Annotated in this window: 54 protein-coding genes and 1 other RNA gene (1 of these 55 cut by a window edge); 26 read left to right on the top strand and 29 right to left on the bottom strand. The window is 68.3% G+C overall.

The features are described from left to right. The 3 genes from LRH25_RS23965 to rnpB form a co-directional block, all read right to left on the bottom strand. Positions 1 to 875: the 5' portion of a carbonic anhydrase gene (locus LRH25_RS23965; protein WP_231012552.1), read on the bottom strand. Its footprint begins 343 nt before the window's first position; 875 of the gene's 1,218 nt are visible here — the first part of the coding sequence; the start codon lies at positions 873 to 875; its stop codon lies beyond the left edge, outside the window. A 125-nt stretch (positions 876 to 1,000) separates the two neighbouring features. Further along, positions 1,001 to 2,251, bottom strand: a complete 1,251-nt coding sequence (locus LRH25_RS23960; protein WP_231012550.1) for a multidrug effflux MFS transporter — start codon at positions 2,249 to 2,251, stop codon at positions 1,001 to 1,003. Positions 2,252 to 2,310: 59 nt separating this feature from the next. Then, positions 2,311 to 2,689, bottom strand: an RNA gene (rnpB, locus tag LRH25_RS23955) — RNase P RNA component class A. 146 nt (positions 2,690 to 2,835) lie between these two features. Between rnpB and cysK the strand changes: the two genes are divergently transcribed. Next, complete coding sequence (gene cysK, locus LRH25_RS23950) at positions 2,836 to 3,762, top strand: cysteine synthase A (RefSeq protein ID WP_141289651.1); 927 nt, start codon at positions 2,836 to 2,838, stop codon at positions 3,760 to 3,762. A gap of 24 nt (positions 3,763 to 3,786) precedes the next feature. Here cysK and LRH25_RS23945 read toward each other — a convergent pair whose 3' ends face one another. Both LRH25_RS23945 and LRH25_RS23940 read right to left on the bottom strand, forming a co-directional pair. Beyond that, positions 3,787 to 4,440: a peroxiredoxin gene (locus LRH25_RS23945; protein ID WP_141289650.1), complete on the bottom strand. Its 654-nt coding sequence runs from the start codon at positions 4,438 to 4,440 to the stop codon at positions 3,787 to 3,789. Between the two features lie 121 nt (positions 4,441 to 4,561). Further along, the gene (locus LRH25_RS23940) at positions 4,562 to 4,927 is read right to left on the bottom strand and encodes a cupin domain-containing protein (protein ID WP_141289649.1); all 366 of its coding nucleotides are present in this window, start codon (positions 4,925 to 4,927) and stop codon (positions 4,562 to 4,564) included. Positions 4,928 to 5,059: 132 nt separating this feature from the next. Here LRH25_RS23940 and LRH25_RS23935 point away from each other — a divergent pair, with 132 nt between their 5' ends. Next, the gene (locus tag LRH25_RS23935; protein WP_141289648.1) at positions 5,060 to 6,046 is read left to right on the top strand and encodes a tripartite tricarboxylate transporter substrate-binding protein; all 987 of its coding nucleotides are present in this window, start codon (positions 5,060 to 5,062) and stop codon (positions 6,044 to 6,046) included. 54 nt (positions 6,047 to 6,100) lie between these two features. On the opposite strand, the gene dtd is transcribed toward LRH25_RS23935, so the two are convergent. Beyond that, positions 6,101 to 6,556 (bottom strand): D-aminoacyl-tRNA deacylase, encoded by a 456-nt coding sequence (gene dtd / locus LRH25_RS23930; RefSeq protein ID WP_141289647.1) that lies wholly within the window; start codon positions 6,554 to 6,556, stop codon positions 6,101 to 6,103. A 169-nt stretch (positions 6,557 to 6,725) separates the two neighbouring features. On the opposite strand from dtd, the gene LRH25_RS23925 reads away from it, so the two are divergent. Together LRH25_RS23925 and LRH25_RS23920 are read left to right on the top strand one after the other, a co-directional pair. Further along, complete coding sequence (locus LRH25_RS23925) at positions 6,726 to 7,148, top strand: PA2779 family protein (RefSeq protein WP_141289646.1); 423 nt, start codon at positions 6,726 to 6,728, stop codon at positions 7,146 to 7,148. Between the two features lie 103 nt (positions 7,149 to 7,251). Continuing rightward, positions 7,252 to 8,124 (top strand): PA2778 family cysteine peptidase, encoded by an 873-nt coding sequence (locus LRH25_RS23920; RefSeq protein WP_231012548.1) that lies wholly within the window; start codon positions 7,252 to 7,254, stop codon positions 8,122 to 8,124. A gap of 10 nt (positions 8,125 to 8,134) precedes the next feature. Here LRH25_RS23920 and LRH25_RS23915 read toward each other — a convergent pair whose 3' ends face one another. Both LRH25_RS23915 and tyrS read right to left on the bottom strand, forming a co-directional pair. Further along, entirely contained in the window at positions 8,135 to 8,566 is a 432-nt protein-coding gene (locus LRH25_RS23915; protein ID WP_141290072.1) for an FKBP-type peptidyl-prolyl cis-trans isomerase, read from the bottom strand. A 67-nt stretch (positions 8,567 to 8,633) separates the two neighbouring features. Then, positions 8,634 to 9,893: a tyrosine--tRNA ligase gene (tyrS, locus tag LRH25_RS23910; protein WP_141290073.1), complete on the bottom strand. Its 1,260-nt coding sequence runs from the start codon at positions 9,891 to 9,893 to the stop codon at positions 8,634 to 8,636. Between the two features lie 313 nt (positions 9,894 to 10,206). On the opposite strand from tyrS, the gene LRH25_RS23905 reads away from it, so the two are divergent. The 3 genes from LRH25_RS23905 to LRH25_RS23895 all read left to right on the top strand — a co-directional run bounded on the left by LRH25_RS23905 (position 10,207) and on the right by LRH25_RS23895 (position 13,565). Next, positions 10,207 to 11,598: a M23 family metallopeptidase gene (locus LRH25_RS23905; protein WP_231012546.1), complete on the top strand. Its 1,392-nt coding sequence runs from the start codon at positions 10,207 to 10,209 to the stop codon at positions 11,596 to 11,598. 31 nt (positions 11,599 to 11,629) lie between these two features. After that, positions 11,630 to 12,778 (top strand): anhydro-N-acetylmuramic acid kinase, encoded by a 1,149-nt coding sequence (locus LRH25_RS23900; protein ID WP_231012545.1) that lies wholly within the window; start codon positions 11,630 to 11,632, stop codon positions 12,776 to 12,778. 313 nt (positions 12,779 to 13,091) lie between these two features. Continuing rightward, positions 13,092 to 13,565, top strand: coding sequence for an outer membrane lipoprotein (locus LRH25_RS23895; protein WP_141290969.1), 474 nt, complete (start codon positions 13,092 to 13,094; stop codon positions 13,563 to 13,565). Positions 13,566 to 13,712: 147 nt separating this feature from the next. On the opposite strand, the gene LRH25_RS23890 is transcribed toward LRH25_RS23895, so the two are convergent. Further along, complete coding sequence (locus LRH25_RS23890; RefSeq protein WP_141290967.1) at positions 13,713 to 15,011, bottom strand: esterase-like activity of phytase family protein; 1,299 nt, start codon at positions 15,009 to 15,011, stop codon at positions 13,713 to 13,715. Between the two features lie 182 nt (positions 15,012 to 15,193). Here LRH25_RS23890 and LRH25_RS23885 point away from each other — a divergent pair, with 182 nt between their 5' ends. Genes LRH25_RS23885 through LRH25_RS23870 form a run of 4 tightly spaced genes read left to right on the top strand, consistent with a single transcriptional unit; the run spans position 15,194 to position 17,668 of the window. After that, complete coding sequence (locus LRH25_RS23885) at positions 15,194 to 16,222, top strand: M14 family zinc carboxypeptidase (protein ID WP_231012543.1); 1,029 nt, start codon at positions 15,194 to 15,196, stop codon at positions 16,220 to 16,222. Further along, the gene (locus LRH25_RS23880; protein ID WP_231012541.1) at positions 16,219 to 17,031 is read left to right on the top strand and encodes an alpha/beta fold hydrolase; all 813 of its coding nucleotides are present in this window, start codon (positions 16,219 to 16,221) and stop codon (positions 17,029 to 17,031) included. Before LRH25_RS23885 ends, LRH25_RS23880 begins: the two co-directional genes overlap by 4 nt. A gap of 29 nt (positions 17,032 to 17,060) precedes the next feature. Further along, entirely contained in the window at positions 17,061 to 17,345 is a 285-nt protein-coding gene (locus LRH25_RS23875; protein ID WP_141291844.1) for a ribbon-helix-helix domain-containing protein, read from the top strand. Continuing rightward, positions 17,342 to 17,668, top strand: coding sequence for a hypothetical protein (locus LRH25_RS23870; protein WP_141291845.1), 327 nt, complete (start codon positions 17,342 to 17,344; stop codon positions 17,666 to 17,668). Before LRH25_RS23875 ends, LRH25_RS23870 begins: the two co-directional genes overlap by 4 nt. Positions 17,669 to 17,683: 15 nt before the next feature. On the opposite strand, the gene LRH25_RS23865 is transcribed toward LRH25_RS23870, so the two are convergent. The 3 genes from LRH25_RS23865 to LRH25_RS23855 all read right to left on the bottom strand — a co-directional run bounded on the left by LRH25_RS23865 (position 17,684) and on the right by LRH25_RS23855 (position 22,275). Next, positions 17,684 to 18,565 (bottom strand): M90 family metallopeptidase, encoded by an 882-nt coding sequence (locus tag LRH25_RS23865; RefSeq protein WP_231012530.1) that lies wholly within the window; start codon positions 18,563 to 18,565, stop codon positions 17,684 to 17,686. Between the two features lie 67 nt (positions 18,566 to 18,632). Further along, a complete protein-coding gene (locus tag LRH25_RS23860) occupies positions 18,633 to 20,999 on the bottom strand; it encodes a CotH kinase family protein (protein ID WP_170201007.1) in 2,367 nt (788 codons plus the stop codon). A gap of 136 nt (positions 21,000 to 21,135) precedes the next feature. Continuing rightward, complete coding sequence (locus LRH25_RS23855; protein ID WP_141289803.1) at positions 21,136 to 22,275, bottom strand: ABC transporter substrate-binding protein; 1,140 nt, start codon at positions 22,273 to 22,275, stop codon at positions 21,136 to 21,138. Positions 22,276 to 22,464: 189 nt separating this feature from the next. On the opposite strand from LRH25_RS23855, the gene aroQ reads away from it, so the two are divergent. Next, the gene (gene aroQ / locus LRH25_RS23850; RefSeq protein WP_141289804.1) at positions 22,465 to 22,911 is read left to right on the top strand and encodes a type II 3-dehydroquinate dehydratase; all 447 of its coding nucleotides are present in this window, start codon (positions 22,465 to 22,467) and stop codon (positions 22,909 to 22,911) included. 1 nt (position 22,912) lies between these two features. Here aroQ and LRH25_RS23845 read toward each other — a convergent pair whose 3' ends face one another. From LRH25_RS23845 to LRH25_RS23830, 4 genes are read right to left on the bottom strand one after another with little or no spacing between them, the layout of a single operon-like run. After that, entirely contained in the window at positions 22,913 to 24,184 is a 1,272-nt protein-coding gene (locus tag LRH25_RS23845; protein ID WP_231012528.1) for an ROK family transcriptional regulator, read from the bottom strand. Positions 24,185 to 24,224: 40 nt separating this feature from the next. Continuing rightward, positions 24,225 to 25,058 (bottom strand): ATP-binding cassette domain-containing protein, encoded by an 834-nt coding sequence (locus LRH25_RS23840; RefSeq protein WP_141290256.1) that lies wholly within the window; start codon positions 25,056 to 25,058, stop codon positions 24,225 to 24,227. Next, positions 25,058 to 26,113, bottom strand: a complete 1,056-nt coding sequence (locus LRH25_RS23835; RefSeq protein ID WP_141290255.1) for an ABC transporter permease — start codon at positions 26,111 to 26,113, stop codon at positions 25,058 to 25,060. The genes LRH25_RS23840 and LRH25_RS23835 overlap by 1 nt, the downstream gene beginning before the upstream one ends. A gap of 32 nt (positions 26,114 to 26,145) precedes the next feature. After that, on the bottom strand, positions 26,146 to 27,162 hold the full coding sequence (locus LRH25_RS23830; RefSeq protein ID WP_141290254.1) for a sugar ABC transporter substrate-binding protein: 1,017 nt from the start codon (positions 27,160 to 27,162) through the stop codon (positions 26,146 to 26,148). A gap of 366 nt (positions 27,163 to 27,528) precedes the next feature. Between LRH25_RS23830 and LRH25_RS23825 the strand changes: the two genes are divergently transcribed. Both LRH25_RS23825 and LRH25_RS23820 read left to right on the top strand, forming a co-directional pair. Continuing rightward, complete coding sequence (locus tag LRH25_RS23825; RefSeq protein ID WP_231012527.1) at positions 27,529 to 28,464, top strand: carbohydrate kinase family protein; 936 nt, start codon at positions 27,529 to 27,531, stop codon at positions 28,462 to 28,464. Continuing rightward, positions 28,461 to 29,099, top strand: coding sequence for a nucleoside/nucleotide kinase family protein (locus tag LRH25_RS23820; RefSeq protein ID WP_375142184.1), 639 nt, complete (start codon positions 28,461 to 28,463; stop codon positions 29,097 to 29,099). Before LRH25_RS23825 ends, LRH25_RS23820 begins: the two co-directional genes overlap by 4 nt. 211 nt (positions 29,100 to 29,310) lie before the next feature. On the opposite strand, the gene LRH25_RS23815 is transcribed toward LRH25_RS23820, so the two are convergent. Further along, positions 29,311 to 30,090, bottom strand: coding sequence for a hypothetical protein (locus tag LRH25_RS23815; RefSeq protein WP_141290811.1), 780 nt, complete (start codon positions 30,088 to 30,090; stop codon positions 29,311 to 29,313). Between the two features lie 320 nt (positions 30,091 to 30,410). Here LRH25_RS23815 and LRH25_RS23810 point away from each other — a divergent pair, with 320 nt between their 5' ends. Continuing rightward, complete coding sequence (locus LRH25_RS23810) at positions 30,411 to 30,911, top strand: pyridoxamine 5'-phosphate oxidase family protein (RefSeq protein WP_141290809.1); 501 nt, start codon at positions 30,411 to 30,413, stop codon at positions 30,909 to 30,911. 182 nt (positions 30,912 to 31,093) lie between these two features. On the opposite strand, the gene LRH25_RS23805 is transcribed toward LRH25_RS23810, so the two are convergent. After that, complete coding sequence (locus LRH25_RS23805; RefSeq protein ID WP_231012521.1) at positions 31,094 to 32,098, bottom strand: transporter; 1,005 nt, start codon at positions 32,096 to 32,098, stop codon at positions 31,094 to 31,096. A gap of 181 nt (positions 32,099 to 32,279) precedes the next feature. Here LRH25_RS23805 and ppk2 point away from each other — a divergent pair, with 181 nt between their 5' ends. The 3 genes from ppk2 (at position 32,280) to LRH25_RS23790 (ending at position 35,663) form a co-directional block, all read left to right on the top strand. Beyond that, a complete protein-coding gene (ppk2, locus tag LRH25_RS23800; RefSeq protein ID WP_141291454.1) occupies positions 32,280 to 33,206 on the top strand; it encodes a polyphosphate kinase 2 in 927 nt (308 codons plus the stop codon). Between the two features lie 121 nt (positions 33,207 to 33,327). After that, positions 33,328 to 34,419, top strand: coding sequence for a restriction endonuclease (locus tag LRH25_RS23795; protein WP_231012519.1), 1,092 nt, complete (start codon positions 33,328 to 33,330; stop codon positions 34,417 to 34,419). A 170-nt stretch (positions 34,420 to 34,589) separates the two neighbouring features. Then, a complete protein-coding gene (locus LRH25_RS23790) occupies positions 34,590 to 35,663 on the top strand; it encodes a hypothetical protein (RefSeq protein WP_141291165.1) in 1,074 nt (357 codons plus the stop codon). Here the strand turns inward: LRH25_RS23790 and LRH25_RS23785 are convergent. From LRH25_RS23785 to LRH25_RS23775, 3 genes are all read right to left on the bottom strand, one after another. Further along, complete coding sequence (locus LRH25_RS23785) at positions 35,653 to 36,594, bottom strand: ABC transporter substrate-binding protein (RefSeq protein ID WP_231012507.1); 942 nt, start codon at positions 36,592 to 36,594, stop codon at positions 35,653 to 35,655. The two genes, LRH25_RS23790 and LRH25_RS23785, sit on opposite strands and share 11 nt — an antisense overlap. Next, positions 36,591 to 37,436 carry a class II aldolase/adducin family protein gene (locus LRH25_RS23780; protein ID WP_231012506.1) on the bottom strand — a complete coding sequence of 282 codons (846 nt, stop codon included), beginning with the start codon at positions 37,434 to 37,436 and terminating at the stop codon, positions 36,591 to 36,593. The genes LRH25_RS23785 and LRH25_RS23780 overlap by 4 nt, the downstream gene beginning before the upstream one ends. A 148-nt stretch (positions 37,437 to 37,584) precedes the next feature. After that, entirely contained in the window at positions 37,585 to 38,685 is a 1,101-nt protein-coding gene (locus LRH25_RS23775) for an LLM class flavin-dependent oxidoreductase (protein WP_231012504.1), read from the bottom strand. A 165-nt stretch (positions 38,686 to 38,850) separates the two neighbouring features. Here LRH25_RS23775 and LRH25_RS23770 point away from each other — a divergent pair, with 165 nt between their 5' ends. Further along, positions 38,851 to 40,062: an acyl-CoA dehydrogenase family protein gene (locus LRH25_RS23770; protein ID WP_231012502.1), complete on the top strand. Its 1,212-nt coding sequence runs from the start codon at positions 38,851 to 38,853 to the stop codon at positions 40,060 to 40,062. A gap of 40 nt (positions 40,063 to 40,102) precedes the next feature. On the opposite strand, the gene LRH25_RS23765 is transcribed toward LRH25_RS23770, so the two are convergent. Then, complete coding sequence (locus LRH25_RS23765) at positions 40,103 to 41,026, bottom strand: LysR family transcriptional regulator (protein WP_231012500.1); 924 nt, start codon at positions 41,024 to 41,026, stop codon at positions 40,103 to 40,105. 52 nt (positions 41,027 to 41,078) lie between these two features. Here LRH25_RS23765 and LRH25_RS23760 point away from each other — a divergent pair, with 52 nt between their 5' ends. From LRH25_RS23760 to LRH25_RS23750, 3 genes are all read left to right on the top strand, one after another. Beyond that, positions 41,079 to 41,684, top strand: a complete 606-nt coding sequence (locus LRH25_RS23760; protein ID WP_231012498.1) for a cysteine dioxygenase family protein — start codon at positions 41,079 to 41,081, stop codon at positions 41,682 to 41,684. A 42-nt stretch (positions 41,685 to 41,726) separates the two neighbouring features. Further along, positions 41,727 to 43,343 carry a rhodanese homology domain-containing protein gene (locus LRH25_RS23755; protein ID WP_231012496.1) on the top strand — a complete coding sequence of 539 codons (1,617 nt, stop codon included), beginning with the start codon at positions 41,727 to 41,729 and terminating at the stop codon, positions 43,341 to 43,343. Positions 43,344 to 43,550: 207 nt separating this feature from the next. Continuing rightward, a protein-coding gene (locus tag LRH25_RS23750; protein WP_141290700.1) for an IS5 family transposase occupies positions 43,551 to 44,314 on the top strand; the annotation gives its coding sequence in 2 pieces (ribosomal slippage) (positions 43,551 to 43,869 and positions 43,869 to 44,314; 765 coding nt in all). A gap of 126 nt (positions 44,315 to 44,440) precedes the next feature. Here the strand turns inward: LRH25_RS23750 and LRH25_RS23745 are convergent. From LRH25_RS23745 to LRH25_RS23725, 5 genes are all read right to left on the bottom strand, one after another. Next, positions 44,441 to 45,760, bottom strand: coding sequence for a M12 family metallopeptidase (locus LRH25_RS23745; RefSeq protein WP_141290702.1), 1,320 nt, complete (start codon positions 45,758 to 45,760; stop codon positions 44,441 to 44,443). Between the two features lie 170 nt (positions 45,761 to 45,930). Next, positions 45,931 to 47,091, bottom strand: a complete 1,161-nt coding sequence (locus LRH25_RS23740; protein WP_231012494.1) for a c-type cytochrome — start codon at positions 47,089 to 47,091, stop codon at positions 45,931 to 45,933. A gap of 7 nt (positions 47,092 to 47,098) precedes the next feature. Beyond that, the gene (locus LRH25_RS23735; protein WP_231012492.1) at positions 47,099 to 47,911 is read right to left on the bottom strand and encodes an ABC transporter ATP-binding protein; all 813 of its coding nucleotides are present in this window, start codon (positions 47,909 to 47,911) and stop codon (positions 47,099 to 47,101) included. Beyond that, positions 47,905 to 48,966: an ABC transporter permease gene (locus LRH25_RS23730; RefSeq protein ID WP_231012690.1), complete on the bottom strand. Its 1,062-nt coding sequence runs from the start codon at positions 48,964 to 48,966 to the stop codon at positions 47,905 to 47,907. Before LRH25_RS23730 ends, LRH25_RS23735 begins: the two co-directional genes overlap by 7 nt. Before the next feature lie 20 nt (positions 48,967 to 48,986). Next, entirely contained in the window at positions 48,987 to 49,937 is a 951-nt protein-coding gene (locus LRH25_RS23725; protein WP_211361497.1) for an ABC transporter substrate-binding protein, read from the bottom strand. 312 nt (positions 49,938 to 50,249) lie between these two features. Between LRH25_RS23725 and LRH25_RS23720 the strand changes: the two genes are divergently transcribed. The 4 genes from LRH25_RS23720 (at position 50,250) to LRH25_RS23705 (ending at position 53,310) form a co-directional block, all read left to right on the top strand. Beyond that, positions 50,250 to 51,224, top strand: a complete 975-nt coding sequence (locus tag LRH25_RS23720) for an aliphatic sulfonate ABC transporter substrate-binding protein (RefSeq protein ID WP_141289644.1) — start codon at positions 50,250 to 50,252, stop codon at positions 51,222 to 51,224. Positions 51,225 to 51,300: 76 nt separating this feature from the next. Further along, entirely contained in the window at positions 51,301 to 51,528 is a 228-nt protein-coding gene (locus LRH25_RS23715; protein ID WP_141289643.1) for an AbrB/MazE/SpoVT family DNA-binding domain-containing protein, read from the top strand. 64 nt (positions 51,529 to 51,592) lie between these two features. Further along, entirely contained in the window at positions 51,593 to 51,997 is a 405-nt protein-coding gene (locus tag LRH25_RS23710) for a type II toxin-antitoxin system VapC family toxin (RefSeq protein WP_141289642.1), read from the top strand. Between the two features lie 260 nt (positions 51,998 to 52,257). After that, positions 52,258 to 53,310 carry a serine hydrolase domain-containing protein gene (locus LRH25_RS23705; protein ID WP_141289641.1) on the top strand — a complete coding sequence of 351 codons (1,053 nt, stop codon included), beginning with the start codon at positions 52,258 to 52,260 and terminating at the stop codon, positions 53,308 to 53,310. On the opposite strand, the gene LRH25_RS23700 is transcribed toward LRH25_RS23705, so the two are convergent. Both LRH25_RS23700 and LRH25_RS23695 read right to left on the bottom strand, forming a co-directional pair. Continuing rightward, complete coding sequence (locus tag LRH25_RS23700; RefSeq protein ID WP_231012491.1) at positions 53,288 to 53,920, bottom strand: 2-dehydro-3-deoxy-6-phosphogalactonate aldolase; 633 nt, start codon at positions 53,918 to 53,920, stop codon at positions 53,288 to 53,290. The two genes, LRH25_RS23705 and LRH25_RS23700, sit on opposite strands and share 23 nt — an antisense overlap. A 19-nt stretch (positions 53,921 to 53,939) precedes the next feature. Beyond that, positions 53,940 to 54,872 carry a 2-dehydro-3-deoxygalactonokinase gene (locus tag LRH25_RS23695; protein WP_231012482.1) on the bottom strand — a complete coding sequence of 311 codons (933 nt, stop codon included), beginning with the start codon at positions 54,870 to 54,872 and terminating at the stop codon, positions 53,940 to 53,942. Between the last annotated feature and the right edge of the window lie 143 nt (positions 54,873 to 55,015).

The raw sequence follows: 55,015 nt of genomic DNA, 5'->3' as shown, positions 1-55,015 counted from the left end.
TTGTGCACCAGGTGCACCACCATGTCGAAGGGCTTGCCGTTGATGCGTTCCTCCGACGGCCGGTGGAAGTGGAACTGCAGCAGGTCGTAGCGGCGGTTATTGACGGTGATGCCGCTGCCGGCCGGCAGGTTGACCTGCACCGTGTGGCCGTTGTCGATCACGCTGAAGCCGCTGGGCTTGTAGTCGAACTGGATGGCAGGCATCTGCACCTGGATGCCATCGCGGATGTCGATCGGGCTCTGGCGCTGGCCAGTGCCGCAGGCGGCGAATTCGGGCTTCAGGCTGGCCCAGGTGTCCGGGCCGCCCGCGCCGTTGTAGGCCCAGTGCGCCGGGCCGGCGGGATGCAGCGCCACCGCGTGCGGGTCCAGCGCACCGTCTGCGCCCGCACGGGCCGGCTTGGCCTTGGCGGCCGGCCTGGGCACCTGAGGCGCTTCGGGGTTCTTGCCGGCAACCTGCAGGTCGTTGGGCGACTTGCTGCCCGGCGCACGGACAGCGCCCAGGCGCTGGGCCAGTTTTTCGCGCAGGCGGTCCATGGCTTCGGGGGGTGCGTCTGCTGGCTCGGCCTTCTCGGCCTTCTCGGCCTTCTCACCCTTTTGCGCTGTCGCGGCCGGCCTGGCCTCGGTCCTGGTTTCGGCCTTGGGCTCTGCCTTGGCTTCCTTCGGCGCGGGCGCCGAGGCAGGCTCGTTGGCGCGCGCGTCCGGCGCCACCATGGCCAGTGCAGCCAGCGCACCGATGGCCAGCAGGCTGACCGGGAACAGGCCCGTCACCCCCATGCGCGCGGCCAGCCGCTGCAACGCATGGCGGCAGTTGCCCGCGGTGCGGGAAATGGGACTCAGGAAGGCCAGCGGGTGGCGCGGGAAGATCGGGCGGTACATGCGAAGCTCCAGGCAAGGACCGGGCAGGTCCTTCGCTGGATATCGACTGCCGCCCTCCGCCGCTTGAAGCGGACTTGGGCCGGTTTTCCGGCGCTGATCCGGGCTTCAGCGCGCCGCCAGCAACCTCACTTCAGATCCAGCGCCGCGCGCTTCAGGTCGGCATGCGTGGGCAGCGTGAGCCGCGGCCGGACCCAGATCCAGGCGACCACACCGACTGCCGTCATCAGCGACGAGGCCACCGCCAGCAGCACCGTCGAATGCATCACCAACGGCGCGATGGCACCGGCCACCAGCGCATTGGCCACGCTGCCGATGCAGGCCTGCAGCGACGAGGCCATGCCGCGCCGGGTCGGTGCTTCGTCCAGCACCAGCAGCGTGACCACTGGCACCATCAGCGCCCAGCCCAGCGAGAACAGGCCAATCAATGGCAGGTGCCAGATCGGCGATGGCGGCAGCGTGAGGTTCAGCGCCAGGTTCAGCAGCGAGACGACGATCATCACGATGAAGCCCCAGCGGATCTGGCGCTGCGGCGTGATGCGGCCGGCCAGCCGGCCCGAGAACCAGGCGCCGCCCATGATCCCGCCAATCGTCATTAGGAAGAACCAGAAGAACTGCGTGGGCCCGAGCCTCATGTGCTCGCCCAGGAACACCGGGGCCGACAGCACGTACAGGAACATGCCGTTGAACGGCACGCCGGACGCAAACGCCAGTGCCATGAAGCGCGCGCTGGAGACCATGTCCCAGTAGCCGCGCATCAGGTGGCGGGCATTGAAGGGCTGGCGCTGGCCGGGGTACAGCGTCTCGGGCAGCAAGCGCCACATCACGCCCAGCAGCAGCGTACCGACCAGGACCAAAAACCAGAAGATGGCGTGCCAGCCGATGTGCACGAACAGGAAGCCGCCGAACAGCGGCGCAATGGCCGGCGCCACGCCGAAGTAGATCGTGACCTGCGACATCACGCGCTGGGCCTCGGCCGGCGGGAACATGTCGCGGATGATGGCCCGCGAGACCACCATGCCCGAGCCGGCCGACATGCCCTGCAGCGCGCGGAACAGCACCAGCGCGCCGATGGACTGGCTCATCGCGCAGCCGATCGAAGCCAGCGTGAAGACCATCAGCCCGACCAGCACCACCGGTTTGCGGCCGAAGCTGTCGGCCAGCGCCCCGTGGAACAGGTTCATCAGCGCGAAGCCCAGCAGGTAGGCCGACAGCGTCTGCTGCATCTCCACCGGCGTGGCGCCCAGCGACTGCGCAATGCCGGTGAAGGCCGGCAGGTAGGTGTCGATGGAAAACGGGCCCAGCATGCCCAGGCAGGCCAGCAGCGCGGCCAGCAGCCAGCGCGGGCCGCGCCAGATCGTCGAAGCGTCGGGATTCATCGCGAGCGGCCCGCGGGCCGGGTGCCGCCCGCGGGTCGCGCGGACGGGGGTTGAATAAAGTGTGAAGCCAACCGATAGGCCGGATTCTGTGCGCCCGGTGCCTCTTGCGAAGTCCCGGACGTGACCGCCATTCCTCTGGGCCTGGATGTTGCCACCCTGGCTCGATGCCACCTACCCGCCAGCTCAGCGAGCCGCTTCATCGCTGGCCTATTTGGTGTTGCTGCGCGTAAAGATTGCCGCGTTTCACCCAACAGCGTCGGAGCGCGGCATGCCGTCTCCCAAGAAGGCTTTGGACCTCCCGCCGTTGACTCGTCTCTGTGGCTCTGATTCGCACCTCGCGGTGGACGGGCGTTACCCGCTACGCTGCTCTGTGCAGTCCGGACCTTCCTCCAGTGCGGCCTTTCGGCAACTAGCACCAGCGGCGGTCTGGTCGGCTTCACGGCGCGGATTCTCCCATGGTTCGCGAAAGCCCCCTGGCGACATGCACCGCGGTTGCAAGCTCATGCGCGACACGAAACCGATCGCTGCGGCATCATCCCGGTCGCCCAGACGCTGGGCCATGCCACAACAAGGAAACCTCTTCGATGAAAGCCGCCAACGTCCTCGCCACCATCGGCAACACGCCGCACATCCGCATCAACCGCCTGTTCGGCGACCAGCATGAGGTCTGGGTCAAGTCCGAGCGGTCCAACCCCGGCGGCTCGATCAAGGACCGCATCGCACTGGCGATGATCGAGGCGGCCGAGGCCAGCGGCGCGCTGAAGGCCGGCGGCACCATCATCGAACCCACCTCGGGCAACACCGGCGTGGGCCTGGCGATGGTCGCGGCCGTGAAGGGCTACAAGCTGGTGCTGGTGATGCCAGACAGCATGAGCGTGGAACGCCGCCGGCTGATGCTGGCCTATGGCGCCAGCTTCGTGCTGACGCCGCGTGCGCAAGGCATGAAAGGCGCGATCGCCAAGGCCGAGGAACTGCGCGACGCGACACCCGGCGCGTGGATCCCGCAGCAGTTCGAGAACCCGGCCAATATCGAGGTGCATGTGCGCACCACCGCCGAAGAAATCGCCGCCGACTTCCCCGAGGGCCTGGACGCCATCATCACCGGCGTGGGCACCGGCGGCCACCTTTCGGGCACTGCCAAGGTGCTGAAGGCGCGCTGGCCGAAGCTGAAGGTGTTTGCGGTCGAGCCCAGCGCCTCGCCGGTCATCAGCGGCGGCCAGCCGGCACCGCACCCGATCCAGGGCATTGGCGCCGGCTTCGTGCCGAAGAACCTGCTGACTGAATTGCTGGACGGCGTGATCCAGGTCGAGGCCGAGGCGGCCAAGGACTACGCCCGCCGCAGCGCCAGCCAGGAAGGCCTGCTGGTGGGCATTTCCAGTGGGGCGACGCTGGCCGCCATCGCCCAGAAGCTGCCCGAGCTGCCGGCCGGTAGCCGCGTCCTGGGCTTCAACTACGACACCGGCGAGCGCTACCTGTCGATCGAAGGCTTCCTGCCGAGCGAGGAAGCCTGACAGCCCGCGCACGCCAGCTGTCGTTCACTTCGGCTGCGGCGTGGTGCGCAGGTAGGGCTTGATGGTCTTGAAGCCGGGGAAGGCCTTCTCGGCGTCTTCATTCGAGACGGCCGGCGTGATGATCACGTCGTCGCCGTGCTTCCAGTTCACCGGCGTGGCGACCTTGTGCTTGGCGGTGAGCTGCATCGAGTCCAGCACGCGAAGGATCTCGTCGAAGTTGCGGCCAGTGGTCATCGGGTAGGTCAGCATCAGCTTGATCTTCTTGTCCGGGCCGATGATGAAGACCGAGCGCACCGTGGCGTTGTTGGCCGCGGTGCGGCCGTCTGCGCCCACCTCGTCGGCCGGCAGCATGTTGTAGAGCTTGGCCACGGCCAGGTCGCTGTCGCCGATCATCGGGTACTTGACCGCAGCGCCCTGGGTCTCCTCGATGTCCTTGGCCCATTCGCCGTGGCGGTCCACCGTGTCGGCGCTCAGGCCGATCAGTTTGGCATTGCGCTTGGTGAACTCCGGCTCGATCTTGGCCATGTAGCCCAGCTCGGTGGTGCAGACCGGCGTGAAGTCCTTGGGGTGCGAGAACAGGATGGCCCAGCTGTCGCCGATCCACTGGTGGAAATCGATGACGCCCTGGGTGGTCTGGGCAGTGAAATTCGGGGCAGTGTCGTTGATGCGCAGGGACATGGTGTCTCCTTCAGGTTGAACAATCTCGGGCCGGCGGGCTGCAAGCGTAATCGCCTGCGGTGCGTTTTTCCAGCCAAGTATTTTTCGCCATGCGGCCAGCGCGCCAAGCGCCGCGATCAGCTCATTTTTCGACGATCACGAAGTGCTTGCGCAAGGCTTCCAGCACCTCGAAGGAGCCGCGGAAATTCGGCGGGATCATGAGCGCCTGGCCGGGGCCGACTTCAGTGAAACCAGCACCTTCTTCATGGACCCGCGCGCGGCCATGCAGCACGTGGAAATACTCGTGCTCGTTGGGGCCGAATTCGATGCGCCAGCGGCCCGGCTCGCAATCCCAGATGCCGGCCGACACGCCTTCGGCCGCGCTTTCATACAGCGTCCAGGTGCTGCGCTGCGGTGCACCCACTTCGCGCCGGGATTCGCGCGGCTGGTCGATCACCGGTGGCTGCTCAGCAAGCGAAAAAGGGATGACGGTGGGCATGGCGGGCATGACAAGGCGCAGAGGTTCACGGGGCTGCAGATGGTAGCGTCAGCTTACGTAGTAACCGCGATGGCGCAGCCCCCTGCTGCGCCTAGCATCCCGCCCATCCCATCCTCACGCCCCCACAGAAGGAGCACCTCCATGAACCGTCGTTTGTTCGGCGCCGCGTTGTCCGCGTTGCTGGCTGCGCTCGGCGCGCAGAGCGCCCATGCCGAATACCCGGACCATGCCATCACCATCGTGGTGCCGTTCGCCGCGGGCGGACCGACCGACAAGGTCGCACGCGACTTTGCCGAGGCGCTGCGCAAGCCGCTGGGCAACCAGGCGATCGTGATCGAGAACGTCGGCGGTGCCGGTGGCACGCTGGGCGCGACCAAGGTCAGCAAGGCGGCACCGGATGGCTACACGCTGCTGCTGCACCACATCGGCATGGCGACCTCGCCGGCGCTGTACCGCAACCTGGCCTACAAGACGCTGGACGACTTCGAATACCTGGGCCTGATCAACGAAGTGCCGATGACGCTGATCGGCCGCAGCACGCTGCCGGCGACCAACTACGCCGAGCTGGCCAAGTGGCTGTCCGCCAACAAGGGCAAGATCAACCTGGCCAACGCAGGCCTGGGTTCGGCCTCGCACCTGTGCGGCCTGCTGTTCCAGCAAAGCCTGAAGGAAGACATGACCACCGTGCCGTACAAGGGCACGGCACCGGCCATGACCGACCTGCTGGGCGGCCAGGTGGACATCATGTGCGACCAGACCACCAACACCACCAGCCAGATCGAGTCCGGCAAGGTCAAGGCCTTTGCGGTGACCACGCCGGCCCGCCTGCCAGGCGCCCTGCTGTCCAAGCTGCCAACGCTGGACGAAGCCGGCCTGAAGGGCTTCAACGTGACGATCTGGCACGGCCTCTACGCACCCAAAGGCACGCCCAAGGCAGTGGTGGACAAGCTCAATGCCGCACTGAAGACCGCACTGAAGGACCCCGAGTTCCACAAGCGCGAAGAAGCGCTGGGCGCCGTCGTCGTGACCGACAACCGCACCAACGCCGCGGACCACAAGAAGTGGGTCGAGGCCGAGATCAACAAATGGGGCCCGGCCATCAAGGCCGCAGGCCAGTACGCGGACTGACCCAGCCAGGACCGGCAACCGAGCGCCCTGCGGGGCGCTTTTTTCTTGGTGCGGTCAGCGCACCGTGATCGGGATCGTCACCGGGCCGTCGTTGACGAGGTGCACCTGCATGTCGGCACCAAACTCGCCGGTGGCGACGATGGCGTGGCGCTGGCGGGCCAGTGCGACAAAGGCCTCGTAGAGGTTGCGGCCCAGCGCTGCAGGCGCGGCGCCGGTGAAGCTGGGGCGGTTGCCGCCGCGGGTGTCGGCCGCCAGCGTGAACTGCGAGACGACCAGCAAGCCGCCGGGCGTGCCGTGGCCGTCCAGGTCGGTCAGGCTGCGGTTCATCTTGCCGGCGCCGTCGCTGAAGATGCGCAGCTTCAGCAACTTGTCCAGCAGCTTGGCGGCCTGCACTTCGCCGTCTTCCGGCTCGGCGCAGAGCAGCACCAGCAGGCCGGGGCCGATCGCACCAATGGTCTGGCCGGCCACCTCGACGTGGGCCTGCTTGACACGCTGGATAACGGCAATCACGGGGCAGCTTCCTCTCAAGAAGTTCACGATGGCAGGGCCCGCGATCATAGGTGCGGCGATAGGTGCGGCGGCGGTAACAGACCGGTACACGGCCTCGCCAAGGCGCCGGTAGCATGGGGAACTGGCAGGCCTGCGGTACGGCCTGCACCCCGCTGTACTGGAGTCCCTGATGCCCTCTTCCCGTCGTGCCACCCGTTGGCTGTGCCTGCTGCTCGCAAGCAGCCTGTCGTTTGCCGGCTTGATGCAAAGCGCGCAAGCCGCGCTGATCGGCACCGAAACCGTCGCCGCAGTACAGGCGGCGGAACAGGCCGGTGGCAACCAGGCGGATGGCCGCGCCTTCCTGACGCAAGCCCTGCAGCGCGAGGATGTGGTTGCTGCATTGCAGCAGCGCGGTCTCAGCGCCGACGAAGCCAAAGCCCGGGTGGCAGCCCTCAGCGACGAACAGGCGCAGTGGCTGGCCGCCCAGGTGGACCAGGCCCCCGCCGGCGCCGGCGACATCCTCGGTGCGCTGGTCTTCATCTTCGTGCTGCTGCTGATCACCGACGTGCTGGGCCTGACCAAGGTCTTCCCGTTCACACGCTCGGTGCGCTGAAGCCGCGGCGATGAGCCACGCCCAGGGGCGACGACGGCTGCTCCACGCGCTGGCGGCACCGTGCATCGCCTCTCTGGCGGGCTGCACCAGCCTGACGCCACCCATGACGGCTGCCTTGCAGGCCCAGGCGCCGGCAGGCCTGCCCCCGCGCGTCGAGCTGGCCGGGGTGCCTTTTTTTGCCGACGACAGCACGCTGTGCGGCCCCGCCACGCTGGCCGGCGTGTTGCAGGCTGCCGGCTTCGCAGCCACGCCGGCCGAGCTCGCGCCGCAGGTCTACCTGCCAGCCCGCGAAGGCAGCCTGCAGCCCGAGATGCTGGCTGCCGCCGCGCGGCACGGCGCGTTGGCCACGCGGATGGCGCCCGAACTGCTGGCCTTGCTGCGCGAACTCGCCGCGGGCACGCCGGTGCTGGTGCTGGTCAACCTGGCGCTGCCGTTCTGGCCGCGCTGGCACTACGCCGTGCTGGTGGGCTACGACCTGGGCCGCGGCGAGTTGCGGCTGCACTCGGGCATGGACGGCCATGCCAGCTGGCCCATGGCCACCTTCGAACACACCTGGGCCCGCAGCGGGCATTGGGCGATGGCCGTCACACCGCCCAGTCGGCTGCCAGCCACTGCCGAACTGCCGGCCTCGCGCGAAGCGGTGCTGGCGTTGCAGCGCGTGCAGGGTGCCGCAGCCAGCCTGCCGGCCTGGCGCGCTGCCGCGGCGCGGTGGCCGCAAGACCTGGTGCTGGGCATGGGACTTGGCAACAGCCTGTATGCCCGCGGAGACAAGGCCGAGGCGGCAAGCCAGTTCGAGGCACTGGCCGCGCGACTGGACAGCGCCGCGGCCTGGAACAACCTGGCCCAGGTGCGCTGGGAACTGGGCCAGCCCGAAGCCGCAAGGCAGGCGGCGCAGCAGGCCTGGCGCCGCGCCGAGCAGGCAGAGCCCGCCTGGGCCGACGCGGTGGGCCAAACGCTGCGCCAGGTCAACCCATGAAACTTCCTGCTCAGTTGCCGTTGATGCCCAGCAGCTCGACTTCGAAGTTCAGTGTGGCGTTCGGCGGAATCAGTCCACCACCAGCGCCCTTGCTGCCGTAGGCGATGCCCGGCGGGCAGGTCAGCTTCGCCTTGCCGCCAACCTTCATGCGCTGCAGGCCTTCGGTCCAGCAAGGGATCACGCGGTTCAGCGGGAACTCGGCCGGCTCGTTGCGGCTGTAGGAGCTGTCGAACTCCTTGCCGTCCATCAGCGTGCCGCGGTAGTGCACCTTGACCTTGTCGGTGGCCGACGGGCTGGCGCCGGTGCCTTCCTTGAGCGGGGTGTAGACCAGGCCGGAGGCCGTGGTCACGGGCGCGGGGTCGGCCGCATGTGCGGCGCCGGACAGCAGGGCCACGGCGCAGGCCGCGGCAAGGGTCAGCGAAGAACGCAGGGAACGGGTCATCTCGTCGGTCCTGAAAAATTCCGGCTCGGCCGGAGGAGCCGCGAGCTTACCCGGGCTGCATGTTGTTTCAGCTCAAAGTGACACGTGCGAACTTGCGCTTGCCGACTTGCACGACAAAAGTGCCGGGCTGGACTTTCAGGCCCTTGTCGCTGATGACGGTGCCGTCAATGCGCACGCCAGCCTGCTCGACCATGCGCAGGCCTTCGCCGTTGCTGGCCACCAGGTTGGCCGCCTTCAGCAGCGCGCCAATGCCCATCGGCGCGCCGCTCAGCGTCAGTTCGGGAATGTCGTCCGGGATGCCGCCCTTGGCTCGGTTCTGGAAATCGGCCTCGGCAGCGTCGGCCGCTGCAGCGCTGTGGAAGCGCGCGGTGATTTCCTTGGCCAGCATGACCTTGGCGTCCTTGGGGTTGCGCCCGCCTTCAACCTCGGCCCTGAGCTGCGCGATCTCGGCTTCGGAGCGGAAGGACAGCAGCGTGAACCACTTCCACATCTGCTCGTCGCTGATCGACAGCGTCTTGGCGAACATGCTGTTGGCCGGCTCGGTGATGCCGATGTAGTTGTTCTTGGACTTGGACATCTTCTCGACGCCGTCCAGGCCTTCGAGCAGCGGCATGGTCAGGATGCACTGCGGCTCCTGGCCGTATTCGGCCTGCAGTGCGCGGCCCACCAGCAGGTTGAACTTCTGGTCGGTGCCGCCCAGTTCCAGGTCGCTCTTCAGCGCCACCGAATCGTAGCCCTGCATCAACGGGTACAGCAGCTCGTGCAGCGAGATGGGGGTGTTGGACTGGAAGCGCTTGGTGAAGTCGTCGCGCTCCAGCATGCGGGCCACCGTGTACTTGGCGGCCAGCTCGATCATGCCGCGGGCACCCAGCGGGTCGCTCCACTCGCTGTTGTAGCGGATCTCGGTGCGGGCAGGATCCAGCACCATCGAGGCCTGCTGGTAGTAGGTCTTGGCATTCGCCTCGATCTGCTCGCGCGTCAGCGGCGGGCGGGTGGCGTTGCGGCCGGACGGGTCGCCGATCATCGACGTGAAGTCGCCGATGAGAAATATGACCGTGTGCCCCAGGTTTTGCAGCTGGCGCATCTTGTTCAGCACCACTGTGTGGCCGATATGGATGTCAGGCGCAGTGGGGTCCAGCCCCAGCTTGATGCGCAAGGGCTGGCCGGTGGCTTCGGAACGCTGGAGCTTCTTCACCCAGTCCGCCTGCGGCAGCAGCTCGGCACAGCCGCGCTGGCTGATGGCCAGCGCTTCGCGCACGCCGTCGCTCAGGGAAACGGCCGCAGCAGCTGCGCTGTCAGACGGGTTGGCGCCAACGGGCGCCGGCATGGCAGCGGATTCGGACATCGGTGTAAATAGCAGGTGTTTGCCCGGTTCGGGCGCGCCTTTTGGCGGAAGTGTCACAGGTATACTCCGCCGATTCTTTTTTCGAGCCGGCAGCACCGCACGAACAACGGACAAAAAGCGGGTGGAAACGAGTGGAGAAGGAGTTCTTGCTTCCGAGCAAGGACCGCGATTCTACGGGGCTGCAGGATGGTGGATGACGGCAGGCGCATGGCGCCCGGTTTTGCCGTCTTGGCACATGGTGCACGCTTTGGCGTGCACGCCGCACACAGGACGGAGCATGCAGCTCCGCTGAAGATTGAAGTCGTCGGGCACACCCTCTCTTTCCGCCCTGCAGCGCGCCCTGGCGCCCGCAGCACAGTTCATCCACTCGCATCCCCGCGGTTTTTCCGCCGCCATCCTGGCCTTGCTGGCCGGCACTGGCGTGACCGCCTTCGGCATCGCGCCGATGGCGCCTGACGCGGCCGACCTGCCCAAGCGCCTGGTGGTGCAAACCGTCACCCCCGAAGCGCTGGCGCCTCAGCTCGAGGCCCTGGCCGACGCCGAGCTGCAGCTCAACCGCAGCGACATCACCCGCCCCAGCGACACACTGGACAGCCTGATGCAGCGCCTGGGCGTGGCCGATGCGGCCGCGGTCCAGTGGCTGCGCCTGGACCCGATCGGCCGCAAGCTGGTCGAGGGCCGGCCCGGCAAGATGATCACCGCCTCGCTGAGCGGCAGCGGCCGGCTGGCATCGCTGGTCGCGCGTTTCGCGACCGACGACGACAGCCAGGGCCAGGCCCGCTTCAGCCGGCTGACCATCGAGCGCGACGCGCAGGGCCGTTGGCAATCGCATCTGGAACAGGCGCCGCTGGAATCGACCCAGCGCCTGGCCAGTGGCACGATCCGCAGTTCGCTGTTTGCCGCGACCGACGAATCCAACATCCCGGACGCGGTCGCCACCCAGATCGCCGAGCTGTTCTCGACCGACATCGACTTCCGCCGCGAGCTGCGCAAGGGCGACACCTTCAGCGTCGTCTACGAGCACCTGACGGCCGACGGCGAACCCATCACCTGGAACCAGGGCAGCGGCCGCGTGCTGGCCGCCGAATTCATCAATGACGGCCATCCGCACCAGGCGGTGTGGTTCGGCGAAGGCAAGGGCGGCTACTTCGACCTGAACGGCGAGAGCAAGCGCCGCAGCTTCCTGGCCAGCCCGATGGAGTTCTCGCGTGTGACCTCCGGGTTCTCGATGCGCTTCCACCCGATCCAGAAGATCTGGAAAGCCCACCTGGGCGTGGACTACGGTGCACCGATGGGCACGCCGATCCGCAGCGTCGGCGACGGCACCGTCGAATTCGCCGGCCAACAGAACGGCTACGGCAACGTGGTGCAGATCCACCATGCAGGCGACCGCACGACGCTGTATGCCCACATGAGCCGCATCGACGTGAGGAAAGGCCAGCACGTCAGCCAGGGCGACCGCCTGGGCGCCGTCGGCATGACCGGCTGGGCCACCGGACCGCACCTGCACTTCGAGTTCAAGGTGGGCGGCCTGCAGAAGGATCCGCTGGAGATCGCCAAGTCCTCCGAGACCATCAAGCTCGACCCATCGCAGCGCGCCCGTTTCACCGCGCTGGCACAAGCCGCCAAGATCCAGCTGACCGTGGCCAACGACACGCGTGGCCAGCAGACCGCTCGCGTCGAATGACGCCGCGCTGCCAAGCAACGAGCTGAGGAACATGGACAACGCCGATCTCTACATCGGCCTGATGTCAGGCACTTCGCTGGACGGCATTGATGGCGTGCTCGCCGCCTTCGAGCGCGAGAGCGCCACGATGCAGGTGCTGGCCCACGCCCATGCGCCCTTCCCCACGGTGCTGCGCGAGGAACTGCTGGCGCTGAACCAGCGCGGCGCGGACGAACTGCACCGCGCAGCACTGGCCGCCAACGCGCTGGCCACGCTGCAGGCCGGCGTGGTGCAGCAGTTGCTGCGCCAGCATGGCTGCCGCGCCCACCAAGTCATTGCCGTCGGCTCGCATGGCCAGACGGTGCGCCACCGCCCAGGCGAGTTCGACGGCCTGGGCTACACGCTGCAATTGAACCAGGGCGCGCTGCTGGCCGAGCGCTGCGGCATCGACGTGGTCTGCGACTTCCGCAGCCGCGACGTGGCTGCCGGTGGCCAGGGCGCGCCGCTGGTGCCGGCCTTCCACGCGATGGTCTTCGGCGGCACCGAACGGCCGCGTGCCGTGCTGAACCTGGGCGGCATTGCCAACCTGACGCTGCTGCCCGGCAGCCGCGACCCGGCCACGCCGGTGCGCGGCTTCGACTGCGGCCCTGGCAATGCACTGCTGGACCACTGGGCCCAGATGCACCTGGGCCAGGCCTATGACGAAGCCGGCCGCTGGAGCGCTGGTGGCCAGGTCCAGCCCGAATTGCTGGCCAGGCTGCTGGCCGAACCCTTCCTCGCCGCGCCGCCGCCCAAGAGCACCGGCCGCGACCTGTTCAACGCGAGCTGGCTGATGCGCCAGCTCGCCGGCCTGGGCAAGGCCGCGGCCCTGCCCGCGCCACAGGACGTGCAGGCCACGCTGGCCGAGTTCACCGCACAAAGCACCGCGCAGGCGCTGCTGCAGCACGCTCCGGCCAGCGCCGACCTGCTGGTCTGCGGCGGCGGCGCGCTGAACGACGACCTGATGCGCCGGCTGTCCGCCGCGCTGCCCGGTGTCATGGTCAACAGCAGCGACGACGCCGGCCTGCCACCGCTGCAGGTCGAAGCCGCCGCCTTCGCCTGGCTGGCCCGGGCCTTCATGCAACGCCGCCCCGGCAACCGCGCCGAAGTGACCGGCGCCCGCGGCCCCCGAGTGCTGGGCGCACTCTACCCGGCAGGCTGAATGGCGCAGCCGGTTCGCGGGAATACCGCGAACCACCCGCCAAGCGGGTGCGCGGCCGCTTGGGAGCGGCCCGGCGCTGGCCGCGCCACGACAGGTCTTCACTTCCGCTCACCTGCCGGCAATGCAGCGTGCATTGCCGGGTGTCCAGCGCTGAAGACTTCTCGCCCGCCTGCGCTTGTCCGCGCTCAAGCCGGGGACACTGGTGGCGCGCACAATTCGCATTGGCTCCAGGCGGCCTCGCTGCCCTGGACAAGTCCTGTCAACGCCGCCTCGGCCGCAGGCGTTCTGTTCCGCTCAACACACTCGATACATCATGCAACGCCTTGCTTCCCGCCTGATCCTCGCCACGATGGTGGCCACACTGGCCGCCTGCGCCACCTCCAGCCCTGACGTCGTTCAGCGCGGCGACGCGCAGCGCATGTCCACCGTGCAGGACGGCACCATCCTCAGCCTGCGACCGGTGACCATCGATGGCAGCCAAAGCGGCCTGGGCGGCGCCGCCGGTGCCGTCGTGGGTGGCGTGGCCGGCTCTGGCGTTGGCGGCTCGCGCGAATCGGCCATCGTCGGCGTGATCGGTGCGGTGGCCGGTGCGGCCATCGGCAATGCCGTCGAGCGCTCCTCCACCAAGGAAGAGGGTGTGGAGTTGCTGATCCAGCTGCGCAACGGCGACCGCCGCGCCATCGTGCAGGCCAAGGGCAACGAGAACCTGCAGGCTGGCGATGCGGTGGTCATCGTCACCACCGGCGGCAAGGTGCGCGTGACCAAGGCGCCGCCAGTCGTCAACTGAGCATCTGAATCAACGACAAAAAGGCCGGTCCGCTTCGCAGCGGGGCCGGCCTTTTTCATGGGCGTGGGCGTCCTCCCCTCAAGGGCCAAGGAAACGTCCCTCGGGGGGCGGGCCGGGCACAGCCCGGTCCTGGGGGCTCACAGGACTTCAGTTCAGCGGCGTCTTGTCCTTGAGCGCCAGCTTCTGGTCCAGCTTGACCTGCAGGAACTCGGTGATGTCCGGCACGCCGGCGGTCTTGCTGCTGCCCGGGTAGTTGTTGTCGTTGATGATCAGCAGCGTGCTGGCGTCCAGCACCAGCACGTCTTCGATCGTCACCCATGGGAAGGTGAAGGTCTGGCTGCTGTCCTGGTTCAGGTCGTGCGGGTCGGCCAGGTTCATCAGGTCGGCGATCTCGGTCTTCTGCACATTGCCGTCGGCGTCGACCACGTTCAGGTCGATCAGGAACACGCGCTTGAAGCGCGGGTCCTGCGTGCCGTTGCGCTCCAGCACGATGAACTGGTGGGCGTTGACCGCCGTCATGTCGCCGATGTTGGTGCCGGCGTCGTCGAGCTTGTAGTGCCACTGGCGGCCGGTGTAGGCCTCGTCGTCCACGCTGAACTCGTTGATGCGCAGGGTCTTGGGCGTGTCGCCCACCACGCTGCCTTCGAGCAGCGTGTAGAGGTGGTCGCCAGCTGCATTGATGGCCATGCCTTCGAAGCCGTTGGAGCCGTTCAGCGTGGGCTGCGCGCCGTTCAGGAAGGGGTTGTCAGGCGACTGCACGCCGGCCATCGGGATGGCAGCGCGCAGCACCTTGCCGTTCTTGTTGGTCTTGACCAGGAACGGGCCGAATTCGTCGCCGAACCAGAAGTAGCCGTTCTTGTCGCGGCGCATCGATTCGATGTCCAGGTCGCTGCCGGTCAGGTAGCCACCGTCGCGCACCTTCTGCGGCACGGGGATGTTGGCAGCGCCAGGGCCACTGCCCGAGTACGGGTAGAACTCGCGGTCGGCCACCTTGGTGAAGCCGATCAGCCCGTCCGGGTCCTTCAGCGCGGTGAAGGTTTCGTCGGTGAACGCGGCGACCACGGCACCGGTCTTCTCATTGACCGGCACGACATTGCCTTCGCCGACCAGCGCCGCGCCGTCCCAGCTGCGGAAGTTGGGCTGCAGCGTGTAGGTGCGCAGCATCGCGTCCGGCGAGTTGGCCTTGTTGCCGAAGCCGTTGTCCGGCATCACGCGGTAGGTGCCGGCGACCGGGCCGGGCAGCACGGCGGAGAAGCCTTGCACCGCCTGCTTGTCGACCAGCGGCAGCGTGCGGCCATTGGCCGACGACACGAACTGGCCGGCGGTCGGGCCCTTGGCAAAGGTGTCGGCCGGCATGCTGGCGTAGCCGACGAGCTCGGCGGCCTGGGCCGCGGCACACAGCGAGGCCAGCGCCAGGGCGCTCAGCACAAAACGGGGAAAGCTCATGGTCTGCTCCTGAGGAAATGCTTGAATGCCGCGATGGTCGTCAGATCACATGACGTGCCCGTGAAGTCCCGGTGAAACCCCCGCGTCAAACTGGTCCGCGGGCCATGACACCCGCATGACACACGAACGGCCTACCCTCGCGCGATGCCGTTGCAGATGTTGTGGTCACCACCCAAGTTGTCATGCCCGTCCTGCTGCCGGAACTGAGCGCGATCCGCCGGCTGGTCGACACAGGCGCGCCCTACCTGACGCTGCACACGCTGGGGGAGATCGACGCCGGCCACGGCGAGCGCTTCCCGCTGCTGGCCGTGAGCATGGGCAGCAGCGACCCGGCCGCACCGGCGCTCGGCGTGTTCGGTGGCGTGCACGGGCTGGAGCGCATTGGCGCCGAGGTGGCCATGGCCTTCCTGCGCAGCCTCGTCGAACGGCTGGCTTGGGACGACACGCTGCACCACCTGCTGGCCGGCATGCGGCTGGTGCTGATGCCGCTGGTCAACCCCGGCGGCTACTGGCGTGGCAGCCGCGCCAACCCGCGCGGCGTGGACCTGATGCGCAACGCGCCGGTGGACGCGCAGCCGCCCGTGCCCTGGCTGGTCTCAGGCCAGCGCATCAGCCCGGTGCTGCCCTGGTACCGCGGCCGCGCCGGCCAGCCGATGGAGGTCGAGAGCCAGGCCTTGTGCGCGCTGGTCGAAAGCGAGTTGCTGGGCCGCGGCTTCAGCATCGCCGTGGACTGCCACTCCGGCTTCGGCCTGCACGACCGCATCTGGTTCCCGTATGCGCACACCGCGCGCCCCGTCGAACACCTGCCTGAGCTGCATGCGCTGTGCGAGGTGTTCGACCGCGCGCAGCTGCACCACCGCTATGTGTTCGAGCCGCAGAGCCGGCAGTACCGCACCCATGGCGACCTGTGGGACCACCTGTACGACCAGGGCCAGCGCCAGCACCCGGGCAGCATCTTCCTGCCGCTCACGCTGGAGATGGGCTCCTGGCTGTGGGTCAAGAAGAACCCGCGCCAGCTGTTCAGCCGGCACGGGGCGTTCAACCCGCTGATCGAGCACCGCCGTCAGCGTGTCTTGCGCCGTCACGTCGCGTGGCTGGACTTCATCGCCCGCGCCACGCTGGGCCATGCGCACTGGCTGCCAGCCCCCACTGAACGCCACACCCAGCTCGAACTGGCGCTGAACCGCTGGTACCGCACGCCGCGCGCATGAACGCCCCCGCCTCACCGTCAACATGGGTGCTGCTGCGCGGCCTGACGCGCGGCGCTGGCCATTGGGGCGACTTCCCGGCCCGCCTGCAGCAAGCCCTGCCCGGCGCCCACCTGCTGCTGCCCGAGCTGCCCGGCAACGGCGTGCGCCATCGCGAGCCCAGCCCGACTTGCGTCCCGGCCATGACCGAAGCGCTGCGCGCGACATTGCAGCCCGTGCTGAAGGACGGCCCGGTGCACCTGCTGGCCCTGTCACTGGGTGCGATGGTCGCCTGCGACTGGGCCGCGCGCCACCCGCAGGAGCTGCGCGGCGCCGTGTTGATCAACACCAGCCTGCGCCCCTTCAGCCCCCTGCATCACCGCCTGCGCCCCGCCGTGCCGCTGGCCCTGCTGCGCTGGCTCTGGCGCCTTCGCAGCGCCCGCGGCCGGGCCCTGGCAGGTCCGGCCTGGGAAGCCGAGCTGATGGGCCTGACCAGTGCCCTGGCCGCCAGCCAACCCCTGCGTGCCCGCGCCGTGCTGACCCACTGGGAAGCCCTGCGCCGCGCCAACCCGGTCAGCGCCGCCAACACGCTTCGCCAACTGTGGGCGGCAGCTCGCTATCGGGCGCCACTGCAGCCGCCCGCCGTGCCGATGCTGGTGCTCAACGGCGCCGCCGACCGCCTCGTCAACCCCGCCTGCTCACAGCGCCTGGCGCAAGCCTGGCAACTGCCGCTCGAGGTCCACTCGCTTGCCGGGCATGACCTGCCGCTGGACGACGCCGCTTGGGTGGCGCAGCAGGTGGCAAGGTGGGCGGCCGGAGATGTGCTGCGTTAGGATCAGCACACATCACCGGGGACGCCGCCATGAGCCGCACTGTCACTTTCAATCTCGGCGACGAGGCCATCGCCTCGGTGCAACACAAGGTCAACGCAGGCCTCTACCCCAGCGCAGATGCCGTGCTGGAGGCCGCCATCCTCGCGCTGGACGACCGCGACACCACCGTCGCCAATTGGCTGCAATCCGAAGGCGCCGAGCGCCATGCCCGACTGAAGAGCGGCACCCTGCCCACCATCAGCGGCGACGAGTTGATGAGCCGCGTGCGTGCACGCCTGAAAGCACCCAATGCCAGCCCGAAGAGCGCCGCTTGATTCCGCAGTACGAGGTCTTGTTTGGTGAGGCTGTCGAACAGGACATCCTGGATCTGTTGACGCAGCCACATCCGCATTTCACGGAAGATGAAACCCTCGCCTTCATCGACGACTTGCAGCAGCAGGTCGTCAAGATCCTGAGGCTCAACCATGCGATCGGCACGGCGATGGACTCGACCATGCCTGACTTGCTGGTGACGCATCACCGTGGCTTTGCGGTGCTCTACGTGCCGGACCACATGGCGCAAACCGTCACGGTATTGGGTCTGCTGGACACCCGACGTGAATGGCGGCGCATCTCCTCTGGCCGAGCGCCCGAATGAGCGCGCCGAGCCGGCTCACCAGCTGGCAGGATGCTGGCCGTAAGCCTCGCTGAGCACCTGATACAGCGCCGGGTGCTGGTCCAGCAGCGCTTGGGGCTGCTCGAAGAAGACTTCGCTGGTCACGGCGAAGAACTCGGCGGGGTCGGTGGCGCCATAGGGGTTGAGCAGGCCGGGTGAGGCTTCGGGCGTGCCGGGTTCAGCCCATTGGCCGCGGGCCAGGCGGGCGTGCAGTGCGTCGAACTCGGCCTGCATGACCTGTGACCAGCGGCGGGACTGGGCGCGGGTGCCCAGCAGTGGCGCGCCGTTCGCCGGGCCGTTGGCCTGGTCGAGCTGGTGGGCGAATTCGTGGATCACGACGTTGTGGCCATCGCTGGCGTCGGCTGCGCCAGCGACAACGTCCTGCCAGGACAGGATGACCTGGCCCTGCTGCCAGGATTCGCCCGACAGCACGCGCCGCTCCTCGCGCTGCACGCCGGCCGCACCGCTGTGCACGCGGTCCACGATGAACGCTCCGGGGTACAGCAGCACCTGGCGCAGCCGGTCGAACGCGACCTCGGGCCGGCCCAGCAGCAACAGGCAGGCCTGGGCGGCGATGGTCACGCGCATCTCGTCGTTCACCTTCAGGCCGGCGCAGCCGATGAAGGCCGTCTCGGCGAGGAAGACCTGCATGCGCTGCTTGAGCTTGAGCTGCAGGTCCGCCGGCAGCTTGGCGACCAGCGGCACACGCTTGCGCAGCACGCGCCGCCAGGCCTGCGGAAACGGTTGCCGCGCGAGCCGCGCGCGGCGCCAGGCCTGCCAGCGCGGCTGCAGCAGCAGGCCGGCGACGAAAAAGGCGGTCGCCAGCAGCACGGCGCTCATGGCCAGCAGGCTGGCCGGGTCGGACCCGGTAGGGTTCATGAGACTTCCTCCAGACCTGAAGATGGCGCACAAAGCGGCCAAATCAAGCCCGGGGAAAGCGCCAGCCTCATGGCCCGCCGTTCGCTCCCAACGGCGTGGCCTGCGCCTGCCGCCCCCACAGTGACGAGCCACTGGCGCGGCGGCCGTAGGACGTGTCGGCCGGCTGGGCGCGCCAGGCGATGGTGTCCAGCAGCGTGACGCTGCTGCCCGATGGCGCGTACAGCGCCAGCGCCTGGCCCTTGGGGTTGGCGCTGAAGCTGGTGTGCAGTTCACCGGCGGCGGGCAGGTTGTCCAGCCAGACCAGCAGGTAGCCATGGGCCGGCACGCTGGTGCCGGCCGGGAACGGCCAGAGCGTGGGCTGGGCGGGGTTGTTGGTGAGGAAGTGGCCGGTCAGGCTGTAGGCCTGGCTGCCGGGGTTGTAGAGCTCGATCCAGGGGCTGTGGTTGCCGGCTGCGGTGACGATGCCGCTGCGGTTGTCGGGCAGCACTTCGTTGAGCAGCAGCGGCTGGGCCAGGTTGGGCGAAATGCCGGCCAGGTTGGCATTGATGTAGGCAATGCGCTGGGTCACGAAATCCTGCAGCGCGGCGGGCGAGGCGTCGAAGCCGGTGTTGTCCTCGCGAAAGCGCTTGTAGACGTCGCGGTGCGTGTCTTCCAGCACGGCCTGGTGCTGGGCGTTGATGCGCGGGTTCAGGATGGCGGGCGTGAACTGCGTGGCCAGCAGTTCGGCGATCTTGTTGACGTACTGCTGGCGGAACAGCGGCACCGTGAGCAGCCGCGAGGTCAGCACGTTGTAGGTGTTGATCGATTGCCGCGGCGTGGTCTTGACGCCCTTGAGCAGCGACAGCGTGGTCTGGTAGAAGGCCTGGTCGAAGTCCTTGGGAATGAGCTCCCACACGGGGCTGTCCGGGCTGCGGTACATGTAGTAGTTGTGGCCCACGTGGTCCCAATCGCCGGTGAGCTGCATCGCGGCCAGGTAGTCCAGGTAGCTGTCCACGTTGATCACAGACGAGATGACGGCCGGGAAGTCGGCGTCGGAGGTCACGTTGACCGTCTGCACCAGCGCGGCCAGCGCGGGGTAGCCGTCGTCGTTGTCGCTGTGGTCGTCCCAGGCGGTCGAGTAGTCGTCCAGCACGCGGAAGTTGGACGCGACCACGTCCTGCGCTTCCAGCAGCTGGCCCTTGGGGTTGATGGCGCGGGCGTTGAAGAAGTCGTCGTCCACGTCTTCGAGGTGGCTGAACAGGCCCAGGTACTCGCCGTTCACGTCCAGGTGCGCAAAGCTGCAGCTGGAGAACAGCGTGGACACGCCTGCGAGTTGCGCGGCAGACAGGCACTCGGCCAGTTGCGTGGTGTCCAGCCCCGAGGCCTTGAGGATCAACTTGTCGCGGCCCTGGAAGGGCACGCCCTTCTTGAAGTTGACCTTCCAGGACTTCTTCTGGTTGTTCAGGCTGGTGGCACCGCGGAACTTCACGCCAATGCCGGGGAAGAGCAGGTTGTCGCCGGCGAAGTCGGCCGTCACGTAATCCGAGTCCGGGTTGGCCTGCAGGATGGCGTACTGGTCGGCCGGGATGGTCAGCTGGAAGGCCGGCAGCGTGCTCTGCGTGCGGTCCAGCGGCGCAGCCGAGACGGGCGCGGACCAGGCGCTCTGGTTGCCGAACACGTCCACCGCGGCCACCTTGTAGAAGCCGGCAGTGAACGGCGCGAGCGCGTCGTCGAAGTAGCGGCTGCTCGGCACCGGCTGGGCGGTGAGCGTGGTGTACGGGCCGCCGGACGAGGCCGCGCGGCTCACCAGGTAGCCGGCCAGGTCGGCCTCCGTCGAATCGGGCCAGGTGACGATGTTGCGGTAGTAGCCGCCCAGCGCGGCGACCGAGGCCGGCGCCTTCGGCGCGCGGGTGTCGGCCTTGGTGGACTGGACCGAGATCGCCGCGATGGTGGACTGGCCGATGCTGGCCGGGAAGGTGACGTTGAGCTGGCCGTCGGCCACGGTGACGGCGAACTGGTAGGTCACCGCGTAGTTGCGGCCGAAGCGGGCGTAGAGGTCGAAATCCTGCAGCAGCGGCACGCCTTCGGCCAGCACCGAGAACTTGCGCAGGTTGGGCCCGTTCTGCAGCAGCTCGACGAACTGCATCGTCAGCAGGTAGCTGCCGTTGGCCACGTCGAAGCGGTATTCGCTGGCGCCCTCGCGCACGCTGTTGACCAGCGGCGAATAGGCGGTGTTCTCGATCACCTGCCCGTAGTACAGCAGCGAGGGCGTGCTGGCGGTGCCGCCAATGGCACCAGACCCGTTGCTGGCGTCATAGAGCCGGTCGGCGCTGTAGACCGCGTCGTAGCGGCCACCATTGCCGCCACAGTCCAGCCGCGCAGTGCCGGCGAAGGCCGCGGGAGACAGCAGCCAGGCCGCGCCCACCAACGCCAGCGTTCGAATCGTGTACAGCATGGGTCTCCTCCCGTTGCCAACCAGCGCAAACAGTGGAGCGTCCATGCTTCTGAAGCCACAGCGCCCCAAGGGGGCGAGTATGAGCGCCACGTCTCGGCGCCCCAAGGGGTCAGACTGGGGGTGCCGTCACCTGTTTTCAGTACACGACGCGGCCGTCGCGGTCGATCATCGAGACCGAGGTGCTGCGGCGCGGGCCTTGCTCCGGGTGCAGCGCGATGCGGTAGCCGCTGAGGTCCATCACGTCGCCGGCGGCCAGCACCTTGGCCAGCGCGGCGCGCGTGGGCGTGCCGGGCATGCGCTGCAGCGCGGCAATCAGCACGCGGGCGTTGACGTAAGCCTCGGTCATCGTCAGCGTGGGCTCGATGTCCTGCGGGCCGTACTTGCGGTAGGCCGCCTCGAACTCGCGCATCAGTTCCACGCGCGCATTGCGCGGGTTGGGCACGACCTGCGAAATCATCACGCCATGCGCCGCCTCCTTGCCCACCACCTGGGCCAGCTGCGTGGCCTCCGCAGACGACAGCGCCACCAGCTGGCCAGTGCCCCTGTCCTTTCGGTAGAGCTTGCAGAAGTAGGCAACTGCCGCGGTGTTGGACGCCAGCACCACCGCCTGGTGCGGCACCTTCTGGATGGCTCGCACTGCATCCTCGACCATTGCGGTGTCGGCCGGGTGCGCGGCCAAGGCGACCAGCTTGATGCCGTGCCTGGCCGCCAGTTCCTTGGCCAGCTCCTGCAGCTCCAGCCCGTCCTTGTCGTCGGTGGTCAGCAGTGCCACGCGGTTGGTCTGCATGGTCTCCATCTGGCGGAACACGGTTTCCAGTTCGTCGCCATGGCTGGCGCGGGTCAGGTAGACCAGCGGGTCGCGCTGGCGGTGCACCGCCAGCGCGCCCGAGCCCACGCCGATCACCGGCAGCTGCAGGCTCTGCAGCAGGTTGCGCTTGAGCAGTTCGTCCAGTGTGGCGCTGCGCACCGTGCCCAGCATCGCCACCGGGTTCTCCTTTTCGGTCAACGCACGCACCTGGTTCGCCACGTGGCCAGGGTCCTCGTCCACAGAGACCAGGCGCAGCCGCTGGCCATTGATGCCGCCAGCGGCGTTCACCGAATCGAACGCGACCTGCGCGCCGACCTGCATGTGCCAACCCAGCCCGCCACTCACGCCCGTGAGCGGCGCCACCTGCAGCACCGCGAGGTCTGCCGCTGCCGCCGTGCTCGCCACCGCACTGGCTGCCAGCGCCCAAGCGCCGGCCCACCAGAGCCCCCAACTGCCCTTGCCTGCCATGTCCGAATGTCTCCTGTTGTTGTCGCCCGTCAGCGCTCTGCCGCGGGCCTTGCTTGTCGCGGGCGCAGTATGGTTTTCAGGCCGGTGGGTGGCAAGACCGCCGCTGCATGTAACTTCTTGGTAACGCGCAATTCCCGCACCGAACGAGGGAAGACCCCGAGGCTTCGGCAGCGTGTAGGCTTACGCCTCATGAACATCCTTGTCCTCCACGGCATCAACCTGAACATGTTCGGTCAGCGCGACCCGGCCCAGTACGGCCGCGCCACGCTGGCCGAGATCGACACCAAGCTCAAGGCATTGGGTAGCGAGCTTGGCGCCGATGTCACCAGCTTCCAGACCAATCACGAAGGCGAGATGGTCGAGCGCATCCACCAGGCCTTCCGGGACGCGGTGGACGCCGTCATCATCAACGCCGGCGCGTGGACGCACTACAGCTACGGCATTCGCGATGCGCTGGCGATCCTGAAGGCGCCCATCATCGAGGTGCACATGTCCAACATCCATGCCCGCGAAGCCTTCCGCCATCACTCGGTCTTCGCCGAGATCGCCAAAGGCCAGATCGCAGGGTTTGGGGCCGAGAGCTACCTGCTCGGGCTGCGGGCTGCGGTCAGCGCGGTCGCCGCGGCCAAGGCCTGATTCAGGCCGTCAATTCCTTCAGGAACAGCTCGCGGTCCGGCGCAAAGTTGGCGTGCAGTGGCAGCAGGGCGCCGCCCAGCGCGCCGGCGTCCGCGCCCACCGCGCCTTCGAACAGCGGCGGCAGCGTCACGCCTTCCCAGCTGTGGGCGCGCATCGCGGCTTCAGTGGCCCGCATCAGCGCGGCCAGCAGCGCGCGGTCGAACACGCCGTCGATGATCACGCCGTCCAGGTCCAGCAAACAGGCCGCGCTCTGGATGGCATGCGCCAGCGCCGGTGCCGCCTGGGCCAGCCAGGCTTCGGTGACGCTGCGCCACGGCGCCTGCAGCGACTGCTCGCCCAGCGCAGGCGCCAATGCTGCGGCGGCCCAGGCCTGCTGCAGCGTGTTCAATGACGCCACGCTGAGCAACTGCCCTGCCGCGCCCTGCGGCCCGCTGCCGGCCGGGCCCAGCGGCATCGAGCCGACCGCGCCGGCATTGCCGGTGGCGCCGGTGCGCAAGTGGCTGTCAATCACCAGGCCACCGCCGATGAAGGTATCGACGAACACGTAGAGGAAGCTGTGCAGGCTGCGGCCGCGGCCGGCCACCAGTTCGGCCACGCAGGCGGCCGCGGTGTCCTTCATCGCCAGCACCGGCCATTCGCAGCGCTGGGCCACGGCCTCGCGCAGGTCCAGCCCGGCCCAGCGCGCAGCCAGCTCGGGCGCCACGCCCAGCAGGCTTTGCCAGCCGCCCAGCGCCAGCGGCGCGGCAATGCCCACGCCGCAAACCCGCTCCCGCGCGCCCGGCCCCAGCTTGCGGCGGATGCCGGCCAGCCGGCGGCCGATCTCGGCCAGCAGTTCGTCGGGATCGGGGAAGTCGTAGTTCCAGGACCAGCGGGCCTGCACCGCGCCGGTGAAGTCCACCAGCAGCGTGTCCATCTGCCGCCGGCCGACCTTGATGCCCACCGCGTACGCGCCCTGCGGGTTCAGCGACAGCGGCACCGAAGGCTGGCCGACCTTGCCGCGCACCGGCGCACCCTTCACGAGGTAGCCCTCGTCCAGCAGCCGCTTGCTGATCAGCGAAACGGTCTGCGCCGTCAGCCCCGTCAGCCGCGCCAGGTCCGCGCCCGGCATCGCGCCATGCAAGCGCACCGCCTGCAACACCACGCGCTCGTTGTACTGGCGCAGCCCGCCCTGGTTGGAGCCGCGGGTGGACAGGCGGGTGTCCCCGCCACGTGCCGTCGCGGCTTCGGCATCGGCTTCAGCAAAGCTTTCGCGGTCGGCGGTCAACGCAGGCAAGGGGCTCTTTCAGGGGCGAGACAAAAGGGGAAAACAGAACTCAAGCTGCCAGCATTTCGGCGGGCAATTGATCCGGCCGCAGCGCGCCTGTCATCACCGCCACAGTGTCGCTCATGCTGATTTTCTTCGGATTCAGCACCGCCGCTCGCTTGCCCAGCCGCGCCACATGAATGCGGTCGGCCACCTCGAAGACGTGTGGCATGTTGTGCGAGATCAGCACCACCGGCAGGCCCTTGTCGCGCACGCGGCGGATCAGCTCCAGCACCATGTTGCCTTCCTTGACGCCCAGCGCCGCGGTCGGCTCGTCCATGATGACCACGTGCTGCGCAAAGGCCGCCGCACGCGCCACTGCCACGCACTGGCGCTGCCCGCCCGAAAGCGTCTCCAGCGCCTGCGACATCGAGCGGATGCCGACCTTCAGTTCCGCCAGCCGCGCCGCGCTCTCAGCCAGCATGCGGCGCTTGTCCAGCATGCGCAGCAGCGTGCCTGGCAGGCCAGGCCGGCGCAGCTCACGGCCAAGGAACAGGTTCTCGGCAATCGTCATCGCCGGCGCCACCGCGAGGTCCTGGTAGACCGTCTCGATGCCGGCACGGCGTGCGTCGATGGGGCTCTTGAACACCGTGCGCTGGCCGTCCAGCAGGATCTCGCCCGAGTCCGGCAACGTGGCGCCGGAGAGCGCCTTGATCAGCGAGGACTTGCCGGCGCCGTTGTCGCCGATCACCGCGAGGATCTCGCCGGCACGCAGCTCGAAGTCGGCACCGTCCAGTGCCGTGACCTGGCCATAGCGCTTCACCAGGCCGGTGGCCTGCATCACGATCTTGGCTTTGGACGTGGGCGCGATGTGCGAATTGGTCGGGGTCGAAAACGTGGACATCAGCGTGCGCCTCGGCGGGAAAGTTGATCGGCAGCGACCGCAAGGATCACCAACACACCGGTGACCAGCACCTGGTAGATGGACGACACGCCCATCAGCGTCAGCCCGTTGCGGAACACGCCGACCACCAGCGCGCCGATCAGCGAGCCGATGACCACGCCGCGCCCGCCGAACAGGCTGGTGCCGCCCAGCACCACCGCGGTGATGGCGTCCAGGTTCTCGGTCTGGCCGGCATTCGGGTCGCCCACGCCCGTGCGCGCCACGCTGAGCAGCGAGGCCAGGCCATAGCAGAAGCCGGCCGTCACGTAGACCACCAGCAGCACGCGCTGGGTCGGAATGCCGACCAGGCGCGTCGCCTCGGGGTTGTTGCCCACGGCATAGACATGCCGGCCGGCGGCCGTCTCGCGCAACACGAACCAGGCCACGCCATAGAGCGCGAGCATCAGCAACGTGCCCCACGCGAACTCGGTGCCGCCGATGGCAAAGGTGTTGCCCAGCGCCGTCATCAGCGGCGGCACGTCGGTGATGGTCTGCGAGCTGGAATACAGCTGCGTGATCGCAAACGCGATGTTCATCGTGCCCAGCGTGACGATGAACGAAGGCAGCTTGACCCGCGTGACCAGCAGCCCGTTGACCAGGCCGAACAGCGTGGTCACCGCCAGCCCGGCCAGCAGCGCCAGCGGTGCCGGCAGGCCGGCGTCCACCGCCAGCTTGCTCATCACGATGCCGCCCAGCGCCATCACCATGCCGCAGGACAGATCAATGCCGGCCGTGAGGATCACCAGCGTCTGGCCGATGGCGATGACGCCGACCACGGCGACCTGCTGCAGGATCAGCGAGAAGTTGCCACCGGTCAGGAAGATCGGGCTCTGCGTCGCGAAGAACACGCAGGCGATCAAGAGCGCGATGAACGGCCCGAGCGAGGCCAGGGTCAGCCCGGGCGGCAAGTGGCTGATGGCGCCTGCTGGTGCGGCCGGGGCCACTGTGACCAAGGTCGGTCCGGTGGGAGAAGACGTGGCGGGCGCCGCTGCGGCGGCGGTCGGATCGGGTGTCATCGCAGGTCCTCCTGCGCGCAGCGGCGCAGACATTACTTCTTGCCCCAGCAGAGTTCGGTGCCCTTGGCCACCGTCTGGCTGTTCACACCGGCCACGGCCTTGTCGGCGATCAGCATCACGCCGGTGTCGGTGTAGCCGCTGGGTTTCTTGCCGGTCTTGGCGAAGGTCACGCCGGCCTCCACACCCATCGCGGCCATCTTCAGCGGGTACTGCTGGCTGGTCGCGGCGATCTTGCCGGCGCCCACGTCCTTCACGCCCTGGCAGCCGCCGTCCACCGAGACGATGACCACGCCCTTCTCCTTGCCGGCCTTCTTCAGCGCGTTGTACGCACCGGCCGCGGCGGGCTCGTTGATGGTGTAGACCAGGTTCACGCCGGGCGCCTTCTGCAGGCAGTTTTCCATTGCCGTCTGGCCCTTGGCCTGGTCGCCATAGCTGTCGGCCATGCAGACGATCTCGGCGCCCTTGCCCAGCTCGTTGCTCTTGGCCTCGGGGGCGGCAAGGCCCATGCCTTTGAGGAAACCGTTGTGCCGCTGCGCGCCCACCGGGTGGCCTGGGAACAGGTCCAGCGTGACGATGACCGGCGTCTTGCCCGCCAGCGCGGCCTTGGCGTATTGGCCGATCAGCACGCCGGCCTGGTAGTTGTCGGTCGCGAACAGCGCGTCCACCGCCTCGGGCGGGTCGCTCGGACTGTCCAGCGCGATGACCAGCACGCCCTTGTCGCGCGCCTTCTTGATCGCCGGCACGATGGCCTTGCTGTCGCTGGGCACCAGCAGAATGGTCTTGGCACCGGCCGCGACCATGTTCTCCATCGCGGTGACCTGGCCGGCGTTGTCGCCATCGGCCTTGCCGGCACCGGTCAGCAGCTTCGCGCCCTTGGCCTTGGCGGCTTCGGCCGCGCCTTCCTTCATCTTGACGAAAAACGGATTGGTCTCGGTCTTCGTGATCAGGCCGATCACCGGCGCGTCTTCGGCCAGCGAAGGCGATGCGGCCAGCGACAGCCAGGCGGCGACGGCCAGCGTGGTCAGAGGAGCGGAGCGGAAGCAGGACATCGGGATGGGTCTCCTGGGGCAAAAAACGCCGAAGGCGGCGCGGCTTGTTGTGGAGCGGATTCTGGAAACAGTGGATAAATAAATCAAGTAGATTGATTAATGGAAAACCACTAGCATCCCGCCGCGACGCGAGCGGCATGCTGCGGACCTGCCGTGCCGGCGCGTCAGCGGCACGCCGGCCAGCCCCGGGCCCCGGGCATGGCGGTCCCGTCGCGCTGTCCGTTCTACGCCTGGTCGCCGCCAGCGGTCACCGCGTTTTCCCCGTCATCGTTGGCCCGTGTGCCCTGTGCCGGGCCGGCGGGCTGTCTTCACAATTCGCCTCGTTCCCAACCCGGCCCGCGGGCCAGCAAGCAAAGGAAGATTTCCATGATCGTGGTCAGCGGAGAAGCGCTGATGGACGTGTTCGACCTCGGCAGCACCGCCACCGGTCACACGCTGGACGCGCGCATTGGCGGCTCGCCGCTGAACGTCGCCATCGGTCTCGCGCGGCTGGCCCAGCCGGTGCGCTTTTTCGGCGGCATCTCGCGCGGCTTCCTCGGCGAGCGGCTGATGGCTGCGATGGAAGCTGAAAGCGTGGACACCAGCCTCGTGCAGCGCACCGATGCGCCGACCACGCTGAGCCTGGTCGGCGTGCGCCCCAGCGGCGTGCCGGACTACGCGTTTTATTCCCACGGCGCCGCCGAGTACCAGCTGCCACTGTCTGCGCTGGACAGCGTGGCCGCCGCGCAGCCCGCCGCCCAGGCCTACCACTTCGGCTCGTACGCGATGGTCATCGAGCCCACCGGCAGCACGCAACGTGCGCTGGTCGAGCGCGAACACCTGCGCAGCGTCATTGCCTATGACCCGAACGTGCGCGCCAATGTCGAGCCGGACCTGGCGCGCTGGCGCGAGGTGCTGGACTGGATGGTGCCGCGCACGCACCTGCTGAAGGTCAGCGACGAGGACCTGGGCCTGCTCTACCCAGGCGTGCCGCTGGCCGAGTTGGCAGCAGGCTGGCTCCAGGCCGGCGCTGCGCTGGTCGTCATCACCCGCGGCGGCGAGGGGGCCGAGGCCTGGTCCGCCGCCGGCCATGTGAAGGCCGCGCCGGTGAAGGTCGACGTGATCGACACCGTGGGCGCTGGCGACACCTTCCAGGCCATGCTGCTGACCGCGCTGAACGAGATGGGCCTGCTGACGCCAGACGGCGTGCGCGGCCTGAGCACCGAGCAGACCGCCCGCATCCTGGCGCTGGCCACCCGCGCGGCAGCCATCACCTGCTCGCGCCGCGGCGCCGACCTGCCGCGCCGCAGCGAGGTCAGCTGACCATGCAGCTCCCGGCCGAAGCCCTGCAACGCGCCCGTGCCCTGCTGGCCCGCGGCGGCCGGCGGCTGCTGGGCCTAGCCGGGCCGCCGGGTGCCGGCAAGTCCACCGTCGCTGCACGGCTGCAGGCCGAGCTCGGGCCTGTTGCGCGAGTCGTGCCGATGGACGGTTTCCACCTCGCGCAGGCCGAGTTGCAGCGGCTGAACCGCGCCGGCCGCAAGGGCGCGCCAGACACCTTCGATGCGGCAGGTTTTGTCGCGCTGCTGCAGCGGCTGCGCCAGCAGCGGCCTGGCGACGGCATCGTCTACGCGCCCGACTTTCGGCGCGAGATCGAGGAGCCGATTGCCGGTGCGCTACCGATTGCCGCCGACACGCCACTGCTGATCGTCGAGGGCAACTACCTGCTGCTGGACCAGGGCGACTGGGCCGGCGTACGCCCGCTGCTGGACGAATGCTGGCACGTGGCGGTCGAGCAGGACCAGCGCCTGGCCCAGCTCATTGCGCGCCACCAGCGCCATGGCCGCAGCGCTGAGGAAGCGCGGGCGTGGGCGCTGGGGAATGATGAGCCGAATGCGCGGTTGGTGGAGGCTGCGGGCGGCCGGGCGGACTGGCAGCTTGCTTGGCCGGCTGGATTTTAAGGTGCCTCATATTTCCCGTTCGGCTTTGGCCAACATGAGGGTTGGTGGTCACCAGTCCACCGGGTGTTCGGCGGAGTTCTGCCGCCCATGCTCGTGGGCAAGGCCAAGGCCTTGCGCGAGCGACTCGCATTCTTGCAGGCGCTTAGTCAGGGCATCGGAGATGACCACGGTGGATGACGCATGCTCGCCATAATTAGAGGCTCCTCAAATGTCAACCCTCGACATTGCAAGACTTGACACTCGACTGGCGCAGTTGGTCGCGACGGACCCATCGCAGTGTTTCGCGCATCTGGACTTGCAAAATTGACGGCCTCACCTCGACGACCATGCCACAGTTGGTCATGTCGCCGGCTTTTAAGCCCGATTGAAAGGCAGCCAAGGCACGCATTTCGCCTCGGTCCTTACGGTCGCGAGCAAGTGATTCTTCGCGAACAATCCGGTCTACTTCTGCTGCAGATGCGGCATAAGCTGCAGGACTTGTGTATCCGATCAGTTTCGACACCCCCCATTCAATGCCTGGAAATTCGCGGGCAGGAAGCGTAAAGCCTGGCCCATCGCACCGAATACCGGAGCGCCCAGCGGACGTACCATCAGTGATCCACGTGGCTCCCTGTACCGTTTCGAATGCCCACAGAGGGCCCTTGGAGTTCTGAACATCTCCAAGGATTCGCGGTGCAGCTTTCACTCCCGAAATCTCCTCGTCGGTTGCGGGCCTCATCAACAAGATGTCTCTTAGCCGTGGAACGGCAACCTTTCTTCCATCGGGAGAGAGTCCAGGCCGAACCGAAGTCTCTCCGGCAAAAATCTTCCCACTAACAGGCCCGGTGATGGTGCAAGCAGCCCCGGAAGCAGGAATCGCCATGAGCTGCACTTGACCCGAGTGTTCATTGACGAACTCAGCGACCCATCCGGAGACGGACTCGTCAGCCGAATTCGCGGCGGGATGAAGAAGAGCCGCCGCAATGGCGACGAGCAGGGATGAGAATTTCATCGGCACATCGAAAAGGTGGGTGGACTCTTTTCGGCATCTTTGCGACGAACTTAAGGCCGGACTAACTAAACCACCAGCGCGAGCCTTGAGATCGTCCGAGGCACCATCTCGGGAGCCCCCCGTCCAAGCCGTTGGCAGGCAGCCCAGTCGTTTGATCGAAGGCGCAGGACGGCCCCCGGTCCAATGCGAGTCCCGGGCCTTGCAGGCCTGCGCCTACGCCACTGCGGCCGGTGAGCCGATACGCGTCACCACCCAGGCGCGGCACCCTGACGGTCTTGCGTGCCCGCCCCGGGCGCGCCCCAGCCAAGGGACGCACAACGATGACCTCCGACACTCATTCCCGCGAAAAACTCTGGTCGCTGATCAAGGGCACCAAGTTCGGCCTGTTCACCACCCGCCACGCCAACGGCCACCTGCACAGCCGGCCGATGACCACGCAGAACAAGACGATCGACGAAGACGATCGGCTGTGGTTCTTCATGTCGCGCAGCGGTGACTCGGTCAGCGACCTGCTGGCCGACCCGCAGGTCAACATCGGCTATGCCAACCCGAGCGATGACAGCTACGTCTCGGTCTCCGGCATTGCCAGCGTGAGCACGGACCAAGCCAAGAAGCGCGAGTTGTGGTCCAAGCTGAACGACGCCTACTTCAAGGGCGGCGTGGACGACCCGGACGCCGCGCTGGTCGAAGTCCGCATCTCGCATGCCCACTACTGGGACGTGGACGACAGCAAGATCGTGCAGCTCTACAAGATGGCCAAGGCGGCCGTGACTGGCGAGCAGCCGAAGCTGGGCAAGGATGCCGAAGTTCGGATGAACTGAGCATTGATCACGAAGCCCTTCGACAGGCTCAGGGCGAACGGAAGGGTTTTGGCACGGGTCATGGACTCTTCGACAGGCTCGGGGCGAACGGAGTGTGGGCTCAGGGTGAACGGCGTGTGGGCTCAGCCCGAGCACAAACTCCCGTTCGGGCTGAGCCTGTCGAAGCCTCCTGATGAGGCACCTCAATCCTTGCGCCGAAACGCAATCCACGCGGCAATCAGCGTGCAGACCGTGACCACGGTGACGGTGATCGCAAAGCCGTGCGGGCTGTCGGACAGCGGCATGCCGCCAACATTCATGCCGAAGAAGCCGGTGGTGATGTTGATCGGCAGCGCCAGCACCGTGACCATGGTCAGCGTGAACAGCGTCTGGCTGGTGCGCTCGTCGACCAGCGCTGCCATTTCTTCCTGCAGAAGCTTGATGCGCTCCTGCAGCGCCGCCGCGTCGCGGATCACCAGCGAGAACTCCTCCGTCGACTGGCGCAGCTCCTCCAGGTCGTCCTGCGCGATCCAGCGCGGCGGCTGGCGCAGCAGGCGGAACAGCGCCGCCGGCTCGGGTGCCAGCAGGCGCTGCAGCCGCACCAGCACCCGGCGCAGCTGGCCCAGCTCGCGCCGGGTGTGGCGCACACGGTCGTGCAGCAGACCGTCCTCGATGTCGTCGACCTTGACCGCTGCGTCGCGCACGATGCGCGCCAGCACGTCGGCCTGGTCGTTCAGCAAATGCGTGAGCAAGGCGACGGGCGACGCGAACTGCTCGCCCTGGCGCACGGCCTGGCGCAGCCGGTCGATCGAGCGCAGCGGATGCAGCCGCGCGCTGACCAGCAGCCGGCGGTCCACGTTGAGCCACAGCGTGGCGATCTGCGACGGGTCGAACGAAAATTCGTAGGCCACGTCGTTGATGACGGCCAGCAGCTGGTCCTGCACGTCTTCCAGCCGCGTGGAACGCGAGCCCTGGTGCAGCGCCTCGAAAAACTCGTCGCGCAGGTCCAGGTTCTCGCGCAGCCAGGGCTCGGCCGCCGCGTCGGCCAGGCTGAAGTGCAGCCAGACGAATTCGCCGCGGCTGGCCTGGTCGCTGCCGGTCAGCCAGACCAGCGCCTGGTCCGGCCCGATGGGCTGGCCGGGCTGGCCAGGTGCGAACAAATAGCCGCAGATCAGGCCTTTTTCGTCGGGTCCGTAACGAGGGTTCATCGGGAATCCTGGGATCAGTAAAGCAGCGCTGGCGGCCTCGCATGGTGCCGGTCCGATGCGAGGCCGGTGCCCGGGCCGGCCGGGCTGTCACACTGGCGCGACGGCCCGGCCGCCTGTCACAGTGCCGACATGCATGCAGCCGAGCATGCCAGGCCGTCCCCATCCTACCCACGGAGCGCCCATGGCCCTGCCTTTATCCGACCATGGCGAGCTGATTCGCCGCATCGAAGCCGACATGCTGGACAGCCTGGACGAAGCCTTCGAGCTCGAATCCGAAGACAGCTTCACCAGCCTGGACGTCGACGGCACCCGCCCCGCCGACACCGACGCCAGCCGCGACGAACGCCGCCAGTACTTCCGCACCCTGTTCCAGCTGCAGGGCGAGCTGGTCAAGCTGCAGGACTGGGTCGCCAGCACCGGCCAGAAGGTCGTGATCCTGTTCGAAGGCCGCGACGCAGCCGGCAAGGGCGGCGTGATCAAGCGCATCACGCAGCGGCTGAATCCGCGCGTCTGCCGCGTGGTCGCCCTGCCGGCGCCCAACGACCGCGAGCGCACCCAGTGGTACTTCCAGCGCTATGCCGCCCACCTGCCGGCTGCCGGCGAAATGGTGCTGTTCGACCGCAGCTGGTACAACCGCGCCGGCGTCGAGCGGGTGATGGGCTTTTGCAGCGACGACGAGTACGAAGAGTTCTTCCGCTCGGCGCCCGAGTTCGAGCGCATGCTGATGCGCTCGGGCATCAAGCTGATCAAGTACTGGTTCTCGATCACCGACGACGAGCAGCACCTGCGCTTCCTCGGCCGCATGCACGACCCGCTCAAGCAGTGGAAGCTGAGCCCGATGGACCTGGAGTCGCGCCGCCGCTGGGAGGCCTACACGCGGGCCAAGGAAGTCATGCTGGAGCGCACCCACATCCCCGAGTCGCCCTGGTGGATCGTGCAGGCGGTGGACAAGAAGAAGGCCAGGCTGAACTGCATGACGCACCTGCTGTCGCAATTCGACTACAGCGAGGTGCCGCACCCGCCGGTTGAATTGCCCGCGCGCGTTCGCCATGCGGACTACTCGCGCAACCCGGTGCCGGACGAGATGATCGTGCCTGAAATCTTCTGAACGACTGGTCGGGCCGCAGGGCCCGGCGGTCGCTGGCCCGTCCTTTGGGGGCTGCCAGCGGCCGGTGGCTGCCCCTATCATGGCTGCGCACACGCAAGCGCAGCAGCAGTAGGACAAGCCAGTGGCCAGCAAGCATTCGTCGAAACGACAACAGGCAAGAAGCGCCAGGCGGCAGCAGGACACCGCCATCGTCGTCGCCGGCCTGGGCCTGCTGTTCACACTGCTGCCGCTGCTGCTGGGCAAGACAGCCTACGCACCGACCTTCGCCAGCGCAGCGCCCGTCGGCTGGGGGCTGCTCGCACTGGGCGTTGCGGGCTTCCTGTGGCTGCGCTACCAGCACCGCGCCAGCGTCAGCCCATGGGACGGCCAGCGCATGGGCGACGGCGCGACCCGCCGCTCGCGCAAACGCAGCGAGGGCGACCGGGTCGAACCTTCGCTGTTCGAGGAAGCCGGCCCCGGCATCGGCGTGGAGAGCCGGCACGCGGAACCGCCGTCCACCCTGCCGCCAGCATCAGCCTCGGTCTTGCCGCTCAAGCCGGCCCGCCCTCCCGCACCCCCGCCTGCGCCGGGCGCCATTTCCACCCGCAACCAGCTGAGCCCGCGCCGCGTCGCCGGCACCTTGCCCGCCACCGCCAGCCTGGTGCCCGAGCGGCCGACTGCCTGGAGCGTGGCCGTCTTCGAGGCCATTGAATGGCGGCGTTTCGAAGCCGTGGTCGAGGCCTTGTTCCAGCAGGCCGGTTTCGAGACCCGTTCCAAGTCCCATGCCGACGACGACGGCGTGGACCTCTGGCTGTACTCGCGCCACCAGCCCGGCCGCCCGGTCAGCGTGGTGCAGTGCAAGCACTGGCACGGCCGGCGCGTCGGCGTGGACCGGCTGCAGGCGCTGAGCGGCACCATGGCCGCCCGCGACGTGCGCCGCGGCCAGTTCGCCACCACCTCAGGCTTCACCCCCGAAGCCGAAGCCTTCGCCCGCGAGCACCGCATCAACCTGCTGGACAGCGAACGCCTGCTCGCGCTGATCGCCCAGCGCTCGCCCGAGGAGCAACAACTGCTGCTGACCCTCGCGCTCGAAAACGACTACTGGCGCCCGACTTGCGTGAGCTGCGGCAAGAAGATGACCGAACGCGCCCGCCGCACCGACGGCAGCCCGTTCTGGGGCTGCACCGGCTACCCGCAGTGCCACAAGAAGATGCCGATGCGGCTGCCGGCCTGACACCGGCCCGCTCGCCATCGCCATCAAGCCCTGTCGCGACCCGCCGCGGGTTCTAGGGGGCCCCCGTCGGCCGCGCGCTGGATCGAACTACGATCGCGCCGCTGCCGGCAACGCACCGCAGTAGTACAAGCGTCGGCAGCCTCTGTTTTCAAACATCAAGGAGGTTCCCGATGTCATTGTTTTCGAACACCGTTCTGGCCAGCTTTGCCGCCACCGCTGCGCTGCTGGGCGCGCCGCAGTCTGCCAGCGCGCAGACCTACACGCTGCAAGTGCTGGCACCGTTTGGCAAGCTGGCCTATGCCTGGCCGGAGGCCATCGACGAGGCCGGCGTGGCGTCGGGCGCGGGCCGCAGGAAGAACGAGTCCATGTACTACCCGGTGCTGTGGACCAACGGCCGCGCGAAGGTGTTGAAGAACCCGGAGCAGTGGTCGTTCGACATGGCCAGGCTCAGCGCGCAGAACAACTACATGGTGGCCTATGCGTACGACCGCAGCCTCAGCGTGCTGTGGCGACCCGATGGCTCGATCACGCCTTTTGCCTCCTTCGCGCCGGCCGGCGAGCCTTGTGGCTGCATGGCACTGGACGTGGACAGCCAGGGCCACGCGGTGGGCCTGGCGTACAAGAATGGCGTGCAGCAGCCAGTGCTGTGGACCGACCCTGCGCTGCCACCCACCGTGCTGCCCGCGCCTGCCGGCGTCAGCTTCCCGGAGGCCTATCGCACGGCGGCCAACGGCTGGGTGATCGGCTTCGGCTTTGGCAGCGACGGCTACTACAGCACCATGGTCTGGAAGGACGGCCAGTTGCAGGACATGTCGGCACTGTCCGGTCTCACCGGTTCCATCTTCGATGACATCAACGACCACGGCACGGCGGCCGGCTCTTACATCGACTTCGGCCGGGACACCGAAATGCCCATGCTCTGGAAGGCCGGCCAGCTGGAGTTGCTGGCCACGGCCCAGTACCAGGGCTGCAGCGTCAGCGCGATCAACAACCTGGACCTGCCGGTTGGCTCCTGCGACGGCAGGGCGGTGATCTGGAAGGACGGCGTGCCGACCCTGCTCACCAGCCTGCTGAGTGCGGACACCCAGGCCGCCGGCTGGGTCGTGGAGCTCACGCTGGCCATCAACGACCAGGGCGACATCCTGGCCCAAGTCCGCAACACCACCCGCCAAAACCAGGATTCGGAGACCTACGCGGTGCTCAAGCCGATCTCGAACGCAGGCGCCCGACGCCTCACACGCTGACAAACGTCTCGCTGACCACCAGCCGCTTGGCGAGCAGGCCGGCGTCCAAGTAGACGTCGGCCGTTTTCTGCTGCTCGGCGATCAGCGCGGCGTCGATCGGCAGGTAGCGGGTCTGGCGGCGTTCGTAGGCGAGGCGGGCGGCCGGTGCCGGGATGCCGACGATGCGGGCCAGGGTGTCGGCATAGTCCCCGATGTGGGCGTTGGCCCAGCGCTGGGCGCGTTCGGTGCGGGCGCGGAAGTCGACCAGGACCTCGCGCTTGTCGCGCAGCGCAGTGTCGGTCGCGGCGATGTAGCTGAGGCCGGACCACAGGCCGCGGCCGTTGCTCAGCACGCGCAGCTTGTCCACCGTTTCGGCCACTGCGGTGTACGGCTCCCAGGTGGCCCAGGCGTCCACCGAGCCGCCGACCAGCGCAAGCTTGGCGTCTGACGGGGCGAGGAAGCGGAACTGCACGTCGCCGGGCTGCAGGCCGGCGGCGGCCAGCGTGCGCAGCGTCACGTAGTGGCCGATGGAGCCGCGGTTGGTCGCGACGCTCTTGCCTTTCAGGTCCGCGCCGGTGCGCAGGCTCGAGTCGGTCTTGACCAGCACCGCGGTGCCATAGGCATCGCTGCGGTTCACGGCAAAAGCCTTGATGCGCACGCCTTGCGCCAGCGCGAAGATCAGCGGCGCGTCGCCAATCGGCCCCAGCTCGACGGCCTCGGCGTTCAGCGCTTCGGCCAGCGGTGCGGCGGCCGGGAACTCGGCCCACTGGATCTCGTACGGCAGGTTCTTCAGCTCGTCGGCGCATTCCAGCAGCGCGCGCAGGCCGCCTTTCTGGTCGCCCGCCTTCAGCACCGGCTTGCCGGCGGCGCGCACGAAGGCCGGCGCCGCCAGCAGTGCGGCGCCGGCGCCCGTCGCCTGCAGCAAAGCACGGCGCCCAATGTCACCGTTCACGTCAGCACCTCCGGCTCGTCCTCGACCAGCACGGCAGCCAGGCTGTCGAACGCGCGGCGGGCGCCGGTGGCACGGCCGATCTGCGCATGCGTGTGCTCGGCGACCTCCGGCGAGATCAGCTGCGGCGTGCCGGCGGCTTCGGCCAGCAACTGGGTGCGGGCGGCGTTTTCGAGTGCGATGTACCACCAGGCCACCGCCTCGACCGTGGGGCCCGCCGTGAGGATGCCGTGGTTCTTCAGGATCAGCGCCTTGCGGGTGCCGATGGCCTGGGCAATGCGCCGGCCCTCGTCCTCTTCGAACACCACGCCTGTGAAGTCGTCGAACAGCGCGTGGTCGTTGTAGAACACGCAGGCGTCCTGCGTCAGCGGGTCCAGCAGCCGGCCCAGCGTGGACCAGGCCTTGCCGTGCAGCGAATGGGTGTGGGCCGCGGCGATGACCTGCGGGTGCGCCTCGTGGATCGCGGCATGGATCGCAAAGGCAGCCTGGTTCAGCGGCCCGCGGCCGACGACGATCTCGCCTCGCGAATTGACCAGCAGCAGGTCCGACACGCGGATGCGGCTGAAGTGCAGGCCAAACGGGTTGACCCAGAAGTGGTCCGGCAGCGCAGGGTCGCGGGCGGTCACGTGGCCGGCCAGGCCGACGTCGAAACCCTGGCGCGCGAACAGCCGGAAGGTGATGGCCAGCTTCTCCTGGCGGTGGCGGCGCTCCTGCGCCACGTTGCGCGCGGGCAGGGCGGATTCATCCCACCAGAAGTGCTGGCGCGGCGGCGTGTTGACGGCCAGGCCTTCGAGCGGGTCAAAGTCGACCTGCAGCCCCGGCGCTTCGTTCAGTACGGCGCTCATTGGCGCACCCCACGACCTACGGTCGGCCCCGCCAAGCGGGGATGAGCCCCCTCGGGCGGCCGGGCGGGGCTCACTGGAGCACCCTCCGCTTCGCGGGTCCCTCCGAGAGGGACGCGAGCGCGCCCTTCGGGCGGCCGGGCGGGCGCACTCATGCCGCCTCCTTGTGCAAATCCTGCCCCCGCGCCTCGCGCTCGGCGGCCAGTTCACGCAGGCGCGGGATCAGCTCGCGGCCGTAGTCGAGTGCGTCTTCCAGCGGGTCGAAGCCGCGGATCAGCAGCGTGCCCACGCCCAGGTCGATGTAGCGCGCCAGCGCCTGCGCGACCTGCTCGGGCGTGCCAACCAGCGAGGTCGAGTTCGAGCGGCCGCCGGACTCGCGGGCGATGGCCGTCCACAGCCGCTCGTCGACCACGTCGCCGCGCTCGGCCGCGCTGAGCAGCCGGCGCGCGCCTTCGCTCTGCAGCGGCGTGCCCTGGCCGGCGCCGCTGGCCGCGCGCAGGCGGCGGGTCTCGGCCAGGATGGCGTCGGCCCGGGCCCAGGCCTTGGCTTCGGTGTCGGCAATGATGGGACGGAACGAAACCGAGAAGCGGACCTTGCGGCCATGCCGCGCCGCTTCGCCGCGCACCCGGCGGATCAGCTCGCCGGACTCGGCCAGCGGCTCGCCCCAGAGTGCATACGCGTCCGCGTGCTTGCCGGCCACGCGCAGCGCGGCTTCGCTGGCGCCGCCGAAGAAGATCGGGATGTGCGGCTGCTGCAGCGGCTTGATCTCTGAGAACGCATCTTCGTAGCGGTACAGCGCGCCTTCGTGGTTGAAGGGCTTGTCCGAGGTCCAGGTCTGGCGCAGCACCTGCAGGTATTCGTCGGTGCGGGCGTAGCGGCTGTCGTGGTCGAGGAAGTCGCCGTCGCGGCGCTGCTCGGCATCCGAGCCGCCGGAGATCACGTGCACCGCGAGCCGGCCGCCGGTGAAGTTTTCCAGCGTGGCCAGCTGGCGGGCCGCGAAGGCAGGGCCGATGAAGCCGGGCCGGTGCGCCAGCAGGAATTGCAGCTTGTCGGTGACCGACGCGGCGTAGGCAATGACCTGGCTGGCGTCCGGGCCGGTGGAGTGCTGCGCCACCAGCACCCGGTCGAAGCCGGCAGACTCATGGGCCTGGGCGAAACGGCGGGTGTAATCGCGGTCAATCACCGGGCCTCTCGGGGCGTGCGTCTCCGACTGGTGCTGCGTGCTGATCATGCCGATGATCTCGAGCGACATGGCGTCTCCTGAAGAAGGGTCTGGACAGGCCCCGGACGCTAGCCCCAGATCATGCGCACATCAAATGATGATTTCGAATGAACATGCTCATATCGCATGCTTGACCCGCCTCGCGCAGGCCTCTAGCCTGCGCAGCCAGCGTCACTCGTTTTCCCTGCAGTCGCCATGACCTTGCTCGCCGAACCGGCCCAATTCGCGCCCGACTCCCACGCCAAGGCGGCAACCCTCGCCAGCCGGGCCGCCGAGGTCGACCTGCAGGCGCTCAGCGCCGCGCTGGCCGCGACCAGTGCCGTGCATGACGCCGAAGCCAGCTTCCCACATGCCAACTTCGCGCTGCTGCAGCGCCACGGCCTGCTCGCGCTGACCGTGGCCGAGGCCGATGGCGGCGCCGGCGCCGGGCTGCAGCGGGCACGCGAGGTGATTGCCGCCGTCTCGCGCGGCGACCCGGCCACCGCGCTGGTGCTGACCATGCAGTACCTGCAGACGCGCGCGCTGTCCCACCCCGGCAACGGCTGGCCCGAGGCGCTGCGCCGGCAGGTGCTGCACAGCGTGGTGCACGACGGCGCGCTGCTGAACGCGCTGCGCGTGGAGCCCGAGTTGGGCACGCCCGCGCGCGGCGGGCTGCCGGCCACGGTGGCGCAGCGCTGCGCCGAAGGCTGGCGCGTGTCCGGCCACAAGCTCTACAGCACCGGCGTGGAAGGCCTGAGCTGGCTGGTGGTCTGGGGCCGCAGCGACGAAACCCCTGTGCGCACAGGCGCCTTCCTGGTGCCGCGCCAGGCACCCGGCGTGCGCATCGTCAAGACCTGGGACAGCCTGGGCCAGCGCGCCAGCGGCAGCCACGACGTGCTGCTGGAACAGGTGCTGATCCCCGCCTCGCATGCGCTGGAACTGCGCGAGCCGGCCGACTGGTCACGCGCACCGGACGCCGAGCAGCAGCACTGGATGCACGTGCTGCTGGGCGCGCTGTACGACGCGATTGCGCTCAACGCGCGCGACTGGCTGATCCACTTCCTGCGCACCCGCGCGCCCGCCAGCCTGGGCGCGCCGCTGGCCACGCTGCCACGGGCGCAGGAGGCGCTGGGCGAGATCGAGCTGCTGCTGCAGGCCAACCGGCTGCAGCTGGACGCCGCCGCACGCGACGGCGACGCCGGCCACCCCTGGTCCCCGGCCGACAGCGGGCTGCTGAAGACCGCCGTGACGCGCAACGCCATCGAGGTGGTGGAACGCGCGCTGAAGCTCACCGGCAACCACGGCATGGCGCGCGCCAACCCGCTGGAGCGCTACCACCGCGACGTGCTCTGCGGCCGCATCCACACGCCGCAGGAAGACAGCGCCTGCATCGCCGCTGGCCGCGCGGCGCTGCAGGCCGCCAGCTGAAGCCATGCCGACACCGCAGTACCGGATCGGCAACCTGGTTTCAGGCCCGGCGGCGCACCGCCGGCTTGGTGCCCAGCCCCATCACCTCGACCACATCGGCCGCGAAGCGCCGCAGCGGCGCCTCGAACTTGCCCAGCAGCCGCGCGTGCAGCAGCCACAGCGCCACGCGCGGCTGGAAGTCGGAAAGCGGCAGCACGTCCAGTTGCTCGCGCCAGGCGCTGGCCGTGAGCAAGGGCTCGGGCACCAGGCCCAGCCCCAGGCCTTCGGCCACCATTTGCAGCTGCAGCTCGCGGCCGAAGGTTTCCAGCCGGATGTCCATGGGCACGCCCTGCGCGGCCAGTGCGCGCTGCAGGCCGGCACGAAAACCGCAGCCGTCCGGGTTCAGCACCCAGCCTTGCGGCGCCACGTCAGCCAGCCGCAGCCTGGACTTGCGCGCGGCGCCACGCGGACCCACGACGACCAGCCGCACCGCCTCGCCCAGCGGCTCGCCCTGCACATCCCGCGGCAGCGCGTGGCCTTCGGGCAGCAGCACCACCGCACCGTCGAGCTCGGCATGCACCAGGCGCTGCACGATCTGCCCGGCCCAGCCGACGGAAACCTGCACCGTGAGCTCGGGCGTGGCCTCGCGCAGCCGGGCCAGCGCAACCGGCAGCACCAAGTCACCCAGGCCCTGCGTGAGCCCCAGGCGCAGGCTGCCGGAAGGCCGCGTGTCCAGCGCCACCAGCGCGCGCAGCGCGGTGACCTCGCGCAACACGGCGCGGCACTGCGCATGCACCTCGCGGCCCATCGCATTGACGCGCGGCGGCTTGACGTTGCGGTCCAGCAGTGCCACGCCCAGCGCCTCTTCCAGGTTCTGCACCCGGCGGGTGATGGTGGGTTGCGTCAGCTGAAGCGACTCGGCCGCCGCGCTGATGGACTGCATGCGAACCACGGCAACAAAGGCTTCGAGGTCTTCTAACTTCATGTGGCATCAGCATGAAAGAGGCGTTGCATCATAACGAGACGGAGCGTTGAAAATGACTTCCACCGAGCTGCCGAACCCGCGCCCGCTTTGCGAATTCATCGCCGCATTGACGCGGCTGGCCGAGCGCCGCCTGCCCGAGCCTGCAATGCTGGCCGAGGCCAGGCCGCTGCTGGCCGGGCTGGTCAGCCACGACGACTGGCTGCCGCCCGAGCTGGCCGAGCCGGACCCGGTGCGCTACCGCCAGTTCCTGCTCTACGCCGACCCGCTGGGCCGCTTCTCCATCGTCAGCTTCGTCTGGGGCCCGGGCCAGGCCACGCCGGTGCACGACCACACCGTCTGGGGCCTGATCGGCATGCTGCGCGGCGACGAGGAGTCGCAGGGCTACGTGCTGGACGACGCTGGCACCGCCCGCCCCAGCGGCGAGCCGGTGCGGCTCAGCCCAGGCCAGGTCGAGGCCGTGTCGCCCACGCTGGGCGACGTGCACCGCGTGCGCAACCTGCACGCGGACCGCACCTCCGTCAGCATCCACGTCTATGGCGCCAACATCGGCGCGGTGCGGCGCTCGGTCTACCCCGCCGAAGGGGGCCGCAAGCCATTTGTCTCCGGCTACTCCAACGGCTGGCTGCCCAATCTCTGGGACGTGTCCAAAGAACACTGATGCTTTCCGAATCCCATCCAAAAACTGCCCCGAAAGCCCCGCATGCCCGCTGACCACGCCCTGCCCCTGACCTCTCCCGAAGCCGTGCGCGAAGCGCTGCGCGCCGGCCGCGAGATCGCGTTGATCGACGTGCGCGAGGAAGACCCGTTCGCCCAGGCGCACCCGCTGTTTGCCGCGCAGCTGAGCCTGTCGCGGGTGGAGATGGACGCACCGTGGCGGCTGCCTCGCCGCGAGGTGCCCGTGGTGCTCTATGACGACCAGGGCGGCAGCCTGGCCTTGCCGGTGGCCGCGAAGCTCAAGGCCCTGGGCTACACCCAGGTCTCGCTGCTGGCCGACGGGCTGGACGGCTGGCGGCGCAGCGGCGGCGAGCTGTTCCGGGACGTGAACGTGCCCAGCAAGTCCTTCGGCGAACTGGTGGAGCACGAGCGGCACACGCCTTCGCTGGCGGCCGAAGAGGTAAAGGCGCTACTGGACCAGGGCGCCAACATGGTGGTGCTGGACGCGCGCCGCTTCGATGAATACCAGACCATGAGCATTCCCAGCGGCATCAGCGTGCCGGGCGCCGAACTGGCGCTGCGGGTGCGCACGCTGGCGCCCGATCCAACGACGCAGGTCATCGTCAACTGCGCCGGCCGCACGCGCAGCCTGATCGGCACCCAGTCGCTGATCAACGCTGGCATTCCCAACCCGGTGGCCGCCCTGCGCAACGGCACCATTGGCTGGACCCTGGCCGGCTTCGAACTGGCGCATGGCGAAGCCAGGCAGGCCGGCCCGGTGGACCGCAGCAACCGCGCCGCAGCCCGCGATGCCGCACAGGCACTGGCCGCGCGCGCAGGCGTGCAGCGGCTGGACGAAGCGGCGCTGCTGGCACCGGACCCGCTGGGCCGCACCGTCTACCGCTACGACGTGCGCTCGCCCGAGGAATTCGCCGCCGGCCACCTGCCCGGCTTTGGCAGCGCGCCGGGCGGCCAGCTGGTGCAGGAGACCGACGTGTTCGCGCCGGTGCGCGGCGCGCGCATCGTGCTGGTGGACGACGACGGCGTGCGCGCGCCCATGACCGCGCACTGGCTGGCCCAGATGGGCTGGGACGTGGCCTATGTGGCCGACGTTTCACCCACACGCTTTGCGCACCGCAGCCCCTGGCCGCCCAAGACACCGTCGCCCGCCGTGCAAAGCATCAGCGTGGCTGAACTGGCCCAGGCGCTGCCCGAAGGCCGCACCGTGGTGATCGACCTCACGGCCAGCGCACGCCATGTGCAGCGCCACATTCCCGGCGCCTGGTGGGCCCTGCGCGCCGAGCTGCCGGCCGTGCTGCCGCAGATCGCCGCAGCGCTGCCGCAACCGCCCAGCCGCATCGTGCTGACCTGCGGCAGCAGCGAGCTGGCGCGCTTTGCCGCCGCCGACCTGGCGCGCGAAACGGACACGCCAGTGCTGGTGCTCGAAGGCGGCAACACCGCCTGGTTCACCGCCGGCCAGCCGGCCGAAACCGGCACCCAGCGCCTGGCCAGCCCCCGCACCGACCGCTACCGCCGCCCGTATGAGGGCACCGACAACCCGCGCGAAGCGATGCAGGCTTACCTGGACTGGGAGTACGGCCTGGTGGCCCAGCTGGCGAGCGATGGCACGCACGGCTTCAAGGTGCTGGGGCCGGCGAGCTGAAACCAGGCACCTCAATGTGGCACGCCGGCGCGCGCAAAGCGCACCAGCGCCAGTTCCATGCTGCGGTCAAGACGTCCAGTCAGTTGCAGCAAGGGTTTGGGCAGGGTCACGCGGCGGGCAACCCGACTGGCTGCTTTGCCCACCACACATTGCCTAGGGCGTGTTAACACTATTGATCCGTGATCGCTGGGCCGGCAAACTGCAGGCATGGAGATCACGCCAGAGCAATTCGCCAGGATCGAGCACTGCCTGCCCACTCAACGCGGCAACGTCAGCTTGAGCAACCTGCAGGTCGTCAATGCCATCCTGTACGTGGCCGAGCACGGCTGCAAGTGGCGAGGCCTGCCCAAACGCTTCGGCAACTGGCACACGATCTACACCCGCATGAATCGTTGGACCAAGGCAGGAGTTCTTGATCGGATGTTCGAAGAGCTTCAGAAGGCACAGGTCGTGCGTATCAAGATCGAGGCCGTGTCCCTGGATTCCACGAGCATCAAGGTCCACCCGGATGGCACGGGTGCGCTCAAAAAAACGGCCCCCAAGCCATCGGTAAGTCCCGCGGCGGATGGAACACCAAGATTCATATGGTTGCCGCGGATGCTCGAACGGCCATAACGTTCGCACTGTCGCCAGGTCAAACTGGCGATGGCCCGATGGGCCGCGAACTATTGGCCAGCCTGGGGCCACCGAACAGGCCACTTCACTTGCTGATGGACAGGGCCTACGCGGGCAACGAGACGATCCAACTTGCGCTGGACTTCGGCTACGTTCCGGTCGTTCCGCCGCCCACAACGCGGCTGGATCCCTGGGAGTACGACCGAGAGATGTACAAGCGCCGCAATGAAGTCGAGCGCCTGTTCCGCAGGCTCAAGGGTTACCGCCGGATCTTCTCCCGCTTCGAGAAGCTTGACATCATGTTCCTTGGCTTCATCAGCTTTGTGCTTGTCGCCGATGGGCTCCGGATGTGTTAACACGCCCTAGTCCGGCAAGATGCCAAGCCTGCAACCAACGCAGCAACAAGCCACCGATGCAACTAATGGAGGCAGACACCAGTCCGAACGCTCATAGAGCGTCGCAGCGCAGCACGGCCGCACCGATCAACGCGAGACACCAACAGTCACTGTATCGGTCATGACGCGACCCAACGTATCAGTGACTGTCAAGTCATACTGGAACGTCCCCGATCGTTGATTCGGCGCCAGCGTGACGCTGGTATTTGCTGTGGGGCCTGTGAAGCTGCCTAGCGGGTTTCCTGGACACGGTGGATATTGGCATGAATTGGCTGTCCAGGTACTCGGCTTCCAACTGTACTTTGCGATCGAGGCACCGCCGACGGCTTGGCTAGCCGATCCGTCCAGATTGATCTTGACGGTTACCGGATTTGAGGAGGCGACTGTGCTACTTATGTGCTGGTCGGCTCCAGCATACACGTAAGGTCGGTCAGCCTGCGCGCTAGCGTAGAGACCGTTGACCATGGCGATGTCGCCAGCGCTGAGTCCAGAACGCTGCCCAATGTTGTTCCACGTCGCTGTGCCTTCGTTGTAAGCGACAAACACCTGGCATGAGACCGGCTGCAATGCGTGCATGGTTTCCAGGTAGGCTGGCGGATTGGAAAATGCCAAAGGACCATAGTGCATTGCCGAGCAATAGTCGTAGCCGCCGAACATGGCACCGTCTGATGTGTGCTTGTCGAAATTGCTGATGTATGTAGGTATGGCATTGGCGGTGTTAACGGTGATGTAGCTGTCCCGATCACCGCGCGATTGCTCATGCCAGGCACCAATCGCATGCAACAACTCGTGCGTGGCCACGGAGGCGCCATCGATGCCCGCCTCGTTCGTGTTGATGCTGACGGTTTGCAGGCCGCCGACCCGACCGACAGCTGAGCTTCCGCCGAGATTCGGGTCAGTGATGCCATAGAAGCTAACCATGTCATAGATGGTCTGGGAATCGTTTGGCTTGAACGAGGCCGCATAGCTGAGCGTGCGCGAGAAGCGCACACGGGTGTGCAGCGAAATATGGCGCATCGCGTAGAACGCGTCCGCATAGACATTCGAGCTGGACAAGTTGGGCTGGGTATACACGACAACACCACTTGGCCAGCGGCTCTTGTTGGTCACGTAGATGCCTTCGGCGTGGACGCGATCGGTCGATGGCCGCTGGAGAATGTCCTCTGTACGCCCGAGCACGATGTCGCCTTCCAGCACAGCTTGGCCGTCGCGGTCTTCGAACGTGATTTCTTCAACCGGACCATCATCGAAAGCGTAATAGCCCTTTCGCATCTTGGCGGGTACGGTTGCCGCATTTGTTTTATCGGCGTCAGCGGTAGCGGCCGCCGCTGTTGGGGAATCCCCACCGCCGCCGCAGGCGGCAAGCATAGCCAGGGCTGCAATGGCCCCGAAATCGCGTTTTTTCATTCATTTCTCCCTGAAGGGGTTATCACGTCATGCGATCTGCGTGACCGCCGCGCAATATAAACGACTCAGGCTTGTCCAGCGAGGGCGTCAGATCGCTGGCACGCAGTCACTGTAGTTTCGGAGCGCCGGAGACGACTCAAGGTGTTGCCAGCGTTCTGACAAGAGGTATTTCAATGCGGCACGCCGGCACGCACAAAGCGCACCGGTTCCTGATCCATGCGGGCGATCAAGCCGTCCAGCGCGTCGCCGGGCATGGGTGCAGCCTTCGTAGCGTCGTCCGCGCGGCAGACCAGGTCGTCCGCTCGCCAACCCGCCTGGCCGGGCGCCGAGCGCGCGCGCAGCCAACCCTCGCGGTCGGCGATGAACTGCGTGCCTGCCAGCGCCTCGGGCGCCACGCCGGCGATGCGTGCGAAGGCGATCCAGGCGTCCGCGCCCGTGGCTTCGCAGCCCGCAGCCGGCCGCGAGTCACCGGGCGCGCGCAGCGCAATGGTCACGAAGCGCGGGTCCTCGCGCAGCGCGGTGGCCGCATCGGCCGCGACCAGCCGCGGGCGCTGGCCGGTCCAGCTGCGCAGTGGCCGCGGCGGGCCGCCGTCGCAGTGTACCGGCAGGTCCGGCAGCGCCACCGGCTGGGCCCACACGCCGCGCTCGCGCAGTGCCTGGCCGGCCGCCTGCGCCTGCAGGTAGTCCAGCACCTGCCAAGCCTGCGCGGTGCTCAGCGTACCGGCAAAGGCCGGCATGGTTTGGCGCTGCTGCTTGTCCTTGAGGCCCTGCAACACCCGCCGCAGGAGTTCACCCTCGCGCCGCCGGCCCAGCAGGCCGCTGTTGAGGTCTGGCGGCCACATCGCCAGGCTCGCAGCGCGCGGGCCGTCGCCACTGCCTTCGCTGCCATGGCAGGCCACGCAATGCTGGCGGTACAGCGACTCGCCCTGCACGATGGCGGCGGCGCTGAAGGCATGGGGCGAGGACTGGAAGCTGGTCGGCACCGCGTCGGCCAGCAGCAGGCTGCGCTCGCCCCAGGGCGCCAGCGTGAACACCAGCAACGCGGCCAGCGCCGCAGCCGTCCACACCGGCCGGCGGCCGCGCCGCCAGGCCAGGCCGAGCAACAGCAGCAGCATGGCCAGCAGCGCGACCGCCACCGTCAACAGCAGCGAGCGGGCCAGCGCACGGTCGATCGCCAGCAGCTCGATGGCCAGCCGGCTCGCCCAGGGCCAGGCGGGCTGGCCGTCCTGCTCGCCCACCAGGCCCAGCGCATGCAAGGCCTGCAGCAGGCCGCGCTGGCCCTGGTCCAGCGCCTGCAGCCAGCGCAGCAGCCAGTCGCCGCTGGAACTCAAGCGCCGGTCACCAGGTCGCGTCCAGCCCCAGTGCGCGCAGGGCCTGGTGGCGCAGCGTGGCCAGGCGCGCGTCACCGCGGTGGCGCGGGTACGGCAGGTCCACCACGATCTCGGCCACCTGCCGCGCCGGCCGCTGGCTCAGCACCACCACGCGCTGGGCGAGGAACAGTGCCTCTTCCACGTCGTGGGTGACCAGCAGCACCGAGAAGCGCTGGCGTTGCCACAGCTCGGACAGCTCGCCCTGCATGGTCAGGCGCGTCAATGAATCCAGCTTGCCCAGCGGTTCGTCCAGCACCAGCAGGCTGGGGTCGTTGACCAGTGCGCGGGCCAGCGCCACGCGCTGCGCCATGCCGCCCGAGAGCGCATGCGGGTGCGCGCCAGCGAACTCGGTCAGGCCCACCAGCGCCAGCGCCTGATCCACGCGGCCACGCTGCTCGCGCAGCACGCCACGCGCCTGCAGGCCCAGCGCCACGTTGTCCCACACGGTGCGCCAGGGGTAGAGCGTCGGGTCCTGGAAGACGACGATGCGCGACGGGTCCGGCCGCGTGATGGGCTGGCCGTCCTGCGTCAGGCGGCCGATGCTCGCCGGCTCCAGCCCGGCAACCAGGCGCAGCAGCGTGGACTTGCCGCAGCCGCTGGGGCCCAGCAGCGCGACGAACTCGCCAGGCGCCACGCTGAGGTCGATGCCGTCCAGCACCGGCAACGCCGGCTTGCCGCCGTGGCCAGGAAAGCGGTGGCTGACGCCCTCGATGCCGATGCGGGCGCCGCGCGCGGGCGATGTGTCGGCCACGGGCGCAATGTCGATCACGGCGTTCACCATTTGACGGTGCCTTTCTGCCAGGAGAGCGCCCGGTCCCGCACCGCAAACAGCAACGTGATGAGGCCGGAGCACAGCAGCGCCATGACGATCAGCGCGGCGTACATGTTGGTGTAGGCCGCCCAGCCCTGGGCCCAGCTGAGGTACCAGCCCAGCCCGGCTTTCACGCCCATCATCTCGGCCGTGACCAGGATGGAAAACGACGCACCCAGGCCCATGAACAGGCCGACGAAGACCTGCGGCAGCGCAGCCGGGATGGCCACGCGCAGCACCAGGAACCATTCGGATGCACCCAGCGTGCGGGCCACGTCGTAGTACTGCTTGTTGACGCTGGCCACACCCGACCAGGTCAGCACCGCGACCGGGAAACCGGTGGCCAGCGCGATCAGGAACACGGCCGCGGCGTGGCTGGACGGGAAGAAGAAAAATGCCAGCGGCAGCAGCGCCGAAGCCGGGATGGGCCCGACAAAGCGGATCACCGGATGCACCCAGTAGCCCACCTGGCGCGACCAGCCGATGGACACGCCGACCAGGAAGCCCACCGCCGCGCCAATGCTCACGCCCTGCACCAGCAGCAGGGCAGAGTGCCAGGTGCTTTCGCCCAGGCGCTTCCAGTCGTCGATGTAGACCTCGGCCAGGCTTTGCGGCGGCGCGAAGAAGGGCGTGGGCAGCACGGCCAGCTTGGCCGTCAACACCTGCCACAAGCCCAGCAGCAAGGGCAGCGCGACCAGCCACGGCCCGGCCACGCGCCAGCGACTGGCCCTGGCCGGATTCAGGCCCACGACGGCCAGCAGCAGCACGCCGACCGCGCCGGCCAGGAGGCCGAACTCGCGGGTGTAAGCCCAGTCCGAAAAGCCGCTGACCTGGTTGGGCCACAGCAGCGTGAGCGCCGCCAGGCCGCCCCAGGCCAGTGCGGCGAGCAGGCCCACGCGCCAGCGCCCGGCAGCCGGCAGCGCCGGCTCGGTGGCCGGTAGGGAGGTCGGCTTCGCGGGCGTGGCCGAAGCGGCCGTCGAAGAGGTGCCTGAAGGCCCCGGCAGGCCATAGAACTGATCCAACATGCGCAGCAGTGCCATGGCGCTCAGCCCAGTGCGTTGTAGTAGACGTGCTGCGCGAAGCGGGCCGGGTCGGTGCTCTGCTTGAGCACGCCGACCGAGCGGAAGTCGTTGGCGTAGAACTCGATTTCCTTTTGCAGGTCCTGCGCCACCGGATGGTGGCGGTGCGTCAGCGTGCCCAGCAGCTTGCGCAGGTCTTCGGCAGCGACGTTGGGCGCGTGCTTGTGGAAGATCTCGGCGGTCTCGTTCGGGTTGTCGGCCACGAAGTCCGAGGCCTGCACGATGGCCCGCACCAGGCCGGCCACCACCGGCTTCTCCTTGCGCACCAGCTCGCCGCGGGCGCCGATGATGCAGCAGGTCTTGTCGGCGTATTCGCCCGAGAGGTTGGTGGCCAGCTCGGTGTAGATGCCGGGCGAGCGTTTCTCCAACAGGTAGAGGTTGGGGTCGCCGTCGGCAATCGCCTGGATCTCGCCCTTGTCCACCGCCACGCCCAAGAGGTCGGCCGGGTACTGGCGCCAGTTCACGTCGCGCTCGGCGTCGATGCCGTTCTTGGCCAGCAGGATGGCGAAGAAGTTCTTGCCGGGGCTGGCCAGGTCGCTCACGCCGATGGTCTTGCCCTTGAGCTTCTTCAGGTCGGTGACGCCAGCGGTCTTCGCGCCGATCAAGCGCACGCAGCCGCCGTGCGAGCTGCCGACGATCTTCACGTCGAAGCCGGCCTCCAGCGGTTTCAGCCAGCGGTGGATCATGCCGACCGCGGCGTCTGCCTTGCCAGTGGCCAGCGACTCCAGCAACTGATCGGTCGAGCCGGTGTAGTTGACCAGCTCCACCTGCAGACCGTTGCGCTCGAAGTAGCCGCGCTCCAGCGCCACCAGCACGGGCGAGAGGCAGAAGGCGTTGGCGTTCCACGCGAAGGTCAGCTTGCGCGGTGCGCTCCAGGCGTGGCGGCTCAGCAACCCCAGCGAAGCGGCAGCCGCCATCGCGGTGCCGCCGCCGATCAGGCGCCGGCGCGGCAGCGTGACAAGGCCGGGTTTGGGTTCGACTGGGTTCACGGGCACTCCCTGCAGGTCATTGAAACAGTGCATGAAGTTAACCAATGATCATGCCGATTGGAAATGATGATGCGACGCTTGGATATGCGTTTCGGCGCGGTCACTGGCTCGCTTCCCTCGTGGCTGCGCCCTGTCCGCTCGGTGGCGGCATATCGATCTGACGATTGGTTCGTTCGGCCGCCGCCTGCGCGCACCTAGGCTGGCGCGCTGTTTGTTGTTCGCCGCTGTTGCCGAGGTGCCATGTCCCACGATTCCCCTGCCCTGTCCCGTCGCCAACTGCTGCAGGCCGCCGGGCTTGCGGCATTGCCACTGGCCTCATTGCCAACACTGGCGGCCGAGCCCGAGAAGCTGCGCATCGGCTACCAGAAGTCGTCCACGCTGACGATCTTCCTGAAGTCGCGCAACACGCTGGAGCAGGCGCTGGCCGCGCAGAACGTGCAAGTCTCGTGGCACGAGTTCAGCTCCGGTCTGCCGCTGCTGGAAGCGCTGAACGTCGGCGCCATCGACCTCAGTGCGGATGTGGCCGATGCGGTGCCACCGTTCGCGCTGGCCGCCGGCGCGAAGCTGACGTATTACGCGATCGAAACGCCCTCGCCCACCGCGCAGGCCATCGTCGTGAAGAAGGATTCGCCGCTGACCAGCGTGGCCCAGCTGAAGGGCCAGAAGGTGGCTTTCGCCAAGGGGGCGGGCGCACACTTCCTGCTGCTCGAAGCCCTGTCCCAGGCCGGGCTGACGTTCAAGGACATCGAGCCGGCCTACCTCAGCCCGGCCGACGGCCGCGCCGCGTTCGAAAACGGCAGCGTCGCCGCCTGGGTCGTGTGGGACCCGTTCCTCGCCGCAGTGCAGCGCCAGTCCGGCGCCAAGGTGCTGGTCGACGGCACCAGGCTCTCCAGCTACCGCCGCTTCTACCTCGCCGCCACGCCCTTCGCCCAGCGCCGTCCCGACGTGCTCGCCGCCGTTTACCGCGAGCTGCAGCGCGCCGGCGACTGGATCAAGCAGAACCCCAAGCCAGCCGCCGAATGGCAGGGCCCGCTGATCGGCCTGGACGCCGCCACGGTAGAGGCCGCCAACCTCCGCCGCAGCTACAAGGTCCAGCCCGTGGACGCCGAATCCCTCGCCGAACAACAACGCATCGCCGATGCGTTCACGCAGGCACAGGTGCTGCCGCGCAAGGTCAGCATTGCGGAGTCGCCGGTGTGGCGGCCGGCGGCCTGACACCGGTTGAAGCACGCTTGCTTCACTCGGCCATCGGTATTACGATGTTTGATAACGTAATACCGGGAGGCACGCAGTGGCCGAGCCAACAACGTTGACCAGCAAAGGGCAAGTCACGGTGCCGCGGGAGATCCGCGAGCGGCTGGGCCTGCGTTCCGGGGACAAGATGATCTTCACGCTGCTAAGCGATGGCACGGTCGTCATGCGGCCCAAGAATCGCAGCGTCGCCGACGTGGCCGGCCTGCTGCAGCGGCCGGGGCAGCCGACCGTTGCCGTGGAGGACATGAACCCGTTCAAGGCATGAGCGCCACTGCACGGTCTGCTGCTGCGTACCTCTTGGCGGAACCTGCGAAGCGGGGCTTGTACCTGTGAGTGTCGCGATCAATACCAACGTGCTGGTGCGCTTGCTGGTTCGCGATGACGAAGTGCAGTTTGCGGCCGCACTGCGGCTGGTGACGGCCGAAGCCGCCGCCGGCACGCCGGTTCTGATCCTGCTGTGCACGCTGCTGGAAACCGAGTGGGTGCTGCGCAGTCGCATGAAGCTGGATCGTGTGGTCATCGCCGACGTCTTCGTCAAGTTGCTCGAATCGACCGATTTCAGCTTCGAGCATGTGCCCACCGTGGAGGAAGCGCTGTACCTGTGGAGCCATCATGCATCAGCTGACTTCGCGAATTGCCTGCAGAAAGCCCGCGCCGCACAACTCGGCCGGCTGCAGTTCATGACCTTCGACGTGGGCGCTTCCAAGCTGCCCGGCGCTCTGCTGTTGCGGTGAAGGCGAGGCCACTCCAAAACGCTCGCAGGTGTAGATCGCCGGGTCGCTGAGCACCGCGAACATCGCTTCGGCGTGCTCAGCAGTCCGCGGTTCCAGCATGAGCTTGGCGCTGGTGACGGTGCGCATCTAGGGCGCCGGGAACGAGGGTGGCTGCATGTCGCGAATGCGAAAGGCGGGCTTGCCCGGAGGCGTCATCGAAACGCGCCATGATGCCTGCTCGGACGGCGCCCCGCCGTCCGGCTTACAGGAACGGGTGAGCGATGCGCTGGAACAGGGTGATCAAGGCAGCTGCTGCGGCAGCACTGTGGCTGGACCTGGCGGGGTGCCAGAGCGTGCCGCCGGAAGCGCCGCTGCTGGCCCAGGTGCTGCAGCGCTGGGATGAAGAGCCGCACCACGACCTGCGCAGCGTGGTCGTGATGCACCAGGGCCGCATCGTCGCCGAGCGGTATTTCAACGGCGAGACGGCGGAGACGCTGCATGACGTGCGCTCGGCCGGCAAGAGCGTGACCTCGCTGCTGGTGGCGATGGCGGTGGACCAAGGGAAGATTCGCAGCCTGGCCGATCCGGTGCAAGCCTACTGGACGGCGGCCAAGGGCAGTGCGATTGGCGACGTGGCGTTGAGCGATGTGCTGACGATGCGCTCGGGCCTCGCAGCCTTTGACGAGGACCCGGTCTCAGCTGGCCAGGAGGACAAGCTGGACGATGCCGCCGACCCGCTGGGCTTTGCGTTGGGCGTGCCGCGTGCAGACCCACCGGGGACGGTCTATCGCTACAACTCCTTGACGGCGTATGTCGCAGGGCTGGTCGTCGAACAGGCGAGCGGCCTGCCCTTGCGGGACTTCGCGCGGGTGAACCTGTTCGAACCGCTGGGCATTCGGCAGTGGCGCTGGGATGCCGATGTGGCGGGCCACACCAAGGGCCAGGGCAACCTGTGGCTGACCGCCCGCGGCATGGCGGCGCTGGGTGAGCTGGTGCGCAACAAGGGCGAGTACCAGGGCCGGCGTGTGATCAGCGAGGACGGCGTCGCGCAGATGCTGCAGCCGCGCGTTGCCATCTCGACGGTCGACCCGTATGCCGATGGCTACGGCTACTTCTGGTACTTCAAGGCCATGCCCGTGGGCGAGCGGCGGCTGCCGGTGTGGTTCGCCTCGGGCAATGGCGGCAACAAGGTCTACGTGCTGCCGGAGCAGGCGCTGGTGGTGACGGTGGCCTCCAGCGCCTACGGGCGCGGCTACGGCCAGCGGCGCTCGCAGGAGATCCTGCACGCCGTGTTGACCGCCCTGCCCGAGCTCAGCGGCCCCAGGCCTCGATGAAGGCTTTGGCGGAGGCGGCCAGGGCTTCCAGCGAGGTGTCTGGCTTGAAGAGGGCGCCGCCAATGCCAAAGCCGGTGGCGCCAGCCTTGCGCCAGCCGGCCAGGCTTTCCGGCGTGATGCCACCGACGGGCCAGAGTGCGGTGCCGGGCGGCAGGATGCTGGCGATGGCCTGCAAGCCGGCGGGCGGCATGGCTTCTGCCGGGAAGATCTTCAGTGCGTAGGCACCGGCGCGCAGTGCGGCATAGGCCTCGCTGGCCGTGAAGATGCCGGGCACGCTGTAGCAGCCCAGTTCCACGGCGCGGGTCACGACCGCGGCATCGAAGTGCGGCGAGACCATCAGCCGGGCGCCGGTGGCGGCCACGGCTTCTACCTGGGCCACCGTGGTCACCGTGCCCGCGCCGACGCAGGTACCGGCCGGCTTCATGGCCTGCAGCAGCGAGATGGCTTCCAGCGCACCGGGGCGGTTCAGCGGCACTTCGAGGGCGCGGAAGCCGGCGTCGAACAGCACCTGGCCAACGGCGGTGGCGCGCTCGGGCTGCAGGCCGCGCAGGATGGCCACCAGCGGTGGCGTGGGCGGCCAGGCCGCAGCAGTGCTTGTCGGGGTGCTCATGACGGGCGTCCTCGTGGCTTCAATCGGAATGGGCTTGGAAGGCTTGCCAGGCGGCGAGTTGCACGGCCTTGGCCGAAAGTGACTCGACGCTGTGGCCGAGCTGGGTGGCAGCGCGTTCGTGCAGCACCGCCAGCGCGGGCTCGCCGATCACGCGCACCGGGCCGCCGGAAAGCGCGCCCAGGCGGGCCTGGTCGTGCCACTCGGCGCCGATCAACAGGCCGCTGACATAGGCCGCGGCGGCGGCGGCGGGCATCGCGCCGGTGACCACGCGGGCGCGGGCGCCGAACAGCGTGTGGCTGAGCACGCCTTCCGCCGCATCGGCCACGCCGGCGGCAAAGGCTTGTGGATCGGGTTCAGCGTCAGCCGGGGCGGCCTGCATCGCGGCCGACAAGGTGCCTTGCTGGCGCAGCAGCGCAAACAGCTCGCCGCTCATGCAGGTGCGCAGCGACCGGATGCGGCCGCCTTGCAGCTGCACCCATTTGCTGTGCGTGCCGGGCAGCACGTAGCAGCCATCATCGGCCGCGGGCCCCAGCAGTTGCAGGGCGCCCAGCAGCTGGGTTTCTTCGCCGCGCATCACGTCGACCTGGCCGCGCTCGCCGCGCCAGCGCAGGCCGGGCACCAGGCGCCAGTCGCGGCCTGCTGCGGCGCCCTGCACCGGCACCGCATGCGCGGGCAATTCACGCAGCGGCTCGGCTGCGTCCAGGTAAGGCACTTCCTGCCAGCCCAGCGCCGAGCCAACCATGCCTGCCATGACGACGGGGGTGTCGACGGCCAGGTCGGGCCATGCGGCCAGCAACTCATCCAGCGCGGCGCCAAAGCGGCCGGCGCTGGCCAGTGCGCCCTGCGCGTCGTGCTGCTGCGCGAGCAGCTCACCATTAGCGCCCAGCAGGCTGGCGCGGCGGTGCGTGGTACCCCAGTCGATGCCGATGAAGGAGGAAGCGGAAGCAGTCATCGTTGGCTTGAAGAACTCCAAGAGAAAAAGGGGCCGCACGCGGCGGCCCCTCGCGAGCGGATCAGGCCCGGATCAGAACCACCATTCGATCTGGGCGCCGAAGCTGTTGCCCGAGGTCTTGTCGTCGAAGGCGGTCTGGCCGG

This window comes from Ideonella azotifigens (assembly GCF_021043325.1).
GTDB lineage: Bacteria > Pseudomonadota > Gammaproteobacteria > Burkholderiales > Burkholderiaceae_C > Ideonella > Ideonella azotifigens.
Note: the sequence above shows the minus strand (reverse complement) of the source record. Positions and strands in the feature narration are given on the sequence as shown.

Bases quoted from the DNA above. Each gene is read 5' to 3' on its own strand.
- ppk2 (WP_141291454.1), top strand. From the start codon at position 32,280: ATGGCCCTGCCTTTATCCGACCATGGCGAGCTGATTCGCCGCATCGAA.
- LRH25_RS23920 (WP_231012548.1), top strand. From the start codon at position 7,252: ATGACGGCTGCCTTGCAGGCCCAGGCGCCGGCAGGCCTGCCCCCGCGC.
- LRH25_RS23940 (WP_141289649.1), bottom strand. From the start codon at position 4,927: ATGCCCGCCATGCCCACCGTCATCCCTTTTTCGCTTGCTGAGCAGCCA.
- LRH25_RS23895 (WP_141290969.1), top strand. From the start codon at position 13,092: ATGCAACGCCTTGCTTCCCGCCTGATCCTCGCCACGATGGTGGCCACA.
- LRH25_RS23825 (WP_231012527.1), top strand. From the start codon at position 27,529: ATGATCGTGGTCAGCGGAGAAGCGCTGATGGACGTGTTCGACCTCGGC.
- LRH25_RS23725 (WP_211361497.1), bottom strand. From the start codon at position 49,937: ATGGCGGCTGCCGCTTCGCTGGGGTTGCTGAGCCGCCACGCCTGGAGC.
- LRH25_RS23865 (WP_231012530.1), bottom strand. From the start codon at position 18,565: ATGAACCCTACCGGGTCCGACCCGGCCAGCCTGCTGGCCATGAGCGCC.
- LRH25_RS23760 (WP_231012498.1), top strand. From the start codon at position 41,079: ATGACTTCCACCGAGCTGCCGAACCCGCGCCCGCTTTGCGAATTCATC.
- LRH25_RS23745 (WP_141290702.1), bottom strand. From the start codon at position 45,760: ATGAAAAAACGCGATTTCGGGGCCATTGCAGCCCTGGCTATGCTTGCC.
- LRH25_RS23775 (WP_231012504.1), bottom strand. From the start codon at position 38,685: ATGTCGCTCGAGATCATCGGCATGATCAGCACGCAGCACCAGTCGGAG.
- LRH25_RS23855 (WP_141289803.1), bottom strand. From the start codon at position 22,275: ATGGCAGGCAAGGGCAGTTGGGGGCTCTGGTGGGCCGGCGCTTGGGCG.
- LRH25_RS23815 (WP_141290811.1), bottom strand. From the start codon at position 30,090: ATGAAATTCTCATCCCTGCTCGTCGCCATTGCGGCGGCTCTTCTTCAT.
- LRH25_RS23765 (WP_231012500.1), bottom strand. From the start codon at position 41,026: ATGAAGTTAGAAGACCTCGAAGCCTTTGTTGCCGTGGTTCGCATGCAG.
- LRH25_RS23720 (WP_141289644.1), top strand. From the start codon at position 50,250: ATGTCCCACGATTCCCCTGCCCTGTCCCGTCGCCAACTGCTGCAGGCC.
- LRH25_RS23960 (WP_231012550.1), bottom strand. From the start codon at position 2,251: ATGAATCCCGACGCTTCGACGATCTGGCGCGGCCCGCGCTGGCTGCTG.
- LRH25_RS23835 (WP_141290255.1), bottom strand. From the start codon at position 26,113: ATGACACCCGATCCGACCGCCGCCGCAGCGGCGCCCGCCACGTCTTCT.
- LRH25_RS23880 (WP_231012541.1), top strand. From the start codon at position 16,219: ATGAACGCCCCCGCCTCACCGTCAACATGGGTGCTGCTGCGCGGCCTG.
- LRH25_RS23860 (WP_170201007.1), bottom strand. From the start codon at position 20,999: ATGCTGTACACGATTCGAACGCTGGCGTTGGTGGGCGCGGCCTGGCTG.
- LRH25_RS23805 (WP_231012521.1), bottom strand. From the start codon at position 32,098: ATGAACCCTCGTTACGGACCCGACGAAAAAGGCCTGATCTGCGGCTAT.
- LRH25_RS23900 (WP_231012545.1), top strand. From the start codon at position 11,630: ATGGACAACGCCGATCTCTACATCGGCCTGATGTCAGGCACTTCGCTG.
- LRH25_RS23700 (WP_231012491.1), bottom strand. From the start codon at position 53,920: ATGAGCACCCCGACAAGCACTGCTGCGGCCTGGCCGCCCACGCCACCG.
- LRH25_RS23705 (WP_141289641.1), top strand. From the start codon at position 52,258: ATGCGCTGGAACAGGGTGATCAAGGCAGCTGCTGCGGCAGCACTGTGG.
- LRH25_RS23735 (WP_231012492.1), bottom strand. From the start codon at position 47,911: ATGGTGAACGCCGTGATCGACATTGCGCCCGTGGCCGACACATCGCCC.
- LRH25_RS23695 (WP_231012482.1), bottom strand. From the start codon at position 54,872: ATGACTGCTTCCGCTTCCTCCTTCATCGGCATCGACTGGGGTACCACG.
- aroQ (WP_141289804.1), top strand. From the start codon at position 22,465: ATGAACATCCTTGTCCTCCACGGCATCAACCTGAACATGTTCGGTCAG.
- LRH25_RS23885 (WP_231012543.1), top strand. From the start codon at position 15,194: ATGCCCGTCCTGCTGCCGGAACTGAGCGCGATCCGCCGGCTGGTCGAC.
- LRH25_RS23810 (WP_141290809.1), top strand. From the start codon at position 30,411: ATGACCTCCGACACTCATTCCCGCGAAAAACTCTGGTCGCTGATCAAG.
- LRH25_RS23830 (WP_141290254.1), bottom strand. From the start codon at position 27,162: ATGTCCTGCTTCCGCTCCGCTCCTCTGACCACGCTGGCCGTCGCCGCC.
- tyrS (WP_141290073.1), bottom strand. From the start codon at position 9,893: ATGCCGGCGCCCGTTGGCGCCAACCCGTCTGACAGCGCAGCTGCTGCG.
- LRH25_RS23840 (WP_141290256.1), bottom strand. From the start codon at position 25,058: ATGTCCACGTTTTCGACCCCGACCAATTCGCACATCGCGCCCACGTCC.
- LRH25_RS23935 (WP_141289648.1), top strand. From the start codon at position 5,060: ATGAACCGTCGTTTGTTCGGCGCCGCGTTGTCCGCGTTGCTGGCTGCG.
- LRH25_RS23790 (WP_141291165.1), top strand. From the start codon at position 34,590: ATGTCATTGTTTTCGAACACCGTTCTGGCCAGCTTTGCCGCCACCGCT.
- LRH25_RS23875 (WP_141291844.1), top strand. From the start codon at position 17,061: ATGAGCCGCACTGTCACTTTCAATCTCGGCGACGAGGCCATCGCCTCG.
- LRH25_RS23915 (WP_141290072.1), bottom strand. From the start codon at position 8,566: ATGACCCGTTCCCTGCGTTCTTCGCTGACCCTTGCCGCGGCCTGCGCC.
- LRH25_RS23730 (WP_231012690.1), bottom strand. From the start codon at position 48,966: ATGTTGGATCAGTTCTATGGCCTGCCGGGGCCTTCAGGCACCTCTTCG.
- LRH25_RS23755 (WP_231012496.1), top strand. From the start codon at position 41,727: ATGCCCGCTGACCACGCCCTGCCCCTGACCTCTCCCGAAGCCGTGCGC.
- LRH25_RS23780 (WP_231012506.1), bottom strand. From the start codon at position 37,436: ATGAGCGCCGTACTGAACGAAGCGCCGGGGCTGCAGGTCGACTTTGAC.
- LRH25_RS23945 (WP_141289650.1), bottom strand. From the start codon at position 4,440: ATGTCCCTGCGCATCAACGACACTGCCCCGAATTTCACTGCCCAGACC.
- LRH25_RS23890 (WP_141290967.1), bottom strand. From the start codon at position 15,011: ATGAGCTTTCCCCGTTTTGTGCTGAGCGCCCTGGCGCTGGCCTCGCTG.
- LRH25_RS23925 (WP_141289646.1), top strand. From the start codon at position 6,726: ATGCCCTCTTCCCGTCGTGCCACCCGTTGGCTGTGCCTGCTGCTCGCA.
- LRH25_RS23770 (WP_231012502.1), top strand. From the start codon at position 38,851: ATGACCTTGCTCGCCGAACCGGCCCAATTCGCGCCCGACTCCCACGCC.
- cysK (WP_141289651.1), top strand. From the start codon at position 2,836: ATGAAAGCCGCCAACGTCCTCGCCACCATCGGCAACACGCCGCACATC.